Source organism: Nitrosopumilus sp. S6 (genome assembly GCF_054515815.1).
The window spans coordinates 1-45,189 of the sequence record NZ_JBTNRI010000013.1 but is presented as its reverse complement, the minus strand read 5'-3'; the positions used below and the strand labels follow the sequence as shown (position 1 = coordinate 45,189).

60 protein-coding genes and 1 tRNA gene are annotated in these 45,189 nt (G+C 35.5%); 23 read left to right on the top strand and 38 right to left on the bottom strand.

The annotated features are described in order from the left end of the window. From ftsY to ACX12B_RS08420, 3 genes are all read right to left on the bottom strand, one after another. Positions 1-985 (bottom strand): signal recognition particle-docking protein FtsY (ftsY, locus tag ACX12B_RS08430; protein ID WP_459353569.1); only part of this gene is annotated, 985 nt, incomplete at its 3' end. A gap of 3 nt (positions 986-988) precedes the next feature. Next, a complete protein-coding gene (gene pfdA / locus ACX12B_RS08425; RefSeq protein WP_459353568.1) occupies positions 989-1,426 on the bottom strand; it encodes a prefoldin subunit alpha in 438 nt (145 codons plus the stop codon). A gap of 82 nt (positions 1,427-1,508) precedes the next feature. Beyond that, on the bottom strand, positions 1,509-2,129 hold the full coding sequence (locus tag ACX12B_RS08420) for a superoxide dismutase (RefSeq protein ID WP_459353567.1): 621 nt from the start codon (positions 2,127-2,129) through the stop codon (positions 1,509-1,511). Positions 2,130-2,259: 130 nt separating this feature from the next. Here ACX12B_RS08420 and ACX12B_RS08415 point away from each other — a divergent pair, with 130 nt between their 5' ends. Further along, on the top strand, positions 2,260-4,230 hold the full coding sequence (locus tag ACX12B_RS08415; RefSeq protein WP_459353566.1) for a S8 family serine peptidase: 1,971 nt from the start codon (positions 2,260-2,262) through the stop codon (positions 4,228-4,230). A gap of 1 nt (position 4,231) precedes the next feature. On the opposite strand, the gene pckA is transcribed toward ACX12B_RS08415, so the two are convergent. Next, positions 4,232-5,836: a phosphoenolpyruvate carboxykinase (ATP) gene (gene pckA / locus ACX12B_RS08410; protein WP_459353570.1), complete on the bottom strand. Its 1,605-nt coding sequence runs from the start codon at positions 5,834-5,836 to the stop codon at positions 4,232-4,234. A 150-nt stretch (positions 5,837-5,986) separates the two neighbouring features. Here pckA and ACX12B_RS08405 point away from each other — a divergent pair, with 150 nt between their 5' ends. Next, positions 5,987-6,391 carry a 50S ribosomal protein L32e gene (locus ACX12B_RS08405; protein ID WP_459353565.1) on the top strand — a complete coding sequence of 135 codons (405 nt, stop codon included), beginning with the start codon at positions 5,987-5,989 and terminating at the stop codon, positions 6,389-6,391. Further along, the gene (locus tag ACX12B_RS08400; protein ID WP_459353564.1) at positions 6,375-6,830 is read left to right on the top strand and encodes a 50S ribosomal protein L19e; all 456 of its coding nucleotides are present in this window, start codon (positions 6,375-6,377) and stop codon (positions 6,828-6,830) included. Before ACX12B_RS08405 ends, ACX12B_RS08400 begins: the two co-directional genes overlap by 17 nt. Here ACX12B_RS08400 and ACX12B_RS08395 read toward each other — a convergent pair. After that, complete coding sequence (locus ACX12B_RS08395) at positions 6,827-7,126, bottom strand: methylated-DNA--[protein]-cysteine S-methyltransferase (RefSeq protein WP_459353563.1); 300 nt, start codon at positions 7,124-7,126, stop codon at positions 6,827-6,829. The two genes, ACX12B_RS08400 and ACX12B_RS08395, sit on opposite strands and share 4 nt — an antisense overlap. Beyond that, complete coding sequence (locus tag ACX12B_RS08390; protein ID WP_459353562.1) at positions 7,123-7,899, bottom strand: D-aminoacyl-tRNA deacylase; 777 nt, start codon at positions 7,897-7,899, stop codon at positions 7,123-7,125. Before ACX12B_RS08390 ends, ACX12B_RS08395 begins: the two co-directional genes overlap by 4 nt. A gap of 39 nt (positions 7,900-7,938) precedes the next feature. On the opposite strand from ACX12B_RS08390, the gene ACX12B_RS08385 reads away from it, so the two are divergent. Genes ACX12B_RS08385 through ACX12B_RS08375 form a run of 3 tightly spaced genes read left to right on the top strand, consistent with a single transcriptional unit; the run spans position 7,939 to position 9,087 of the window. Then, complete coding sequence (locus ACX12B_RS08385; RefSeq protein WP_459353561.1) at positions 7,939-8,112, top strand: protein translocase SEC61 complex subunit gamma; 174 nt, start codon at positions 7,939-7,941, stop codon at positions 8,110-8,112. A gap of 2 nt (positions 8,113-8,114) precedes the next feature. Beyond that, a complete protein-coding gene (locus ACX12B_RS08380) occupies positions 8,115-8,573 on the top strand; it encodes a transcription elongation factor Spt5 (RefSeq protein WP_459353560.1) in 459 nt (152 codons plus the stop codon). Positions 8,574-8,607: 34 nt separating this feature from the next. Continuing rightward, positions 8,608-9,087: a 50S ribosomal protein L11 gene (locus tag ACX12B_RS08375; RefSeq protein WP_148703900.1), complete on the top strand. Its 480-nt coding sequence runs from the start codon at positions 8,608-8,610 to the stop codon at positions 9,085-9,087. Here ACX12B_RS08375 and ACX12B_RS08370 read toward each other — a convergent pair whose 3' ends face one another. From ACX12B_RS08370 to ACX12B_RS08345, 6 genes are all read right to left on the bottom strand, one after another. Next, positions 9,088-9,276: a hypothetical protein gene (locus ACX12B_RS08370; RefSeq protein ID WP_048069212.1), complete on the bottom strand. Its 189-nt coding sequence runs from the start codon at positions 9,274-9,276 to the stop codon at positions 9,088-9,090. 29 nt (positions 9,277-9,305) lie between these two features. Continuing rightward, entirely contained in the window at positions 9,306-9,446 is a 141-nt protein-coding gene (locus ACX12B_RS08365) for a hypothetical protein (RefSeq protein ID WP_459353559.1), read from the bottom strand. A 91-nt stretch (positions 9,447-9,537) separates the two neighbouring features. Beyond that, positions 9,538-10,476, bottom strand: coding sequence for a transcription initiation factor IIB (locus ACX12B_RS08360; RefSeq protein WP_459353558.1), 939 nt, complete (start codon positions 10,474-10,476; stop codon positions 9,538-9,540). A 10-nt stretch (positions 10,477-10,486) separates the two neighbouring features. Continuing rightward, entirely contained in the window at positions 10,487-10,723 is a 237-nt protein-coding gene (locus ACX12B_RS08355; protein ID WP_459353557.1) for a hypothetical protein, read from the bottom strand. Between the two features lie 277 nt (positions 10,724-11,000). After that, entirely contained in the window at positions 11,001-11,282 is a 282-nt protein-coding gene (locus ACX12B_RS08350) for a DNA-binding protein (protein WP_459353556.1), read from the bottom strand. Between the two features lie 143 nt (positions 11,283-11,425). Further along, a complete protein-coding gene (locus tag ACX12B_RS08345; RefSeq protein ID WP_026090086.1) occupies positions 11,426-11,554 on the bottom strand; it encodes a CxxC-x17-CxxC domain-containing protein in 129 nt (42 codons plus the stop codon). A gap of 122 nt (positions 11,555-11,676) precedes the next feature. Between ACX12B_RS08345 and ACX12B_RS08340 the strand changes: the two genes are divergently transcribed. Both ACX12B_RS08340 and ACX12B_RS08335 read left to right on the top strand, forming a co-directional pair. After that, complete coding sequence (locus ACX12B_RS08340; protein ID WP_459353555.1) at positions 11,677-11,991, top strand: translation initiation factor eIF-1A; 315 nt, start codon at positions 11,677-11,679, stop codon at positions 11,989-11,991. Positions 11,992-12,095: 104 nt separating this feature from the next. Continuing rightward, positions 12,096-12,245: a hypothetical protein gene (locus ACX12B_RS08335; RefSeq protein WP_459353554.1), complete on the top strand. Its 150-nt coding sequence runs from the start codon at positions 12,096-12,098 to the stop codon at positions 12,243-12,245. A 522-nt stretch (positions 12,246-12,767) separates the two neighbouring features. Here ACX12B_RS08335 and ACX12B_RS08330 read toward each other — a convergent pair. After that, positions 12,768-13,205 (bottom strand): Lrp/AsnC family transcriptional regulator, encoded by a 438-nt coding sequence (locus ACX12B_RS08330; protein ID WP_185736681.1) that lies wholly within the window; start codon positions 13,203-13,205, stop codon positions 12,768-12,770. Between the two features lie 191 nt (positions 13,206-13,396). Between ACX12B_RS08330 and ACX12B_RS08325 the strand changes: the two genes are divergently transcribed. The 6 genes from ACX12B_RS08325 (at position 13,397) to ACX12B_RS08300 (ending at position 17,618) form a co-directional block, all read left to right on the top strand. Then, positions 13,397-14,059 (top strand): 50S ribosomal protein L1, encoded by a 663-nt coding sequence (locus ACX12B_RS08325; RefSeq protein ID WP_459353553.1) that lies wholly within the window; start codon positions 13,397-13,399, stop codon positions 14,057-14,059. Next, a complete protein-coding gene (locus tag ACX12B_RS08320) occupies positions 14,052-14,918 on the top strand; it encodes a 50S ribosomal protein L10 (RefSeq protein WP_459353552.1) in 867 nt (288 codons plus the stop codon). The genes ACX12B_RS08325 and ACX12B_RS08320 overlap by 8 nt, the downstream gene beginning before the upstream one ends. Positions 14,919-15,030: 112 nt before the next feature. Continuing rightward, positions 15,031-16,092, top strand: coding sequence for a hypothetical protein (locus ACX12B_RS08315; RefSeq protein WP_459353551.1), 1,062 nt, complete (start codon positions 15,031-15,033; stop codon positions 16,090-16,092). 1 nt (position 16,093) lies between these two features. Further along, a complete protein-coding gene (locus ACX12B_RS08310) occupies positions 16,094-16,309 on the top strand; it encodes a hypothetical protein (RefSeq protein ID WP_459353550.1) in 216 nt (71 codons plus the stop codon). Between the two features lie 86 nt (positions 16,310-16,395). Further along, positions 16,396-17,343, top strand: a complete 948-nt coding sequence (locus tag ACX12B_RS08305) for an OmpH/Skp family outer membrane protein (protein ID WP_459353549.1) — start codon at positions 16,396-16,398, stop codon at positions 17,341-17,343. Between the two features lie 83 nt (positions 17,344-17,426). After that, entirely contained in the window at positions 17,427-17,618 is a 192-nt protein-coding gene (locus tag ACX12B_RS08300; protein WP_459353548.1) for a hypothetical protein, read from the top strand. A gap of 7 nt (positions 17,619-17,625) precedes the next feature. On the opposite strand, the gene ACX12B_RS08295 is transcribed toward ACX12B_RS08300, so the two are convergent. The 3 genes from ACX12B_RS08295 to ACX12B_RS08285 all read right to left on the bottom strand — a co-directional run bounded on the left by ACX12B_RS08295 (position 17,626) and on the right by ACX12B_RS08285 (position 19,214). Continuing rightward, positions 17,626-18,258 (bottom strand): trimeric intracellular cation channel family protein, encoded by a 633-nt coding sequence (locus tag ACX12B_RS08295; RefSeq protein ID WP_459353547.1) that lies wholly within the window; start codon positions 18,256-18,258, stop codon positions 17,626-17,628. 81 nt (positions 18,259-18,339) lie between these two features. Beyond that, positions 18,340-18,648 carry a 50S ribosomal protein P1 gene (gene rpl12p, locus ACX12B_RS08290; RefSeq protein WP_459353546.1) on the bottom strand — a complete coding sequence of 103 codons (309 nt, stop codon included), beginning with the start codon at positions 18,646-18,648 and terminating at the stop codon, positions 18,340-18,342. 56 nt (positions 18,649-18,704) lie between these two features. Continuing rightward, entirely contained in the window at positions 18,705-19,214 is a 510-nt protein-coding gene (locus ACX12B_RS08285) for a hypothetical protein (protein ID WP_459353545.1), read from the bottom strand. A 56-nt stretch (positions 19,215-19,270) separates the two neighbouring features. Here ACX12B_RS08285 and ACX12B_RS08280 point away from each other — a divergent pair, with 56 nt between their 5' ends. Further along, positions 19,271-20,476 carry a PQQ-dependent sugar dehydrogenase gene (locus ACX12B_RS08280; RefSeq protein ID WP_459353544.1) on the top strand — a complete coding sequence of 402 codons (1,206 nt, stop codon included), beginning with the start codon at positions 19,271-19,273 and terminating at the stop codon, positions 20,474-20,476. Here the strand turns inward: ACX12B_RS08280 and ACX12B_RS08275 are convergent. The 3 genes from ACX12B_RS08275 to ACX12B_RS08265 are packed head-to-tail and all read right to left on the bottom strand — an operon-like array spanning position 20,473 to position 22,484. Then, on the bottom strand, positions 20,473-20,865 hold the full coding sequence (locus ACX12B_RS08275; RefSeq protein ID WP_459353543.1) for a DUF6659 family protein: 393 nt from the start codon (positions 20,863-20,865) through the stop codon (positions 20,473-20,475). The genes ACX12B_RS08280 and ACX12B_RS08275 overlap by 4 nt on opposite strands. Before the next feature lie 47 nt (positions 20,866-20,912). Beyond that, complete coding sequence (locus ACX12B_RS08270; RefSeq protein ID WP_459353542.1) at positions 20,913-21,863, bottom strand: MDR/zinc-dependent alcohol dehydrogenase-like family protein; 951 nt, start codon at positions 21,861-21,863, stop codon at positions 20,913-20,915. Between the two features lie 15 nt (positions 21,864-21,878). Then, positions 21,879-22,484 carry a matrixin family metalloprotease gene (locus ACX12B_RS08265; protein ID WP_459353541.1) on the bottom strand — a complete coding sequence of 202 codons (606 nt, stop codon included), beginning with the start codon at positions 22,482-22,484 and terminating at the stop codon, positions 21,879-21,881. A 126-nt stretch (positions 22,485-22,610) separates the two neighbouring features. Here ACX12B_RS08265 and alaS point away from each other — a divergent pair, with 126 nt between their 5' ends. The 4 genes from alaS to ACX12B_RS08245 all read left to right on the top strand — a co-directional run bounded on the left by alaS (position 22,611) and on the right by ACX12B_RS08245 (position 29,336). Beyond that, positions 22,611-25,280 (top strand): alanine--tRNA ligase, encoded by a 2,670-nt coding sequence (gene alaS, locus ACX12B_RS08260; protein WP_459353540.1) that lies wholly within the window; start codon positions 22,611-22,613, stop codon positions 25,278-25,280. 4 nt (positions 25,281-25,284) lie between these two features. Beyond that, positions 25,285-28,158 (top strand): leucine--tRNA ligase, encoded by a 2,874-nt coding sequence (gene leuS / locus ACX12B_RS08255; RefSeq protein WP_459353539.1) that lies wholly within the window; start codon positions 25,285-25,287, stop codon positions 28,156-28,158. A gap of 117 nt (positions 28,159-28,275) precedes the next feature. Continuing rightward, the gene (locus ACX12B_RS08250) at positions 28,276-28,938 is read left to right on the top strand and encodes a uracil-DNA glycosylase (RefSeq protein WP_459353538.1); all 663 of its coding nucleotides are present in this window, start codon (positions 28,276-28,278) and stop codon (positions 28,936-28,938) included. Between the two features lie 92 nt (positions 28,939-29,030). Then, positions 29,031-29,336: a hypothetical protein gene (locus ACX12B_RS08245; protein ID WP_459353537.1), complete on the top strand. Its 306-nt coding sequence runs from the start codon at positions 29,031-29,033 to the stop codon at positions 29,334-29,336. A 106-nt stretch (positions 29,337-29,442) separates the two neighbouring features. On the opposite strand, the gene ACX12B_RS08240 is transcribed toward ACX12B_RS08245, so the two are convergent. The 5 genes from ACX12B_RS08240 to ACX12B_RS08220 are packed head-to-tail and all read right to left on the bottom strand — an operon-like array spanning position 29,443 to position 30,781. After that, positions 29,443-29,961 (bottom strand): hypothetical protein, encoded by a 519-nt coding sequence (locus ACX12B_RS08240; RefSeq protein ID WP_459353536.1) that lies wholly within the window; start codon positions 29,959-29,961, stop codon positions 29,443-29,445. 24 nt (positions 29,962-29,985) lie between these two features. Next, positions 29,986-30,336, bottom strand: coding sequence for a hypothetical protein (locus ACX12B_RS08235; protein ID WP_459353535.1), 351 nt, complete (start codon positions 30,334-30,336; stop codon positions 29,986-29,988). Then, positions 30,296-30,487, bottom strand: coding sequence for a hypothetical protein (locus ACX12B_RS08230; RefSeq protein ID WP_459353534.1), 192 nt, complete (start codon positions 30,485-30,487; stop codon positions 30,296-30,298). Before ACX12B_RS08230 ends, ACX12B_RS08235 begins: the two co-directional genes overlap by 41 nt. A gap of 16 nt (positions 30,488-30,503) precedes the next feature. Continuing rightward, positions 30,504-30,644, bottom strand: a complete 141-nt coding sequence (locus ACX12B_RS08225) for a hypothetical protein (protein ID WP_459353533.1) — start codon at positions 30,642-30,644, stop codon at positions 30,504-30,506. Beyond that, a complete protein-coding gene (locus ACX12B_RS08220) occupies positions 30,641-30,781 on the bottom strand; it encodes a hypothetical protein (protein WP_459353532.1) in 141 nt (46 codons plus the stop codon). The genes ACX12B_RS08225 and ACX12B_RS08220 overlap by 4 nt, the downstream gene beginning before the upstream one ends. A gap of 116 nt (positions 30,782-30,897) precedes the next feature. Between ACX12B_RS08220 and ACX12B_RS08215 the strand changes: the two genes are divergently transcribed. Next, positions 30,898-32,394, top strand: a complete 1,497-nt coding sequence (locus tag ACX12B_RS08215) for an ABC transporter substrate-binding protein (RefSeq protein WP_459353531.1) — start codon at positions 30,898-30,900, stop codon at positions 32,392-32,394. A gap of 25 nt (positions 32,395-32,419) precedes the next feature. Here ACX12B_RS08215 and ACX12B_RS08210 read toward each other — a convergent pair whose 3' ends face one another. The 6 genes from ACX12B_RS08210 to ACX12B_RS08185 form a co-directional block, all read right to left on the bottom strand. Beyond that, positions 32,420-32,599 (bottom strand): hypothetical protein, encoded by a 180-nt coding sequence (locus ACX12B_RS08210; RefSeq protein ID WP_459353530.1) that lies wholly within the window; start codon positions 32,597-32,599, stop codon positions 32,420-32,422. Positions 32,600-32,608: 9 nt separating this feature from the next. After that, entirely contained in the window at positions 32,609-35,248 is a 2,640-nt protein-coding gene (locus tag ACX12B_RS08205; RefSeq protein ID WP_459353529.1) for a DEAD/DEAH box helicase, read from the bottom strand. A 74-nt stretch (positions 35,249-35,322) separates the two neighbouring features. Further along, positions 35,323-35,556, bottom strand: coding sequence for a KH domain-containing protein (locus tag ACX12B_RS08200; RefSeq protein ID WP_459353528.1), 234 nt, complete (start codon positions 35,554-35,556; stop codon positions 35,323-35,325). Positions 35,557-35,951: 395 nt separating this feature from the next. Beyond that, a complete protein-coding gene (locus ACX12B_RS08195; protein ID WP_459353527.1) occupies positions 35,952-36,206 on the bottom strand; it encodes a hypothetical protein in 255 nt (84 codons plus the stop codon). A 136-nt stretch (positions 36,207-36,342) separates the two neighbouring features. Beyond that, complete coding sequence (locus tag ACX12B_RS08190) at positions 36,343-37,464, bottom strand: Kazal-type serine protease inhibitor domain-containing protein (RefSeq protein WP_459353526.1); 1,122 nt, start codon at positions 37,462-37,464, stop codon at positions 36,343-36,345. A gap of 50 nt (positions 37,465-37,514) precedes the next feature. Then, entirely contained in the window at positions 37,515-38,117 is a 603-nt protein-coding gene (locus ACX12B_RS08185; RefSeq protein WP_459353525.1) for a nitroreductase family protein, read from the bottom strand. A gap of 301 nt (positions 38,118-38,418) precedes the next feature. Here ACX12B_RS08185 and ACX12B_RS08180 point away from each other — a divergent pair, with 301 nt between their 5' ends. Next, positions 38,419-39,432, top strand: a complete 1,014-nt coding sequence (locus ACX12B_RS08180; protein ID WP_459353524.1) for an NAD(P)/FAD-dependent oxidoreductase — start codon at positions 38,419-38,421, stop codon at positions 39,430-39,432. Between the two features lie 81 nt (positions 39,433-39,513). On the opposite strand, the gene ACX12B_RS08175 is transcribed toward ACX12B_RS08180, so the two are convergent. From ACX12B_RS08175 to ACX12B_RS08165, 3 genes are all read right to left on the bottom strand, one after another. Further along, the gene (locus ACX12B_RS08175) at positions 39,514-40,083 is read right to left on the bottom strand and encodes a hypothetical protein (protein ID WP_459353523.1); all 570 of its coding nucleotides are present in this window, start codon (positions 40,081-40,083) and stop codon (positions 39,514-39,516) included. A 76-nt stretch (positions 40,084-40,159) separates the two neighbouring features. Next, positions 40,160-41,143: a thrombospondin type 3 repeat-containing protein gene (locus ACX12B_RS08170; RefSeq protein ID WP_459353522.1), complete on the bottom strand. Its 984-nt coding sequence runs from the start codon at positions 41,141-41,143 to the stop codon at positions 40,160-40,162. Between the two features lie 79 nt (positions 41,144-41,222). Continuing rightward, positions 41,223-41,927, bottom strand: coding sequence for a YkgJ family cysteine cluster protein (locus ACX12B_RS08165; protein WP_459353521.1), 705 nt, complete (start codon positions 41,925-41,927; stop codon positions 41,223-41,225). A 31-nt stretch (positions 41,928-41,958) separates the two neighbouring features. Here ACX12B_RS08165 and ACX12B_RS08160 point away from each other — a divergent pair, with 31 nt between their 5' ends. Next, positions 41,959-42,279: a hypothetical protein gene (locus tag ACX12B_RS08160; protein ID WP_459353520.1), complete on the top strand. Its 321-nt coding sequence runs from the start codon at positions 41,959-41,961 to the stop codon at positions 42,277-42,279. 46 nt (positions 42,280-42,325) lie between these two features. After that, positions 42,326-42,416, top strand: a tRNA-Gln gene (locus ACX12B_RS08155). Positions 42,417-42,437: 21 nt separating this feature from the next. Here ACX12B_RS08155 and ACX12B_RS08150 read toward each other — a convergent pair. From ACX12B_RS08150 to ACX12B_RS08130, 5 genes are all read right to left on the bottom strand, one after another. Next, a complete protein-coding gene (locus ACX12B_RS08150; RefSeq protein ID WP_048069045.1) occupies positions 42,438-43,037 on the bottom strand; it encodes a 30S ribosomal protein S7 in 600 nt (199 codons plus the stop codon). Between the two features lie 2 nt (positions 43,038-43,039). Continuing rightward, complete coding sequence (locus ACX12B_RS08145) at positions 43,040-43,477, bottom strand: 30S ribosomal protein S12 (protein ID WP_459353519.1); 438 nt, start codon at positions 43,475-43,477, stop codon at positions 43,040-43,042. A 3-nt stretch (positions 43,478-43,480) separates the two neighbouring features. Then, positions 43,481-43,945: a NusA-like transcription termination signal-binding factor gene (locus ACX12B_RS08140; RefSeq protein WP_459353518.1), complete on the bottom strand. Its 465-nt coding sequence runs from the start codon at positions 43,943-43,945 to the stop codon at positions 43,481-43,483. A 54-nt stretch (positions 43,946-43,999) separates the two neighbouring features. Then, complete coding sequence (locus ACX12B_RS08135; RefSeq protein ID WP_459353517.1) at positions 44,000-44,323, bottom strand: ribosomal L7Ae/L30e/S12e/Gadd45 family protein; 324 nt, start codon at positions 44,321-44,323, stop codon at positions 44,000-44,002. Between the two features lie 74 nt (positions 44,324-44,397). Next, positions 44,398-45,189 (bottom strand): tetratricopeptide repeat protein (locus ACX12B_RS08130; protein ID WP_459353516.1); only part of this gene is annotated, 792 nt, incomplete at its 5' end.

The following is a 45,189-nucleotide window of genomic DNA, read 5'->3' as shown; positions in this document are numbered from 1 at the left end:
GTTCTGGTGTTGGTTCTGGTGTTGGTTCTGGTGTTGGTTCTGGTTCGGGGGTTGGTTCTTTCTTGATATCCACATCTTCAAGATTTCCAAATACAGTTTCAAGGAAAATGTTCTTATCAAAAGGTTTCAGATCAGGGTATTCTTGTCCAACTCCAACAAACATTACTGGAGTAGATGTAACTTTAACAATAGATAATGCAGCACCACCTCTTGCATCAGCATCACTTTTAGTCAAAATAGAACCATCAAATTGCGTATGGGAATGAAATTCACGAGCTTGATTAACAGTGTCATTTCCTGCTAAAGAGTCACCAACAAAAATTTTCAAATCAGGGTTTACAACTTTGGTGATCTTTTCAATTTGTTGCATCAAGTTTTCACTTGTTTGCATTCTTCCTGCAGTATCAATCAGAACGACATCTGTTTTGTGAGATTTTGCATACAATACAGCATCACGTGCAACAGCTGCAGGATCAGAATTGTAATTTTGTGCGACAAGTTTTAGATTAAGTCGGTTAGTATGTTCTCGTAGTTGTTCAATTGCACCAGCTCTAAAAGTATCAGCAGCTGCAACAACAACAGAGTATTTTTCTTGTTGTAACAGGTGTGCAACTTTAGCTAGAGAGGTTGTCTTTCCAGTGCCATTAATTCCAAGGAATAAAATAAGAAATGGTTGACCTTGTTCTTTTTTCTCATTAATTTTTCCAAAAAGATCAACGTCTCCCGCATTATCAAAATGTGCAGATATGCTTGAAATCAAACTATCCTTAACAAATTTTTCAATCTCTTTTTTTTCAACTTTAGAACCAATTAATTTTTCTTTTAAATCATCTTTGATTGAATCAATTACTTCAGTAGCAACATCAGATTCTAAGAGTGAAATTTCTAATTCAAAAAGGATATCTTCAATGTCTTTTTCATTGAGTTCTTTTTCACCAAAACTTTTCGCTGCATTAGAAAACGCATTACGAAGTTTATCAAACATCGCTTATCCCGATTGTGGAGGTTGACCAGATTGCTGCATGGCTTGCATCATTTGATTTACTTGTGCCTTACCTTGCTCTAATCTTTGGGCAGCATCTTGTTTTTTTGCTGCAGTATCTTGTATTGCAATTTCAATTTCTTTGATTCTTTCTTCAAGATAATTAATTGCAGAAGCAAAGTCTTTTTCAACTGCTACTCCTGCACCGATGTTTAGAATTATTTTACTATCAGATGAAATTTTTGTTGGGATGTATGTTCCAAGTCCAATAGGAACAAGAGTATCAGATTCAGGATTTTTACTAAGAGATTTTATGGATTCGATAGCAGCAGCTGCTTCTCGAAATACACTAAGAAAAGTTCCTTCTCTTTGAGATAAATCCGCAAAATATGTTTCAAGCATTTGCATTTGCTGCATCAGTTGTTCTGCTTGTTCTTGGCTCATTTACAACATGGCTTTCTCTTATGGTTATAAATTCATTCATAGAAAGTGAATCAAAAAATGAATAAAAAATAAAGGATGAACTTTATTTTGCTTTAGAGAATCTGCTCTCTACCTCATCCCAGTTAACTACATTCCACCATGCGGAGATGTAATCAGGTCTTTTGTTTTGGTAGTTGAGATAGTATGCATGTTCCCAAACATCACAGCCTAACAATGGAACTAATCCTTCAGTTCTAGGACTTGTTTGGTTTGGCATTGATTTGTACTCAACCTTTCCAGAAGAAGGATTGTATACCAACCATCCCCAACCACTGCCTTGAATTACTGCTGTAGTGGATGAAAATTTCTCTTTGAAGTCAGAAAAGCTTCCAAAAGAATCGTTGATTGCATCAGCAATTGATCCTCCAGGTTCTCCGCCTCCATTTGGTTTCATGTTATTCCAAAATAACCTGTGGTTATCATAACCACCACCGTTGAAATTAATTGCACCTCTTTTGTCTTCAGGAACTGAATTGATATCAGACAAAATATCAAGGATATCTTTGTCTTGAATTTCAGCTGGACATGTTTCAAGAGCTGCATTTAGTTTGTCAGTGTATGTTTGATGATGCTTGGTGTGATGAATCTCCATTGTTCTTGCGTCAATGTGAGGTTCTAATGCATCATAAGCATATGGCATTTCAGGAAGTGTGTATTTTCCCATGAATGCATTTGATAATTTATTCCATTTATTGGTTTACAGGTAATCATTTTTACTTGCTAAAATTGTTAGAAGATTTGTGAAATTCTTAGTGATTTTTTCTTTTATTGTTGTAATTTTGATAGGATTAGTTTTGACTCAAGCAACGAATTCCCAAAATGAAATTCACACATACTTGGAAAGAAGTGTTCCATTTGTTGGAACAGATATTCCAAGAATTCAAGGAATTGATGGAACAGGAATCAAAATAGCAATTATTGATACGGGGGTAGACTTTAACCATCCAGACTTGTTTGGTTGGGGACCAGATGGAAAAGTCATTGGAGGATATAACTTCATTCAAGAAGGACAACCGCCAATGGATAATAATGGACATGGTACCCAAGTTGCAGGAGTGATTGCTGCAGATGGACAAGCAGTAGGGGTAGCACCCAAGGCAAAAATTCTTGCCTACAAAGTATCTGAAGACGGTGAGGGAGTGTCGTCTGATTTGATAATCAAAGCAATTGAGAAAGCAATTGAAGATGATGCAGATATTATCAATATCAGTTTAGGAGTAAACAAAACTAACACAAAGATTGAGAGAGCAGTGAATCATGCACTAGAAAAAGAAATCTTTGTAGTAGCTGCAGCTGGAAACGACGGTCCAGAGTTGGGAAGCATAGGAAGTCCTGGAAGAAACTTTGGTTCAGTTACAGTTGGTGCAACTTACAATAACCTTACATCAAGTCTAGTTGCAACACTAGAAGTCAATGACAAACCATACACAGTAATTCCAATGGCAGGAAACAAAAAGATTGAAGATGCAATCACTGGAAAATTAGTTTTTGGTGGATACGGAAAAGTGGATGAACTAAAAGATCTTGATGTCAAAGACTCCATACTAATTGTTGAGAGAGGAAGTGACGTTGAAGGGGAGTTGTTGTATTTTTCAATAAAGGAAACTAATGCTGCAGATGCAGGAGCAAAGGCAATGATTGTTTACAATAACATTCAAGGAATTTTTCTTGGAGAACTAGTTCATGAATTTGTTGAACCAGACTATTCACCACGAATTCCAGTAGTGTCAATTGACAGAGAAGAAGGATTAGAGATTATTGAATCAATTAATGGGGATGAAGCTACACTGAATCTGTTTTTTAACCCAGATTATCTTGCACATTTTAGCTCAAGAGGCCCTGTATCACCATTTTACATTAAACCAGAAATCGTAGCACCAGGTGCATACATCAACACTACACAAAGTAATGGAGGATACAACTTTACTAGTGGAACCAGTTATGCTGCTCCTCACGTGAGTGGTGCTGCAGCGCTGTTATTACAGAAAAATCCTGAATTACATCACCATGAGATAAAATCACTACTATTAACTACAGTTGAACCTGTATCTAATGCCTATGGAGACGAGTTCTCAATACAGGAATCAGGTGCAGGAAGACTAAACATAGCAAAGGCATTTGATGCAAAACTGATCATAGAGCCTCCAAACTTTGTGGCATTGGCATCATCAGATAATAGAATTGTGGAAAAACAATTCCAACTAAAATCACTAGACGGTACATGGGGAGGATTTGATGTAACATTTGATGGACCAGAATTCATAAAATTTGGAGGAGAATTAATTGAAGAAAATATTTTGAATGTAAGAATAAGTGTACTAGAAGATAACTTTGGAGAACACGAGGGAAAGATGAGAATAAATCATGAAGGAATACAATATGTTGTTCCGTTTATTTTGCAGTACACACCTGGTTCAATCTCAATAGTTCAACAAAATGATAAACTGCTCTTTGATGTTTATCATCCAGAAGAATGGAGTTTTGCAAAAATTTCAGTTACAAACAGTAAAGATGGGAGAACTGATACAACAACTGCAACACCAGACAAGATTGCATCAATTAATGTTTATGAAAATGCAGAGTATTGGATTGATGCAAAAATTAGAGTGAATGGAAATACATCAAGTGCATACAGTACCATTGACATTAGAACACTTGAAGAAAGAGAAAGACTTGACATAGACATTCCAGAAAGACAGATGGCAATAATTGCAGGTGCAGTTATTATTATTGGAATAATAGGTATTGTTCTAAAAAGAAGATAAATTATTGTGGAGGTTGTGGACCAGCATCAATAATTTCTTGTGCAACTCCATCAAATTTCTTAAAGTTTTCAACGAACATTTGAGCTAGTTTCTTTGCAGACAAATCATATTCGTCTTTATCAATCCAAGTATTTCTTGGATCCAAAATCTCAGAGGGTACGCCTTCAACTTCAGTTGGAACATCTAGATTAAACAAATCATTGTGAGTATATTTTACAATGTTAAGGCCACCAGAAAGTGCAGCTGTAACCATTGCACGACTATACTTTATCTTGACTCTGCTTCCAACACCATATGGACCACCAGACCAACCTGTATTGATGAGGTAGACTACGGTATTGTGTTGGTAAATTTTCTCTCCAAGTAATTTAGCGTAAACAGAGGCAGGTCTAGGCATGAATGGTGCTCCAAAACACTGGGAAAATACAGATTTTGGTTCCTTAATTCCTCTTTCAGTTCCTGCAAGTTTACTGGTATATCCAGACATAAAGTGATACATTGCAGCTTCTTTGGTGAGTCTTGATACAGGAGGTAAAACACCTAATGCATCTGCTGTCAAAAATATAATCACTTTAGGGTGTCCACCAATACTTGGAATTACAGCACCTGGAATGAAATCCAAAGGATATCCAACACGAGTATTTTCAGTTAAAGTGTTATCATCATAATCAGGAACATTATCCTTTAGAACCACATTTTCTAAAAGTGCACCAGGCTTGATTGCATTCCAAATTTCTGGTTCTGCTTCTTTACTAAGATTGATGCATTTTGCATAACATCCTCCTTCAAAGTTAAAGGTTCCATTGTCAGACCAACCATGTTCATCATCGCCAATTAGTTTTCTATTAGGATCTGCTGAAAGAGTAGTCTTTCCAGTACCAGATAAACCAAAGAACAATGCAGTGTCACCTTTTTCACCAATGTTTGCAGAACAGTGCATTGGAAAAATTCCTTTTTCAGGTAAAAGGAAATTCATAACGCCAAACATTGACTTTTTCATTTCACCGGCATACTCTGTTCCACCAATCAAGACAATTTTTCTTGTCAAGTCAATGAGAATGAATACATCAGTTCTTGTTCCATCAATCTTGGGGTCTGCTTTAAAGTCATTAATGCAAAGAATTGTAAACTGTGGTTCATGTTTTTCTAACTCTTCATTTGTAGGACGGATAAACAAGTTACTTGAGAACATGTTTTGCCAAACATGATCATTAATCACTCTAATTGGCAAACGTGTTTCAGGATCTGCACCTACAAATCCATCAAAGACAAAAAGTTCCTTGTTATCAACAAAGTTCTTCATTTTTTCTAAGAGTTTTTCAAATTTACCACTTGGAAATTGATGATTAATTTTACCCCAATCAATTGTTTCATGTGTTTTATCATCATATACGATAAATCGGTCATCAGGCGAACGGCCTGTATATTTGCCAGTATTTACTGAAAGAGAGCCTGTAGAGTTAACTACTCCTTCTTTTCTCTCAACTGCAAGATGTACCATCTCATCGGTACTAAGATTTCTGTGTACTTTGGATGGATTTATTCCAAAGTCCTTGAGTTGGGCTGAAAATTTGTCGGTTGTAACAGTACCTACTACTTGTGTCAGAGTGTTACGCCTCCAAAAATTATATCATTAATCCCAGGCTGGTTCATGAGATATTTCGATCCGCCTTCCATTTCCTTATTATCTCTTGTCATCTGAAATTATTTTCATCGTCTAGGAACGTATTTATTCCAAAATTCAAGAGTCAATTTGATGCCGATCAATAAAGACAAGCTTGCAAAGAGACAGGAGATTAAAGGAAACAATCCTGATTTTGAAAGACCAGAGAGCTGGCGTTATGTTAGACTTCAAACTGGTTGGAGAAAACCAAAAGGTATTGATCATCATCAAAGAAAACAATGGAGCAGAGGTCGTCCAGGTCTAGTTAAAGTAGGATTTGGTGGACCAAAAGATGCAAGAGGACTACACCCTTCAGGATTTACAGATAACTTAGTTTACAATTTAGACGACTTGACAAAGCTTGACCCAAAGAAAGACGGAGTCAGATTAGGTCACAGTGTCGGTACTAGAAAAAGAAAAGAGATTGTTACAAAAGCAGTCGAACAAAAATTCAAAATTTTCAATGCGAGAGTGAGTGCAAGTGGTAGTAAATCTTAAAGCTAAGAAAAGACTAGCAGCCAGAGTCACTGGTGTCGGTATTCACAGAATAAAATTTGATTCAGACCATCTTACTGATGTAGCTGATGCAATTACAAGAGAAAACATTCGCAGCCTGATTACAGCCAATACAATTAGAATTGATTCATTTACTGGAACTTCTAGAGGAAGGGCACAAACCAAAAAAGACCAAAGAAACAAGAGAGGTACCAAACAAGGTTCCAAACAAGGACGTAAAGGTGCACGTATTGGTAAGAAAGAAGTCTATGTTGCAAAGGTCCGCGCATTGAGAAGACTACTAAAAATCGCAAAAGACAGAAAGGATTTGACTAATCCAGAATTTTGGGCACTCTACAAAAAAGTAGGCGGTAACACAGTCAGAAACAAGGCTCACTTGAGACAATTAATGGAAGAGATTGTCGCAAAAAGAAAGAACTAGAATCTGTAAACAGTTTTTTCCCAATCTAAGATTTTACCATTTTTGATTTTGATGCCTTCATCATTTAGCATCTTTGTTTTGATATGTTCACCATATGCATATCCACCAACTTTTCCATCAGACATTACAACTCTGTGACACGGAATGATTACAGGATAGGGGTTCTTGTTCATTATTCTTCCAACTGCCCTTTGTCCGTTCTTTAGACCAACTGCCTTTGCAAGTTCACCATAAGTTGTGATTTGGCCCTTTGGAACTTCTAGTAATTTTTTGTAAATCTTTTCCTCAAGATTCAAAGTTTGATTACCTCAAGTTCTGTAGATTCAAGAAGGTCAAGAACTTTTTGCTTGTTTGGTCCTAGGCCATTCCAATCTAGCAGTGCAAACTTTGCCATGCTGTTTTGTTTGAGAATGTGAGAGAACAATTCTTCATCAAGATTATCAAGTGCATGTTTTGGAATTACTGTTCCAAGTGCATACTTGCCATCAAGTAATTGTTCTGTAAACTTTGTAGGATAATGAGTTCCACCAAAACATAGTGCAACCGGGTTTTCTGGAATATCATTAGATATTACCTCATGAACTAGTTTTGCAACCTTATGACATAGATTCTCATCAGTCCACTGTTTTTCAGTAGTTCCAATCTCTATGAAAATAGAAGGTTTTTTGAGATCAGTTGGTCCGTGATGGGTTGCCTCTATCGTAATATCAAATTCTGCAAAATCAGATTGATGATCACGTAAAGTTTGGAGATATTTTTTTTGCAAGTCAGGATGTGGGATTGCTACTTGCCTGTCTTTTCCACCAAACTTTGCCTCTGAGAAATTCCCAGTACTATGACAAGTAAGTGCAAGGACTCCAGATTCAGCTGCATGTTTTGATAGAAATACAAATCCATCATAATCGTATTTTTCTTCTAACCAATCTGCAGAAATTGCTGGAGTTGGAATAATCACCAGATCATAGAATTTTCCATGAAACACATCGCCGTCTTGAGTCATGTCTTTGCAAAGAAATTTTGCCATATTGTGACCAGCAGGATCATCGGCGTATGCAACTAGTAGTTCCATGAAATAAGAGATATAAAGAGACCCTATTAATTTCCACCAATGAACCCGAAGCAGACTTTGAAGAACATGGCAAATACCATGAAAATGGCCAAAAAGCCAGACAAAGATGAGTATAAACAGCATCTTAGGTTAGTATTGCTAGGTATTGGTGGAGTAGGTTCCATTGGATTTATCATTCAATTCGTCTTTTCGGTGATCACATTTGGTAGGTAAAATTGTCTGAAGAAGTAAAGTCACATTTGTTTGCAATTAGAACCACTGGCGGACAAGAAAAAGTGGTAATGAGATTATTAGAAGCAAAAGCTAACGCTAATCAAATTAACATTCAATCAGTATTTTGGGTAAGTGATCTTAAAGGATATGTTGTCATTGAAGCAGTTAATCCAAGTGATGCATACATGGCAGTAGAAGGTGTAAGACATATTCGTGGTCAATTAAGAGGAGAATTAGAATTCAAAGATATCGAAGGATATTTGGTGAAGAAATCAACAGTTTCAACACTTGCAGTAGACAATGTGGTAGAAATTACTGGAGGTCCATTCAAGGGAATGAAAGCAACAATTACCAGAATTGATCCAGAAAAAGAAGAAGCTACAGTTGTTTTGCTTGATGCATCATACCAATTACCAGTTACAGTCGACGCAAACTATCTAAAACTATCAACTGAGGGTTAGGAAGGATTAAATTTTCATTTAAAGGCGATAAAATATGGGAGAACAAAAAATATCATCACTTGTAACAGGAGGAGCAGCATCTGCAGGTCCACCTTTGGGTCCAGCACTAGGTCCTCTTGGCGTCAATATCATGGAAGTCATCAATGCAATCAACGATAAAACAAAAGACTTTGAAGGAATGAAAGTTCCAGTTACCGTTATTGTTGATAGTGACACCAAAAAATATGAAATTGAAATCGGTATCCCATCAGCAGCTGCACTAATCATGAAAGAAGCAGGAATCCAAAAAGGATCTGGTGCTTCTGGAACGGAATGGGCAGGAGATGTTACAATGGATTCAATTGTTAAAGTTGCAAATACTAAACTAGAAAAATCTTATGCATCATCAATAAAGTCAGTTGCAAAAACAATCATTGGTACATGTGTTGCTCTAGGAGTTAAAGTAGAAGGAAAGACTCCAAAAGAGATTACTGCTGAAATCAATGAAGGTAAATGGGATGAGAAATTCCAGTAACTAGACTCGAGTTTTATCTACATCATCTAAAATTTTCTGCATACAATCATGACAAATTACATCATGTTCGGATAATTTTCTAATCACATCATGATCTTGAACTTTAGAGTCATAAGTTGCAGAGATTACTATTTTGTTGCTCCAGACCTCAAAGTCTTCTTTTTTCTTGGAGCAAACAAAGCAATTCATAATATGATCACAGATTTTGTGTATAAAATCTAAACATCTTTTCCTGTAACTATCCATTCAAGTGCTCTGAGAACACCTTGATAGTACTTCATTGCGTCCATTGACTCAGTATTTACTAATCTTTGTTCAATTTCTTTTCTATATTCTGCAACTTCATTTTCTGTTTTCATAAAATTTGTAAAAAATCAACCTATATTGAATTTAGGATTTTAGGTAAAGAGATTATTGCATGAGGTTTTACTAGAAACCACTGAATTCAGTTTATTTCTTTTTTTCAACCATAAACTCCAAGTTAGAGTTTTGTTGATTTTTCAATCCTTTGAATCTATTTCTAATAGTTACTTCTGTGACTCCTGCAGCTTCTGCAAGATTACGCTGAGTTATTGAATCACCATTTTTGATACAAGACACATACAATGCAGTTGCCGCAAGACCCATTGGATCTTTTCCAGCTGATTCCTTGTTATCTTGCGCCTCTTGGAGCACTTTGACGGCATATCTTTTGGTTTTTTCTGAAAGTTCTAACTTGCTTGAAATTCGTGAGATGCATTGGATGGAATTTACAACAGGCATTTTTAACTCCAATTCATGATGGAGTAGCCTATAGCATCTAGCAATATCTTTTCGTTTCACATTAGCAGCATCAGCTATGTCATTTAATGTTCTTGGTGTTTCAGTATCTCTACATGCAGCATAAAGTGATGCTGCAATCATTGCAGAGATAGAACGTCCACGAACTAATTTTTTCTCCAAAGCTTTTCTATACAGATATGCTGCCTTTTCAAGAACATTTGAAGAAAGTGCAATCTTGTCTTTCATCCTAGATAATTCGTTGAGGGCTTGTCGCAGATTCCTATCTACGGGTTCACGGGATTGACTTCGATTATCCCAAGTTCGCAGTCTTTCAATAGTACTTTTCATAGAAGATGAAAGTGGCTTGCCAGTTGCATCTCGGTTTATTGGATTAATTACAGTAGACAATCCCATATCATGCATCAAAAGTGAAGAAGGAGCTCCAGTTCTTGCAGGATTTGCACCACTCTCTGTTTGAAATGATCTCCATTCTGGACCAGCTTCATTTGATTTTTCAGAAACAACATATCCACATTTACTGCAAAATTGCTCTCCTGTAACATCATCAGTTAACATTGAATTTTTGCCACAGCGTAAACAGTTAGAATCTTTAGCTAAAGTTACCATGAAAGCTGCTTTATGCTGCCACCTTCTTTATTGAAATTTTAGTTGGAATGTCAGGATTTTGAGATTCAGAACCAATGTCAATATCTCCCAGTACAGTATTTTCAGATAGGTCACCATCAAGGGTTAACGCATCACGAAATTTTTTGTACATTGTTGCATCCATCTTAGTTTTGAAAAATAGAAATTCTAATTCTAATCTCTTTAATCGATTCATTTCTGCTAATTCTTCTTCAATTCTTTTTGTCATAATTCTATTCCATGTTCATTGCACTTAAGGGATGATGTTTTGTTAGATTCTGTCTAATTTTTACACGAGTATTGTAAGTCATTTCTTTAAACACTCACATCCGCAGTCAAACATTCCAGCTTTTCCCATACATTGATCATGATGTTCGTTATAGCACTTATTACAAATCACCATGATTTTTTCCTTTATTGTGGGTTTTTTCATGTGCTAATACTTTATCAAAAGTATCAGGAAATCCTTCCCAAGAAAACTTGCAATACCCGCAATTGTATTTCAATTACTTTCCTCTCTTTGAGATAGGAATTTCAATAGTTGAAACATCTCTATTTCTCCCATCTTGAGATTCAAGTGATTCAGAACTAATATTTACACATCCGACTTCAAATGCATCTGTTTTCTTTAAGATAACTTGAGTGACGTCTACTGCAAGTCCAATGCTGTTGCCTCTGGCTTTGATAGTAATAGAATCCAATGTAGCTAATTGAATTATTGCAGAAGTGACATACGACATTAACGGTTTTTTACCGATAAAAATTGTATCAGTTGTATTATCTAACATACAAAGTGGGGATTTATGCCACATTTAAACTGGGAATATAACATCTAGTCGTGAAATCCAATTAATTAAAAGAAAAGAGGTTGTGAGAACTATCTAAAAATAATCAAGTTTAAAATTAATCAAACAAAACTAATCTAAATTTTCTACTTTCTGTGTTTTGGTAAACATTCTTTACAATATACAGGTCTGTCGGGTTTTGGTTCAAAAGGAACTTCGGAATCTTTCCCACAATCAGCACATGTACATTTGTACATTTTTCTGTCTTCTGACATGATTATCAGGGATTTAGTCCCTATAATAACAGGCGTTTTGGACAAAAAGACAGATATTTAGAAAAATTCAAAATTATTTTTGAATTACCAACGTTAATAGCACTAGTAATTTATGAAATGCATTGGGAAAACGTCAAGTAAAAAATGAAAGTGCTCTAAAAGAAATCAAACTTCCTGAAACAGATGAAGAGATGTTTGGCAGAGTTATCAAAATGATGGGAGGAGAAAATCTTATGGTAAAATGTCAAGATAAAGTTGTAAGAATAGGAAGGATTAGAGGTAAATTAAAGAGAAGAGTCTGGATTAGAGATAATGATGTAGTGATTATTGCACCTTGGGAGTTTGGAAAAGTGAAAAAAGGAGACATACTTTGGAGATACACATTACCACAAGTTGAATGGTTAAAACAAAATAAACACATTCCGTTAGATTTTTAGAATTAAATTCAAATTATTGAGAAAAAGTTGATTACTGCAACCAAGATGCCATATTTGGAAAATAAAACCATGATTCCCTAAATACTAGTCTGATGGACAATAGTATGAACTGCAATAAGAGAAGTGAAGCACATGTTTGGAGATTTTCTAAACACAATAAAATCCGAAGATGCCTAAAATGCAAAACCAGAATTCCAATTACTGAAAAGGAATACCATCAAAAATGGGGAATGCATGAAAACGCAACAAAGTAGATTCTAATTTATAAAGAAATAACAATTGTCCAAAAGAATCAGGATTACTTTTTTCCCATATCAGATGAATGGGTTTTTGATAAAGCCATTTGCTAAAAGGACTACAATTCCTACTGCAGTTCCAGTTCCACCCAGAATTCCTATCAAAAATGCAGCATCGCGTTTGTCCATAAAATTGTTCAAGAATTTGCAACTTATGAATTTAGAGTTTAGGGAGTTGGCCTGTTTTATCTAGATTGGATTTGCACACTTTACAATAGAGTCTAACCTCAGTTGAGGGGAACTCAGCATCACAGTTTTTACAAGTGTAAAGTTTGGTTTCTCCCATGAGTCCATAACACATGTTACAGACTTAAGCATTGATAATTTCGTATTTAATGTGGTTTTTCAGACTTTTCTTGTGCAGTATCAATGCCGTATTGTTCTTTTCTCTTCTTGTTTGATAGTTCACAATAGAAAATTTGTTTTTCTTCAGACATGCTGATTTCTAGTTTGTTTGATTATTAATAGATGGTGTATGAATTATGCCAATTCATTAAGATAAACTGGATCTTTGTCTGTCTTTTGCAATTCAACAAAGGTCTCTGTGTTTTGAATTCCTTCAATTTTACCAATCTTTTCAATTACTACAGAATGAAGGGATTCCAAGTTCTTTGAATACACTTGAATCATAATATCAAATCTGCCAGTAACTTCAGAAATTGAGACCACCTCAGGTGTTTCCATAAATTTTTTGTGAATTGCATCCTTGAATTTTGGATCTCTGTTAATTCCAACGTTTGCCTTTACACCAATTCCAAGCAGAGAATCATCAATTTCAACTGTGAATTTTTTTATCAGTTTCTTTTTGACTAGCCTCTTGATTCGACTGTAAAGCACAGATGCGTTAATTCCAAGTTTTTTTGAAAGTATAGGAACTGAGATAGAGCCATCCTTTGTTAATTCAAAGAGCAATTTCATATCAAGTTCATCAAATCTATGCAAGGTATTTGAAAAACCTCGTTGTGATTTAATATATGTAGGTTTTGAGACAAATTTGATGTGGATTTTCAATTATTTTTGGTAAAAAATGAAATTTTTTAAAATAATCTACACCAAGCAAAATCCAGCCTCTAAACGATTTTAAGTAGGCTTTCTCGAAATTGTTCGTAATGATTACAGAGTCTGAGTTAGTAGACATGGTAAAAAAGGCAAAGGCTGCAACTAAAGCAAAAAAGTTCAAGCAGTCAATCGAGTTGATTGCCAATTTCAAAGATATTGATGTCAAGAAAGGATTTGCACTCAACGAAGTCGTTCAGCTCCCAAAGACCAGTTCTCCTGCAACAGTATGTGTTATTGCAACAGGAGACATGGGAACAAAAGCAAAAGCAGCAAAAGCAGACTCTGTTATTGGAAATGAAGAACTAGACAAATTTGGAGCAAACAAAAGAGAGTCTAGAAAATTCATCAACAAATATGATTTCTTTTTAGCAGACACACAAATCATGCCAACAGTTGGTAAAACTTTGGGTCAGTTATTAGGTCCTAGAGGAAAAATGCCAACACCAGTTCCATTTAATGCACCTATTGACGCATTTTTGTCAAGATTTAGATCATCAATTAAAGTTAGAACAAGAGCATCACTTTCGGTATCATGTAAGATTGGAGATGAGTCAATGGAAGATGCAGACTTGGCAATCAATGCACATGCAGTACTAAGTGCAATTGAAAAGAAACTACCAAACGGTGAGAAGAACATGAAAAGAGTCATGATCAAAACCACAATGGGAAAACCAATCAAACAACTACAAGAGGTTAAGAAGAAATTTGCATGAGAATAGAATCAGTTATCCTAAAAGAAAAACTCAGATGTATCAGCAATTACAAGAGCTTCCAAAAAAATACAAAGTAATGGCAGTTATCAAAATGAACAAGGTACGTTCTACTCAGATACTACCCTTAAGAAAAACTCTCAAAGAAGACGTAGAGTTTTTCAGCATTAAAGATAAAGTTGCACAAAAAGCATTAGAGAATTCAGACATTCCAGGAATGAAAGAGATGATTGCAGATTTCAAAGGACAGATAATGCTCATGTTTACAAACATGTCCCCATTCAAGCTTAACGTACTCTTGGCAAAAAACAAAATCATGATGATGGCAAGAGGAGGAGATATTGCAAGTATTGATGTTGTAGTTCCAGCAAAGAACACAGGGATTGCACCAGGACCAATGCTCACAGAATTCAAAGAGGCAGGAATCCCAACCAAGATTGACCAAGGTACAATCTGGATTGCAAAAGACTCTACACCAGTAGCCAAAGGTGAAGCAATTAATGAGAAACTTGCAGCAATTTTAGGTAAATTAGATATCAAACCAGTTGAAGCTGGAATTACATTATTCACAGCACTTGAGGACGGACTCAAGTATGCTGAAGAAGAGATGATTATTGATGTTGAGAAGGTAAGAGACCAATTTGCACAAGCACACCAAGAAGCAATCTCATTATCTATCGAGGCAGCATATGTCACACCAGACAACATCGAACAAATCTTGGCAAAAGCAGCACAATCAGCACGTTCTGTATCTGTTGAATCAGGTTACATGACTGATGAAACCAAAGAACAAATCTTGCAGAAGGCAGACGCTCAAGCAAGAGCAGTTGCAGGCCAAGCAAAAGATTACACACCAGCATAACTTTACAATTTTTGTTATTGTTAGAAATTTTATTTTATCAAGTGCTAACTCTCAAGAAAAGTAGAATCATTTATGAACATAAGAGAATTTTTTGAAATTAGTGACTACTAAAATGCTACAAAGATCACAAGTAAGACTTCCTACAATTGTTTTTCTTGTAGCATTAACTGGAACAACTCTTGCAATGTGGGGTGCAAGCTGGGACATTACAGCTCATCTACTTAGGGCTCCTGAGACATTCTTTACCCCATCACATGGAATTTTGTACCTAGGTGTTGGGATTAGTGTAATTAGTGCAATTATTAGTTTGGCTGCATACCTTAGAAAAAAAGAACTAAGAGTAGAATCATTTGCAACAGGACTCAAACTCATAGTAATTGGAGCGCTAATTCAGATTGCTGCAGGGCCTGGAGATTTTTATTGGCATGAATTATTTGGACTGGACGGACTGCTTAGTCCAACTCACATTACTCTTGCACTAGGAATTCTAACTACATTGGTGGGTTCTGTTATAGGATTTTCAAGGATTAGTTTTCACTTACAAGAAAATAGTGTTTTCTTTAGAGGAATTCTACCAATAACTTATGGAATATTTTGGTTTAGCATAATGTGGTTAATCTTTTTCTTTGTATTACCAATTTCAGAAGGAGAGTCTCATAATTTCAACCCAGAACCTAATGTTGCAATTGTATTGAGTTTTGTTTTAATTCCATTTGCATATTCACTAGTGTTTTGGACATCATCAAAGACACAAAATAGATTTGGGGCAACCAGTGGGGCAGCACTTGTATTCATTATGATGAACATTACATCAAACATCTTTACATCTGAGGGCATCATGTTTTATCTTCCATTGTTTGCAGCCCCAATGATTAGTGCAATTGCTGCAGATTTTATCTTTAATAAAAAATGGAAGTCACAAATCATGCAAAAGAATTCAGGAAAAATTGCAGGTGCAGTACTTGGATCGATGTTTTTTGCATTTAGTTTTCCAATGCTTTCAATGACATTTTTAGAGATATATTTGCACAACGACATATTTCCATATGATGTATTACCAACATCATCTGATGTTGTTTTTAATCATTGGATAATGAGTATTCCAGGAGGAATTATTTCAGGTATGGTAGGAATGATCCTTGCACCTAAAATACTAAGATTCTCTTCAAATTAGTATGAAGAAAAAAGAGATAGATGAGATTCTAGGTCACATTAATCAAAAATTTGAAGACGATGTTCCTGGAATTGTAAAGATTCTTGTACGAAAAAAGATTGGTAAACTTCAATCATTTGATGCAAAATCTCTACCAGATTCACTACGAACTTGTACAGTTGAAGAACTAATTGATATTGTAAAGAAAGGACTAGATTCAGGTAAACTTAAGATATGATTAGGCATGAACTTGGTTTTTGATAGATAACTGTTACTACACATTACATATCTGCCTTTAAATGCAGAAATTCATGCCAAAAACTAATGCAAAAGACACTTCCGATACTTGGACTGTTTGCCATTTTGTTTGTAGGAATGCTCAGTCCTGCAATGGCACAATACGACGAGTGGGATGAAAAATACAAACAACTGCACGAAGAATTTGAAGAAAAGAGACATGCAATTGAGAGACAATTCCAAGAAGAGTTCCAAGAACTAGACAGGTATTATGAACAGCAAAAGATGGAAATCTATGAGAAAATAGAGAACAATCCAGATCTTAGTGATTCAGAAATTAATGCAATGTTTGATGGATTATTCTCAGAGTTTGATGAGAAGAGACAATCCCTTGAATCAGACATGATGAGACAATTCCAAGAACTTGAGGAAATGTTTGAAGAAGAATTCCGTCATCTTGATGACAAATACAGAGACGAACACGTCAATGCTGATGGAACATACAGAGACACAACTGAGTATGAAGACGATGGTGAATTTTATGAAAATGATCCTGAATGGCAATCAATAGAGCCAATGGCAAAGAGAATCATGGAGATGATTCCTCCAGAAAAAATCCAAAGACTTTGGGAAGCTGGAGAGATTGAGCAACTAGTAGAGTTGATTGTTTCTGAAACTGATTTGTCATATGAGCAAGCTAAACGAGTTGTTGTATTCTTTGAAAAATATGACAACAGAGACGATGCAAGCTATGATAACTCTGAATACTATCAAGAGCATGATTACAACAAGTATGATTATCCAGAACATGACTATCCTGAGCATGATTATGTAGAACCATATCCAGAGCCATATCCTGTACCAACAGTAGATAGTGAGCAAGTCCTCAGATTAGAACAAAGAATATCAGAACTTGAAGTAGAAAACCAAATGCTTCGAGAAACAATTGGAGAACTTGAAGAGAAGATTACTCAAATTAATGCAGTTCTAATGGAGCAAGTCAAATTCATCTACGAATGGGTTTCAACCCAGTAATTTCTTTTTTATTTTATTTTTAGAAATTAGCACTAGATCAAAATTAATTGGTTCTTTAAATATGATTTTTCAACAGTTTCTTCATGAACACAAAAAACAGTTGTGAAACTAATCAAAAAGTAAATGAACCTACAGTTGAAGTGTGTTTGAACAGTTACACGGTAAAGAGAATTTGCAAGAATTGTGGTAACAAATTTGAATATCGTGCAAGTGATTACTGTTCTTCTGAATGTGCTTTTGAAGATGTAGAGCAGATAATTACTAATGGCAACTAAGATAATTTCAAGATTCACGAACCTTTGGTAAATTCCAGTTGTATTTCATTGCCAATAAACGAATTCCAGTGGTAATACCTATTCCAATAATGGATGAAATTTGAACATCAACACCAGAAGACAGTATTGCATAAAATGCTACTATTCCAATTACACTTGCGACAGCATAGACTTCTTTTACAAAGACAATTGGGATCTCTCTTACAAACACATCTCGTAGTATTCCACCGCCAATTGCAGTGATTACTCCAGCTAAAAGCATTGGAAGAAATTCTAGTCCAATTACTTGGTGTGCAATTGATGCACCAAGAATAGAAAAAACACCTAATCCAACTGCATCAAAGACTAACCAAGTACCCATTCGTTTTTTGAGTTTAGTATACACAAAGAACATTGCAATTCCAACTGCAACAGTTAATCCAATATAGATTGGATCAGAAAATGCATTAGGAAATCTACCAAATGTCACATCACGTGTAATTCCGCCTGCAACTCCAACAACAGTAGCCAAAACAATAATTCCAAAAATATCAGCATTATGTGCAATTGCTTTTGATGCTCCTGTAACTGCAAATGCAATTGTTCCCAAGTAGTCTAAAACGGTGATAAACGATCCAAGTTCAAAAGAAAAATCTACCATTCAATGCAAACAGCGTAGCATTGCTAATTAAGAATTGATAAAAATGGAGATCAAAAATAGATTTGATAAAAGTAAACTCGTTTAGCCAAATAATGAAGATAATCCTTCCATGGCTGCTTCTTCGGTTTTACCATCATCTTTAGGTTTTTCCTCGGCCTTTGCTTCACCACCGGCTGGTGCATCTGCTGCTGGTGCGGCTGCTGCTGCAACGGCTACAGGTGCGGCTTTTACTGCCTCATCGATATTGACATCGGCTAAGGCTGCGACTAGTGCTTTAACTTGGGCTTCATTAACTTCAGCGCCAGATGCTTTAACAACTGAGCTGACATTTGCCTCGTTAACTTCTTTTTCTAGCTTGTGAAGAAGTAAAGCAGCGTAAACATATTCCATTGTATCGAGATTTTCATGGCCGATAATATAAAACTACTGTGAACTTGTGCCCAGAATTAGTTGAGAATTTTGAGACTTCGACATACAGAATAAAGTGTTCGTTTCAGGTTCTTGTCAATTAGAGTATCCATTCTATTTTTGAGGACACGTTTTGCCTCATCACGTTCAGCCCCAGGTGGCAAAGACAATACTGTGTTGATAAATTCTGGCAAGGATTCACGAATCCATCCATCTAACATTGCATAGACCTTGGGTGGAATGAGATCACACTTGTCTTGGTCAAGATCCAACACAGTTGCAAAATTTTCATGTTCTACTCTATACACTAGAGCTAACACCACATTGTCAGGTGTCGGATTTGTTAGAATCTCTGATGAACGTTCTCCAGTCTTTCCTTGTTCTACTTTATTTTTCAAACCAACTGGATTTACAATGACACCGCTAATTCCTACCTTTCTTCCCTCAACTCCAGTAACTGTTGCAAAGATAAAGTCCTTGTAATTACCATTCTCTTTTACAGAAAATACATGAGCCCCTTCTTTGAGTTGAGGTTTCTTACCAAACATGGTTTTCCTGAGCATGATAGTGTATTTAATGTATTATTAATCATTCAAGGTAAAAAATGAAAGTCATAGTCATAGTTTGCACCCTAGTTATTTTTGGAATGATTCCCCTAGTATTTGGACAAAGTTATCCAGAATACGGAGTCAAAGTAGATGTAATTGCTGAGAATCTCTCAATTCCATGGAGTATTGATTTTGCATCAGATGGCAGGATATTTTTTACTGAAAGAACTGGGACATTGAATGTAATTGAAGACGGACAGATAACTCAAATCATGTCACTTGGAGTTGGAGGTGGTGAAGGAGGAATGCTAGGAATTGCATTGGATCCTAACTTTGAAGAGAACCATTACATCTATGTGTATTATACTTACAATGAATTATTTGGAATCAAAAACAGACTAGTACAGTACTTTGAATCAGATAACGTACTAACTGAAGAAAATGTTTTGATTGAAGGAATACCTGGTGCGCCATACCACGATGGTGGAAGAATAAAGTTTGGACCAGACGGTATGCTTTATGTTACAACAGGAGATGCGACAAATCCAGATTTATCAAAAGACTTGAATTCAGTTGCAGGAAAGATTTTACGAATAAATCCAGATGGAAGTATTCCTGAGGATAATCCATTTGGAACAACAATTTACTCCATTGGACATCGCAATCCACAAGGAATTGCATGGGATGAGTCAGGTAATTTGGTTGCAACAGAGCATGGACCTTCGGGATGGATAGGTGTTGCACATGATGAAATTAACTTGATAGTACCAGGTGCAAACTATGGATGGCCTGATGTGTATGGAGACCAAACAAAAGAAGGATTAACAAATCCTATTTTGCATTCAGGTGATGATACCTGGGCCCCATCTGGTTCTACATTTTACTATGGAGAAATTCCTCAATGGAATGGAAAATACTTTGTAGCAGCACTTAAAGGAGAACATTTGCATGTAATTGATTTTGATTCAGAGTATAACGTGATCTCTCATGAAGAATTATTCTCTGGAGAATTTGGAAGACTACGAGATGCAGCAAATGGACCGGACGGCATGTATATTTTGACTAGCAATCAAGATGGAAGAGGCAATCCATTACTTGGAGATGACAAGATTCTCCGAATTTCATTTTTGTATGATATGAGTAGTGCACCTTTATGGGTTTCAAACATCATGCAATGGCACTTAGAAGAATTGATTTCAGATGAGGAACTAGTTGATGCATTAGGATATCTTGGTGCAAAAAAAGTAATTTCTGAAAACTAGAATCCACCAAATTCAGACCATTGTCTTCCTAGTTTGTTGAGTATGTCCCATGCAAGTCGGTCTATATTGATTCCAGGATTTGCAATGACTAGAATTACATAAACCCCCATTGGAAAACTCATCATCACTGCATTTTCTCTTCTTGAAGATGAATATTTTACTCGACCAAGATCTGCATCAAAACCTTGTCTGTTTGTAACTCTATGAGCTAATTCTTGATACAATTGTCTTCTTTGAGAATCATCTAACATCGGAATTGAGTTACTATCAAATCCACCTACAAGTAACTCACCAGAACCATCAATTAATCCACAAAATCTAATCTCAGGTACAGAAAGAATGTCATCTATTCTCTTTTTAATATCTGCAATTGGGAACTGTTCTGCCATATCAAATGATTACATGTTTGCGTATATAATGAATCTCCAAATATTAATCAGGGCTTTAGGAAAACCTTAAGGGTGTCAGGTTTTTTTGCATGCTCTATTGCATCTGAGAAATTCTCCAATGGAAAAGTAGAATCTATCATAGAATCAACTGATACAATTCCAGTTACAAGTGCATCAATTGCAGGTTTGAACAGACCACAACGAGAACCAACTAAAGTTATTTCATTTACTACAGTTGGAGTCAAATCAAGATTTTCTCTTGATGCAATTGTCGATTTTAATATTACAGTTCCACGAGGTTTTACCAGTTTCATCGTATCTACAAATCCTGAATTGCTTCCAGTAGCTTCTACCACTAAGTCAAAAGATTGTTCATCTACAGTATCGATTCCAATTTTAGTTGGAATCTCAAACCTTTCTAAATGTGTAAGTTTGCTTTGATGTCTTCCAAAGCAAGTGATATCACGACAATAATACCTTAGAACTTGGCATATCATTTGAGCCAATCTACCATCACCAACAACTGCAACTCTCCAATCGTTTTTCAAAGAAATTTGTTCTTTGATTTCAAATGCAGCTGCCAATGGCTCTACAAATACTGCCTGCTCATCAGTTATGGAATCAGGAATTACATGCAAGTTTTGCTCAGGTAGTGACAAGAATTCAGCAAATGCACCATCTCTTTTCAAAATACCAAGGACTGTTCTATTTGGGCAATGTCTCTGCATTCCTTTTTTACAAGAATCACAGTTGTTACATCCAGCATTAATCTCACCTACAACCCGTTTTCCTATTAAATCAGAATTCTCTGATTTTTCCACTACTCCAACAAATTCATGACCTAATACTCCATTATACGCCATGTATCCATCTAAAATCTCAAGATCAGTTCCACAAATTCCAGCAAGACTTACTCTAACTAAGGCTTCTCCAGGTTTTGGGTCAGGATAATTTTCATCATATTTCATTTGATGCCCATCAAAGTAAGTTGCTTTCATAAGATGGATGTCTTATCATTCCATTTTAAAGTAATTCGAGTTTTTCAAGTAGATTTGCGATAGCGCATCTAAATCAAACATCGAAATCATACTAAACTGCTCATCAATTACAGGAAACATCATATCAAATGGGTTTGTAGTGTGTCCCAATCCAATTGCATGTCCTAGCTCATGTCTTGCAACCATCTCAAGTTCATTTTGTTCCATGGAATCTATATCATACAAAATTACAAAGACATGCTCTATGGAATCATTGTTGGTTTTGTATTTTGTGAATCCACTAGTGTTGTCAGGACCAGAATTTTGTGTCAGAAATATCATGACATCAGACTCTACTTTTTCATCTACTATGTGTAGTTGGGGGATCTCTGTGTTTGTTTTCTCTGAGATAAATGAAATGGCATTGTTCCATCCGAAGAATCCTCCATCATGTTGTGTTGGAGAATCAATTACTGATTTTATGACATCAATTTTGGAATCATCCACATCAAAGTCTGATTCTATTACTACATTGATAGAATCAACATTCCATGACATCAGATAATTCCATTCAGAGCCATAAGATACAGATATCGGAAACAAAATCAACACTGAAAGTATTCCCAAAAATACAATATTCAATAAAAAAATACGGTAAATTTTGATTAAAACGAGGAATATGTAATTGGAGTTACATACAGCAAATCCAGCCTCAAAATTACACCAATATCGCTAATTCTTAATATCGGCAAATGGCAGGTGTGAACATTGGACAAAAAAGAGATTCTAAAAGAATTTTCAGCAGATCCTGACAAATACTATAATGTCAAACTATTCCAAGAACAAGGATTTGTCAGAAAGTCATGTACCAAATGTGGCAGATTCTTTTGGACTCTAAATGCAGACAGAGACTTGTGTCCTGATGATGGGTTAGATACCTATTCTTTCATTGGAGAACCACCCACATCAAAGCGATTTGATTACACACAATCATGGAAACAAGTCGAGGAATTTTTTGTAAAAAATAATCATACTTCAGTTAGCAGATATCCTGTTGTTTGCAGATGGCGAGATGACTTGTATTTTACAATTGCATCAATTGTTGACTTTCAAAGAGTAATGGGAAGTAAGGTAGTCTTTGAGTTTCCTGCAAATCCACTAGTAGTTCCACAGACTTGTTTAAGATTCAAGGATTTGGAAAATGTTGGTGTAACGGGAAGACACTTTTCATCATTTTGTATGATAGGACAACACAGTGTTCCTGATAACAACGGATACTGGAAAGATGAATGTGTTGATTTGGATTATAGATTGCTAACTGATCAGTTTGGAATTAAAAAAGACGAAGTAGTATTTGTTGAAGATGTTTGGGCAGGTGGTGGTTCATTTGGTCCATCTTTAGAATATTTTGTTCGTGGATTAGAGCTTGGAAACGCAGTATTTACTGAGTTTCAAGGTGAATTGGGAAAACATACAACGCTTGACCAACGAGTAATTGACATGGGTGCAGGTCTTGAAAGATTTGCATGGATTACTATGGGAACTCCAACTGCTTATGATTGCTGCTTTGGACCAATCAATGAAAAATTATTTAATACAATTGGAATTGATTCAGATTCAGAAATTCTGCGCAAATACTTTACAGAAATTGCTAAAGAGATTGATCATTATGACGATCTCAATCAAGTAAGACGTCTTGCAGTAAAAAATGCAGGAATTACAGATGAACAGTTACAAAAAATGATAACACCATTAGAAGGAATGTATCTAATTGCAGACCATCTTAGAACTTTGATATTTGCAATTACTGATGGCGCTTTGCCATCAAACGTTGGGGGAGGTTACAACTTGAGAATGATGTTACGAAGAATCAATGCAACCATTTCAAAATTGAATTTGAAATTAAACATTGATGAGTTGATTGATTTGCATGTTGATTATCTAAAGGATACATATCCAGAACTAGATGAAAAGAGAGACGATGTAAAATCAATACTCAAACTAGAATCTGCAAGATACGAAGAATCCAAAGTTCACATGAAGAAAAAAGCAGATAAAATTAAAGAAAAAGGAACGCCATCAGTTGATGAACTAATTACATATTATGAATCAGATGGAATTACACCTGAATATCTCAAAGAAGTTGATGCAATTTCAGAGATTCCATCATCATTTTATTCCAAGTTATCGGATTTACATCAATCAGATAAGAAAAAGGCTATAGCAGAACTCCCACTAGAAGGACTACCTGAAACTGAAACCCTGTTTTATCAAGATGACCCAATGTCCTTTGATGCCAAGGTACTCAAAGTAATTGATGACATGGTTGTGCTTGATAGAACCTCATTTTACGCACGAGGTGGAGGTCAAGAGCCAGACCATGGAACTATTGCAGGGTATAATGTAGTTGATGTGGACAAACATGCAAACATTATAGTTCACAGGTTAGAAGGTGGAATTCCAAAAGAAGGTGAAACCGTTTCATGTAAAGTTGATGAGACAAGACGCTCCAACATTACCAAAAATCATACTAGCACTCACATCCTTAATGCATCATCACGTAAAGTTTTAGGTTCATGGATTTGGCAGCATTCAGCTTTCAAAGAAGATGATCATGCAAGGTTGGACATTACACACCATTCTTCACTCTCTAATGAGGAAGTAAAGAAGATTGAAGAAACAGCTAACGAGATGGTAAAGAAAAATCTTAATGTAAACATCGATTACTATGACAGAGGAACTGCAGAGCAAACATATGGATTTAGAATTTATCAAGGAGGTGTAGTTCCAGTAAAAGCAGTTAGAATTGTATCCATTGAAGATCAAGATGTAGAAGCATGTGGTGGAACACATGTAAAGAAAACAGGAGATATTGAATTAATCAAAATCACAAAGACTAAACGCATTCAAGATGGTGTAGTCAGGTTAGAATTTGTATCAGGACCTAACGCATTTGAATATAAGAAACAACAAGAAGCTGAAAGTAAAAGAAAAGCTGAAGAAGCAGTTGCAAAAGAACAACTAGAAAAACAACGTGAAGAAAACAAAGCTAAAGCTAGAGAAAAGATTCCCATTCTATTAGAAAAGATACTAGCTGGAGAAAATGTGGAATCTGATGGAATTTACACGAAAGGAAAATTATGCTTTACATCAAGTAGTGATTATGATGATTTCTTCCACCAGAATTTTGGCAAGAAACTAGTTGCACAAGATAGTACTGCCGCATTTTGTGGAATATTTGAAGCAGGTCCCACAATTCGAGTCATGATTTTCTCAGGAGAAGAATCAGGCATAAACGCAGGTGAAATTGCCAAAGAAATAGCCTCGATTTTAGGTGGGTCGGGTGGAGGAGACACTAAATTTGCTCAAGGTGGAGGAAAAGACACATCTAAAAAAGACGAGGCAATAGCCAAAGCAAAATCAATGATTTTAGGATGATATAATGACAGTTAACTGGACAGAAATTGAAAAAAAATGGAGAAGTAAGTGGCAAGAAAATAAAGACTTTGAAACAAATCCAAATGATAAACCAAAAAAATTCATCACCGTAGCTTATCCATACCCAAATTCACCACAACACATTGGACATGGTAGAACATACACACTAGCCGATGTTCATGCAAGATTCTATAGAATGAAAGGGTATAATGTGTTGTTCCCAATGGGATTTCACTATACTGGAACTCCAGTACTTGGCATGGCCAAAAGGATTGAAGCTGGAGAAAAAGAAATCTTAGATGGGTTACGAAATATCTATCACGTTCCGGAAGATGCAATAAAATCATTTGTAGAACCAATAAAAATTGCAGATTATTTTCATGAAGAGATTAAATCGGGAATGATTGAGATGGGTTATTCCATTGATTGGCGTAGAGAATTTACAACCATAGTTCCAGGTTATCAAAAATTCATCGAGTGGCAAATCACAACACTACGAGAAAACAATAGAATTATTCAAGGTAGTCATCCAGTTGGATGGTGCCCTGTTGATCAAAACCCAGTATCACAACATGATACAATGGGAGACGTTGAACCAAAGATTGATGACAAGAATTTCTTGATCAAATTCAAGTTTGGTGAATTTGTATTTCCAATTACAACATTAAGACCTGAAACAATTTTTGGCATTACTAATTTGTGGGTCAATCCAAAAACAGTTTACAAAAAAGTATCAGTTGATGGTGAAACTTGGATTGTGTCTGCTGAATGTGCAAAAAAGATTTCATTCTTTGAAAAAGAGGTTTCAGAAATTGGAGAAATTTCAGGGTCGGAAATTATTGGAAAGAATGCAACTAATCATGATGGTCGAGAGATTCCAATACTACCTGCTGATTTTGTAGAGCCCAGCATGGGTACAGGATTAGTAATGTCTGTGCCTGCACACGCTCCAAAAGACTATCAGGCACTAGTTGATTTTAAGAAAGACCAGCCTCAGAGCTCCGAATACCAACTAATCAAGCCCATTTCAATCATATCGACTGAAGAATATAGTGAAATTCCTGCAAAAGATATCTGTGAAAAATTAGGAGTCTCAGATCAATCTGATGACAAGTTGGAAGAAGCCACCAAAGAGTTGTATCTCAAAGAGTTTACTGATGGAAAACTAAATGAAAAATGTGGACAATTTAATGGAGAAAAAGTACAGTTTGGTCGAGACAAGATTAGAGCTTGGCTTCAAGAGAATGGTAATTTAGAAAAATTCCCAGTACTAGAGAATGCACCAGTTAGATGTCGTTGTGGAGCTGAATGTGTTGTTAAAGTATTGAACAATCAATGGTTTTTGAATTATGGTGATGAAGAGTGGAAAGAATTAGCTAGAAATTGTTTAGATGAAATGAATATCCTTCCAAACAACATCAAAACAGAGTTTGTTGAAGTAATTGATTGGTTGCATGAGCGAGCTTGTGCAAGACAACAGGGATTAGGAACTAAACTACCATGGGACAAAGATTGGATTGTAGAGTCATTATCTGATAGTGTCATATACATGGCATACTATACATTGTCTAGATTTGTAAATGATGGAACCGTTCAACCTGAGAATCTTACCAAAGAATTCTTTGATTATGTTTTGTTAGATAAAGGAGACGTCGCATTAGCTGCAAGTACATCAAAACTTGGTGAGGATGTAATCAACACAATGAAAAAAGAATTTACATACTTTTATCCAGTTGACTCTCGTCACTCAGGTCGAGATTTGGTACAAAACCACTTGTCATTTTTTGTACTAAACCACACTGCAATATTTGAGAAAAAATTATGGCCACAAGAAATTGTTGTAAATGGTAGTGTGATGATGGATGGAGCTAAAATGTCCAAAAGCATGGGAAACATCATTCCATTGCGAGCTGCAATCAAAGATCATGGAGCAGACCCAATTAGATTAGCAATTATTTCGTCAGCAGAATTACTCCAAGATGCTGATTTTAACATGGAATCAGTTTCAGGAATTCAAAGCAAGCTTGAGTCACTTTTAGAGGAGTGTTCTAGGCTCAAAAAAAGCGAAATTGGCGATTTGCAAGCCGAAGATAAATGGATTTTATCCAAAACCCAAAGCAAGATTGCTGAAATTACAGAAGCAGTTGAGAAGATGAGATTACGTGAAGCGCTACATGATATTTTGTTTACATTTGAGACAGACTTGAGCTGGTACACCAAGAGAACTGCAGCCAAAGAAAGAGCAGATGTCTCAGGAATATTACATCAAATTAATTCGGCACGAGTTGCAATGTTGTCTCCATTTGCACCACATGTAGCTGAAGAGATGTGGGAAAAATTAGGAAATACAGACCAAGTTTCAAAATCAAATTGGCCTGAATATTCAGATGACAAAATTGATGCAGCATCAATTCAAGCTGAAGAATTACTAAAATCAACAATGGGTGATATTGCAAATATTCTCAAAGTTACAAAAATTACTCCAAAGAAAATTGTGATTTATGTAAACTCTGACGAAACAAAATCCAAGATCTATCGTAAGATGTTGAGTATAATGGTAGGGGGCCAAAACAACATGGGAGTTGTAATGAAGGAGTTAATTGCAGATCCAGATACTACTGATGCTAAAAAGATGCCAGATTTTGTACAAAAGACAATCAAGGATTTACATTCAGAATCAGAATCTATTAAGAAAATGAAGCTTGAATCTGAATCCTTTGATGAAAAGGAATTTTTGAAATCAGAACTTTCCGGTATTGGAAAGAAAGAGTTTGGAGTAGAGATTGAAGTGTATTCAGAATCAGATGATGGCATTTATGATCCTAAAGGTAAAGCAAGACATGCAAGACCTTTCAAGCCAGCTATTTTGATTGAATGATTGTAATTATGAATACAAAGTTACTTCGTAATTTAGGAATAGCATCAGCACTTGTAATTATTGTAATCTTTACTCTCCCAATCCTTGATGAAATCAGTATGCCTTGAGGTTGTAATTATGAAATCAAATACAATTACAACATTAAATAAAAAAATCAAGTCATGTCAAAAATGTCCTAGACTTTCTACATACATCAGAGAAGTAGCTAAAAACAAAGTTAGACGATTTAAAGAGGAATCATACTATGGAAGGCCACTATCAGGATTTGGAGATATCAAGGCCAAACTTCTCATTGTAGGGCTAGCACCAGCTGCGCATGGAGGAAATAGAACAGGCAGAATGTTTACAGGAGATTCCTCAGGAGATTGGCTTGCAAAAGTAATGCACAAGACAGGATTTGCAAATATCCCAACTTCTCAATCAAGTGATGATGGACTCACATTAACTAACGCATACATTACAGCTGCAGTAAGATGTGCGCCACCTCAAAACAAGCCAACTAAAGAGGAAATGCAAAACTGTTACTCATTTCTAGAGCAAGAATTCCAAATATTGAACAACGTTACAACAATTCTTTGTCTTGGAAAGATAGCATATGATGCAACATGTAAATTATTACAAGTAAAACCAGGAAAATTTGGACATAATCAAGTATTCCAATACGACACCATAACAGTAATCACGTCATACCATCCATCAAAGCAAAACACACAGACAGGAAGACTTCTCTGGAAAGACTGGCATGCAGTTTTCAAAAAAGCAAAAAAATTGTGTACATAATTACGTGAATCAAAGATTTAAATTAATATCACAATTTCCAAATACAAAAAACCACATGACCAATCAAATTAGAATAACGCGTAACATTATACATGTCAGCAATACCAAGTAAAAAAAATAAAAAATCAACTGATTACAAATCTCATTTTATTGTAGCAGGAATACTTGCAAGTATTGGACTTGCACTACTAGCATACCTAATGTTCTATGTAGCACCAGCTGAAACCCTAGAGACTGTAAAAGTAGTTGCAGTTACCAGTAGCGGTTGTATCGCTGAAACTCTAGATGGTTATGCAGTAAACATTGGCGCATGCCAAGCAGAACCAGGTGACTTTATCAGTGCACTAGTTGATCAAAAGCTCAAAGAAAGAGCAGCATTGATGAACCCAACCAACTAATTTTCTTTTATTCTTATTTCACCTACTTCAGATACTGATTTTTCACATCGCTCACAAATCTCTGACATTTCCTGATTTTGCAAAATTTACAAGATAAAGACTAGAGTTAATTCTCATCAGCAGTATCCTCAACAGAATACCCACCAAGTGTGATATGTGCATCTTTTTCTGTTGCAAACTTTTTGGATTGTAATGCAGATTCTGAAATTATCTCCAGTCTTCCAATTATGATATAGTCTGTCATGTTTTGGTATGTTTTAGAATCTGCAGGATCTTCAGCATATACAATCTGAATGTATGCACGAAGTGGATTCCACATTGAGGATTTTTTTTCTATCATCTGTTTTATCTTGCCATAAGTTCCAGTTTGACTCATACCAGATCGATATAGTCCAGTATTTTCACCCGAATCAGATTCCTCAAAAATACAGATGGCATAAGTTCCATCTTCTTTTTCGATAAAGGTTAGATGGATGTCTTTTGGTTTCCATGTTTTTACAATTTCTGCAATCTTGGCAGATTCTTCTTTTTTTACAAATAGTGGAACTGCAATTGGGTTTCCAGCATTACTTCTCCATGCAATTCCATAAAAGTTGCCATACCAAGAATATTTTGCATCAGCCATCAGTTACACTAAGAAATTATCAACTTAAGATTGTTGATCATCAATTGCATCTTGTATTGAATCAACCCATCCACCAACATTAAACACTCCAAACTTGTAGGTTTGCTCACCATTACTAGTTCTAGCAGAGATACAGGCCTTTTTCATAAGTAATCCCTCCCTCCAGGTTCGAGTTACATCAGATAATGAAATGTCAAGTAGAGTCTCTCCCATATGCTTTGAGAAATCCATTATTCTAGACATTGTCTTATCAAATGCAATTCTTTTAGTAGTTAGTGTAAGGACTCCAGAGCCAAGAGTGTCTTCATGACAGTCTTCTTGTTTTAGTTTCTTCTCATCCATGTCTTTCTTTAATGATTCGAGTAACTTCTGCAACTAGTTCAATATCCTTTTTCACCAATTCCTCCAAGGCTTTGCGGTATTCCTCATCGCCCCATTTGTTATCAGCAAACATTTGCTTTACCAAATTAACAATGTCAGACTTGTTTTTCTGGTGATCATGTTTTGCGTTATCTAGATTATCCAATAGTATACAAAAATTGTTAATCCTTATACTTTTTTGGTTTTCTTGTCTTTTTCTTTTTTTGTTGATCACTTTTGTATTTTTGAATTCGTTGTTTTTCTCGGGCTTTTTTTTCTCCTTTTTGGAGTCGATTATCTTTTTTCTTTTTCTTTTCAGTCATAGTCCTTCTTCATTAACATCAGGTTCAGGATGCACATTCTCAAAGGACATCTCTTGTTTCTGGCAAGATGGGCATTTCTCCCACATGCCAAACTCGTTTCTAATCTTTTCTTTTCCATCACAGCGAAAACAAACCATAAAGAAAATACATAATTTCAAAACTTAAGGATTTAGGCACAAAATAGATCATCAATAATAAAAGATCCTCAACAAAGAGACGCATCTCTTTATATCCAAAATTCTAAAAAAAATCAATGAAAAGTATACAACTTCTAAGCGTTGTTTTATCAATGATTCTGGTAATGGGTATAACTGCAGGTCCTGCATTTGCCCAGACAGATGAAGATTATGACGATGATATTGACGAAATTGAAGACGAATCATATGAAAAACATGATGACCTTGAAGATAGACTAGAACGCTTTTGTGATATGACAGACGAAGAGAAAGAAAAACTCTTTGCAGATCATCCAAGGCTTGCACAATTCCAGGATAGATTAGCAAACTATTGTGAAATGTCTGAAGATGAAAGAGAAGATGCAATTGATGAATTTGTAAGAGAGCATTTTCCTGAGTATGTAGATCTTGATGATTTACTTGACAGATTCTGTGAGATGGCTGATGAGGAAAAACGTCAGTTGTTTGAGAATCATCCAAGGCTTGCACAATTCTCTGACAGATTAGCAAACTATTGTGAAATGTCTGAAGATGAGCAAGATGCAATTGATGATCTCATTGAAAAATATGGAGATAAAATCAGAGGCGAAATCAAAGAGTATTCAGATGGCTATCACAAAGATATTGTTTCAGAGATGAGAGACCATCTAGAGAAATATTGTGAAATGTCTGAAGATGAAAAAGCAGATTATATCTTAGAACATGATAAAACAGAAGAGCATGTTGAAAAGATGAACAAGTATTGTTCTTTAGATGAAGATGAAAAAAGTGACTTTATCGATGAACACAAAGACGAGTACAAAGCTCACATGAAAGCAAAGATGCACGATAAAATGACTGACAAAAAACACATGGATTATGAAAAATTATGTGCAATGTCAGAATCAGACCGTGCAGCAAAAATTGATGATTCTGATAGACTAGAAAAAATCTCTGACTGGTGCGAAATGACACCTGAGGAAAGAGAAGAATACAAGAAGAAACATCATGATAAACTCAAAGACAAGAAACATGACTTTGATAGAATGTCTGATGTTGCAAAAGATAGAATGTCTGATGTTGCAAAAGCAAAACTATCAGAAAACTCTGAGCGTCTAAAGGCTATGATTATGAATAAACACAACATTTCTGATGAAAGAAGAGATGAAATCAAGATGAAGTATGTTGAAAAACATGGAGAGTTATCTGACAAGATAAAATCAGAACTTAAAATGAAATTCAAAAACCATATGGCATCTCTAAAAGTCTCAATGTCTGAAGACAGAAGAGCAGAAATTCATGATAGATTAGCTGAGATGAAAGCATTCAAGGCAGAAATTCGTGAAAGATCATCAGATTTGACTAACGATGAAAAGCAACAACTTAGAGAAGAATTCATTGAAAAGGCAAAAGACATGCAACTAGCATGGATTACTCCACGAGTTCAGATGACAGCAGGCGTTGATGCAGCTGAAGTTGAATGCCGTGAAGGATACAGTCTTGTAATGAAAGCATCTAACGGTGTCGCAATGTGTCTAAAGGCAGATACTGCATTAAAGATGATAGATAGAGGTATTGCAGTTCCTGCAAACTAAACCCTTTTTTCTTATTTTTATAAAATCAGAGTTTTTGCCAGCAATTAGTAGCACCACATTGGCCGCAACTTGACTTTTCATTCCATTTTGCAAAGTCCTTATCAGATGGAATTTTGACTACGGTGATTCGTTCACAACCACTACACTTTACCTTGATTGGAACATTTCCATCATTACCACCTACAAACAGATCCTTGAATCCCATGATTAATCACTAAACAAATACAGCAAAAAAATCTATTGCATCTTTTTTGGATAGTTCCTTGTTTTTGGTCTGGCAGTAATTATTGGTAAATGTGCATTTTGGACATCCGCCCCACTTTTCACCTTCTGCAACTACCTTTTTCTGCTTTGAATCAACTGGACAATCACAATCACTCAAAAGCGAATAGCAAGTAGACAACACCTTATCAAAATCCTCATAGATTATCTTACTGCACCCATTAAAGCCATCTGAAGAATTATCATAGAGATAGATTATTCCGTTCTCATAGTATACGTCAATATCATTTGATTCAGATTTTGTGATAATTTTTGCAGCATTAATTAAGACATGACAAATGGTATGTATTCTAGAATCAGTTGCAATCTGGCTTTTTGATGAATCATTGGAGGATAACACAAATTCAGGCGGAATGGTAATACTGACACAAGAATGCTTTGACTTCCAGTTAAAGTTCCTCCATGATGGAACTGTACTGCCACTAAAGGTCTGAAAGTTTTCAGTTGAATCATTGTAGTTTCCTTTTAGATATCCTGTGATGGTTCTACTTAGTTCAATTATTCCATAACGCAACAACAACTTTCTATTTTTCAATGATATTTCTTTGTGAGTTGCATTTCGTTCTGATGTCTGCAGTATTGATGTACGAACTATAGGGATTGTTCTCTTTTGGCCTTCATATGATTTTTTTAGATATGCTCTAGCACCGTTTTGAGATTTTCTCAAAGAGATTACCTCATAGTTTTGTTTGTTGAAATGATAAATTGCGTTTTGATGTAACTGATAATACCCAACAGGGACACCACGAGTTCCAATCTTTTTAGAATTCAAATAAATTGCAATCTCACCGGATGATCCACGAAGATTTACGCTGTTTGCAAAATCAAAGAACTGAGATTTGTCTGATGATTCAGCAGCTTCTGCTTCAATCTCAATTGATTCTTCATGCTTGTCTGAAATAATAGAATTTTTTTTGTTAATTGGAATTACATGGTCTTGAGACAGATACTCGTCAATGTGACGTGCAAAATAATGACAGGCAGCATCATCAGGGTCAAGCACACAAATGGCATATGATTTCTGACCCATTCTTCCTGCACGCCCAATTCTCTGCACAAAGGAATCATACTCATTTTTGAAAGCCGAAATCACCACATCAACATGCCCAATATCAATTCCAAGCTCCAAAGTAGGAGTACATGATAAAGCATCTAGTTCCCCACCCTTCATTTGGGATTCATAGAGTTTCCGATTATTTTGATCCAAACCACCACGATGAATTTGGATTCTCATTCCATCATTTGCAGATTCTACATTGGAGGCAAGAAATTCTGCATCATTGTGAGAGTTGCTAAAGATTAGTTGTGTAGAATGATTCTTGTAGCATATTGATGCTAACATCTCCATTGTTGTTCTCTGTCCAAATTTCCGCGGCATTACAAATAACATGTGCATGTTTCTTTTTCGACGAGTATCACTTTTGATAAATGAGAATGATTCAAGAGGTAAATCAAACATGTTTGAAAAAAATTCTCGAGAATTATCCAAAGTAGCTGATGAACCAACAAACTGTACATCTCCCATGTATCTCTTCATTCTTTGCAAGACATGGTACACATTGGAGCCATGAAAGCTAGTGTAAGAATGGGCCTCATCCATAACTATTATCTTTGCATTCTTGAATAATTCATTCCATTTTTTGTCTTGTAGAATTAGATGGTAATTGATAAAATCAAAGTTTGTTGCAATGATTAAAGATTTTTTTGCAGCATCTGCAATTATCATATCCTTGTATTCAGAGCTTTGTCCACCATGAATAGAATAGACACCAACAGTATTTTTCAATCCACAGTTTTCAATTAATTTAGAAATTTTTGAAACTTGGTCATCAATTAGGGCGTTTAACGGATATACAAAAAGAGCAAAGACTCCAGGTTTCTTTTCCTGTGAAATTTTTTCTAATATTGGAATGCAAAATGCTTCAGTCTTTCCTGAACCAGTTGGTGCAGAGATTATAGAGTTTTTCCCATCTAAAATCAAACGAATAGACTCTTCTTGGAAGGGCAACAGCCCAGTAAAGCCGTACTTTACAATTCCTTTTAGAATATTCTCAGATAATACATCATTGAGGCTTACAATGGATATCTTTTCAGGTTCAGGAGAAACCATATTCTCATAATGAACAATACCCAAGGATTCTTCTTTGTGACCCTGAACTAGTTCATGAATTATCAAATCATCATCTATGAGAGATTGTGGAATTTTTGAAACATCATAGAGAATTTCATCAGATATTGGGATGACAGTTTTTTGTATAGTTTCTTTTTTCTTTATTTGTTTTATTTCATCAGGGAAATATTCAGACTCTGTAGGACCATCACAGTTATGTGGTTCATCAGTTCTAGAGTCAATTGGAATAAACTTCCCACTATCTGATTTGAATTCTTCATCCCAGTAAATTTCAGCTCCACATCCTTTGGAGCAAGGTTTTGTTTTTCCAGAATAATTCATTCCATATGTAGGGCGCTTTGGAATTACCATTTCAGGATTACATTTTGGACAAATTCCAGGGCCCCCTACATCTTCAAAGTTTTGTGTAAGTTTGGTGTCACATTTTGAACAAAATTTCATGAATAAATTTTTGTAAGATATACCATTAATGAAGATATGATAATTTTCGAATTAACATGGGATCAATGTTGATTCTAGTTTACACCCTTTCTTCTAGAGAGTTTTTCAGCTGGAAAGTTTGATGTTTTCTCAAACTCTTCGGCTTTTGCCTTTACTGCATCTCTTTCTTCTTGGGTCTGCTCACGAATAATCACATCTTCAGCATCAGTGTAATTTTGACATTTGTTGCACAACCAAAGTGTTCCCTTGTCTGATTCGCTATACTGAGGATAACGTCTTTCTTCGCATTTTTTGCAGTGAAGAGGCATGATTTTAGGTAAAACATTTCTCAAATTAAGCGTATTGGATTAATCTTCATCTTCTTCATGAGTAAGTAATTCTTTATTCAAGTTATCAAAATGCATAGAGATGTACCAACCATTAGGATTTACCATGATTTGTAATAAACCAACTCATATTAAAGTATGAATATATTTTTTTAAGATTTAAGTTCGGATAGGATCAGAGTACGTTTTTTGCGTAGATTCCCTAGGTTTTTTTCCAATCTGCGTAGAGTTTCCGAATCAAAATCTGATTTTTTGCTTTCAGATTCCTTATGTTCCTCAAGTTTTTTAATTCTAGATTCAGTGTCACTCAAAGCTTCTTTAAGTGCAGATGTATCTTTTTTAAAAGACAAGTTACAAAATTTTGAATAATTATCAAATTAAGGGTTTATGGAATAAAGGTCTCTTTGACTCCACTGCTCTTTTTGATATTCAGTCCCAAATACATCAAGAGATTTTGTAATACACTCTTCTTGTTTTATTCCTTGTGGGAATAATTTCTTACAATCATCTACTGCTAGTTGGAGATTTCTCTGGTCCCTTTCAGCAACATACACATCATAGTTAGAGCTGCCCATTATTCCAACAATTATTGCAACTACAACTACGATTGATAATGGAATTATAGGTTTCATCGTCCGGAGATATATGCCACATACAATGCTATGGAGACCATAGTGGATATACCAATAATGATTCCAAGTTCTCTTTTAGAAAAAACTGCAGTTCTGTAACTCAATGAATAATTTACTTTATCACAGAATTTAGGGTTTAGGATTCACAACCAATCCCATCATTGTCACCATCAAAGTTGTGTGGATCAGGTGGTAGAACAGTAAATTTCTTGTAAACAATATCCACACAATTCAAGTCCGGAGGAGGAGATGGGATACAAAAGTCAGGATAAGAAGCATCACAGTTGTTTTGGTCTTCCAGTGCAGGTGTAGAAGCTGGAATATGTTGGCATCCATGTTTTTGAGCCCAAGAATAATGCTCAAATTCGGATTTTTCACAAAACTCGGAACTCAGATATCCCAATCCTGAATCCAATAATTCTTGATTAAGAGACAATCCATTACAGTATATGACACCAAGCATTCTACCATGACTCCCTTCAGTCTGCTTGTCATCTTCATCAACTAGTACAAAAGAATCAACAGGACATATTGTCTGAATAAAATTTCTAGCCTCAACACCATTCATCTCATCAAGTTCAGGAGCTGATGCCAATGCAAATCTAATTGATTTTCCATCAACATGAATTGTATCACCATCAATTATCTTTGTAACATAGCCTGATAGACATTCAGCATATCCTTTACAGTCACCTGGAGTAGAATAGTTTCTAAATTCAGGTTGTTTCTTTGGAACATAGCATTCACCACGATGCTTCATTGCCATGTGTTCTGCATTTAATCCGCAAAGATTACCATAAGTTACACCATCAACTCCACAAACAGGATTATACTCCTTGGTACATGCAATTGGTGGTTTTTCAGAATACCAACCACGATTCTTCATCTTTTCAACAGAGGTTTCATTAAAACAAGCTGGAGTCGCATCATGTTTGAACATTAACTGTTTTCCTTCAAGACAGATGATATTTTCTGTAGAAATTCCTGCAAACTTTTGATGATGTGGTCTGAGATATTCTTTGATAACACCATCCATCATACATAATCGTCCTGTATATGCACCTGAACCACATCTATCATCTAACACACACAGCCCATCCAAAGAAGCAAACCCTGGAGCACACATTCCCATGTAGGAGCGATGTTGATTATTCATATCATTCATCATAGAACCATGGTGTTGTCCCATGTGGGTTGCAAGTACAGTTGCTGGAACTAGCAATGCAAATACCATTACAATAATTAGAAAAAATTTCAACAACATTATTTTGAGATTCTCTCAATTAAGAATTATCTAGATTCCCAAGACTAGAAAGAGTTTTCAAATGCTACCGCATCCAAAGGTAACTGACCTCCACGTTGTGCTGCATCTTCTGCTCTTTTACCAACTACAACCATCATTACAATTAGATGATTATCTGGGAGATTGATTATTTTAGCCAACTCATCATATTCAAATCCAACCATTGGACAAGAGTCAAGTCCCATATCTCTTGCTGCAAGCATTATTGTTTGAGCTGCCATACCACAAGAGCGAACTGCTTCATCTCTTTGAGCTTGTGTATCAGTAGAATATTTTCTTTCAAGACTAGCTTTTACCAACTCTTGTTTTTCTGTTGGATGATTCTTCCAGTAACGTAATGGCTCAGTCTTCCATGCAGTCATATCACCACACAGCACAACAACAAGTGAGCCATCTTTTGGTTGAGCTTGTCCACGAGCAGCTTCTGAAATTTTCTCTTTTACGTCTTGATCAGTGACATAAACAAATCTCCAGTTTTGTTGGTTGTAACTAGTTGGAGACAATATTACATGTTCCATGAGTTTTTTGACATCATCAGAACTCATTTTGTGATTTGGATCAAATTTTTTGATTGCACGACGTGTTGATACTGCTTCGAAAACATCCATGAAATAAATCCAAAATTAATCTAAAATAAATTAAACGAAAAGACAATCGAGATTAAGACCAAGAGCAAAAGCGTCTTGATGACATCTCTTATCACTTAAGATCAGAAACGGTTAGTCCTCTGATGACAGTGATTTCATCTTAAGGCCTGAAACGATTGTTTTCAGACGACAGACTTGTCTTTTCTTAATCTGATTAAGTGAATTTGATATTTAACCAGTACTGATAATTTCTACTAGTGGCAAATAACCTGAACAAAATCAGATAGTCTATTTATTACACCGCAGAGATTCACAAAACATCTTGAAGATTGCAGTAATGGGAATGGGTGTAGCAGGCTCTTATCTTATAGCCAGACTAAAAGACTCTGAACATGACGTTACAGGGTATGAATTAAACCCAAAGGAGAGACACGATTCTATTTGCGCTTGGGGTACAATCAAACCAGTACTTTCTGAATTTTGTAAAAAGACTGGTAGAGATTTTAACGACTTTCTAATTCATGATGGAAAAAATATGCACGTCAAGATGAACAATGACGTAAAGTTTGACATTGGTCTAAAGGGATTGTGCACATATGACAAACTTGGATTAATCAAAGATTTCATTAAAGATTCTAAAATTATCTACGGAAAACCACCAACTCTAGAAGAATTAGAAAAAGAGTACGACATGATAGTTGATTGTACTGGATTTCATAGAGTATACTTGCCAAAATTAAAGGAAGATTTCTTTTTGCCAACATACGAATACAAAGTAGAATATGAAAATGGAGTTCCATATGATGACTTTTACATTGAACCATTTCCTGGCATGTCAGGTTATTTCTGGTATTTCCCATTAGGTGAAAAGTGGGCCCATATTGGTGCAGGAGATTACAATAAACAACACATCAAGGCAACTGATGAGTTCTTGAAAAAACACGGTGGTAAAGTTATCAAGACAAAGGGAAGGCCAATCAGATTAGCAACCCCAGACAGATGCAAACCATACTATTCAGGAAAAGTTGTAGGTGTCGGAGAATCAATTGGAACAGTTTATGCATTATTGGGAGAGGGAATTATTCCATCAATGCAATGCGTTGAGATATTCTTAGAGAACATGCATGACTTTGCAGCATATGAGAAGGCAGTTGAAAAACACTACAAAGTATATGCCAAAGTTTTCAATTTTGTTCGAGCAAAAATTCACAAGGACTTTAGTTTCTTAAAGGCACTACCAGACTTCATCGCTATTTTCAGATACATGAAAAAGAATGAAGACAGATTTGGTATGGATATTAAAATTGCTGACTTGATGAAAGTAGCTAAAGCCTAACTAGTTACAAAGAAGGTAATGAATTAAATCTAGAGTTATTAACATCAGGTCCAACATTAACAAAATATTATTTGAGCAAAATTATTTTTCAGCAGACTTGTCGACTAGTTCTAAAATATCAGTTCCAGTACCGATTGTAAATCCAGTAATTGTTCTATCATGGCTTACAAGTGTGTATTTGAAGAACCAATCAGGTATTGCTAGTTGTTTTACAGAATCTGTCTGAACTGCAAGAACAGATAGTTTGAATTTTTCCCCGTTTGGAGCTGTGGCAACACCATTCATAGTTAGTTCATTTGAGGATGAAACAAAATCCCATCTGATGGTATGATAAACTAGACTCAATGGTTTTGGAGGTTCATGTTTTCCTGTTTTTGATTTAAGATTATCATCTGCAGTTCCATGAATGTAAATTACACCATCTGCAGTTCCAGAAACTATTCCCTTTCCAATTGTATCAACGTTAAGGTTGTTCCTAGTGTGTGTTTTTGCAATCCAACAAATTCGCTCATCTATTTCACATAATGCTGTTCCTTGAGAAATGATGTGATAGTTTCCAAACAATTCTTCTGTCGGACCATATACTTCACTCAATCCTAGAGTTCCTAAAACTAAAACACTTGCTAGAATTGGAATGAGTAGTTTATTCAATATGAAAAATAAAACTTAGATTTACTTAAAGTTATTCCAGGTAGATTACAAAAAATAAAAAAGAAAAAGCTAGTTTCTAGCAGTGATTGTTCTCTTTAGCTTTTGGAATTCCTTTGTGTTTGCCGTTACCTTTGGTTTCAGCTTTTTCTAGTGCATCACATGATTTCTTTCTGTCTTCTCCATTTGGAGTATCATCACATGCATCACCAATTCCGTCTCCATCAGTATCTGTTTGATCTGTATTAGGTGTTGCAGGACAGTTATCTACCACATCCCCAATTCCATCAGCATCAACATCTGCTTGATCTGGATTGAAGATTAATGGTGCATTGTCACAAACATCACCAAATGTATCTATGTCAACATCAGATTGATCTGGATTTGAAACATCAACACAATTATCATTGCCGTCTAAAAATCCATCATCATCAGTATCTTGTCCAAGTGGAGAAAATCCAGTTAAGACTCTGATATAATCACCAGGACTATTTGCATAGAAATCAATACAAATTGTTCTGTCATCAGTTATTGTAACAAAATCTTGTCCATTTTCAAGTCCTCTTAAGTGATCACTGAGATAAATAGCACCTGTAGTGTCTGTATCTTGAAATGCATCACTTGCAATTAGTTCAGGTCTTTTGGTAATTACTCCTGCAATATCTGAATCAAAAGTAACACATCCTAGAATATCATTACCAGTTGCAGGATCATAAAAGACATAATGACTTGCATAGGTTCCATCTTGAAGGATTCCAGAACCGCCACTAGGTAAAAGATTTACTTGAACTTCACCATTACTGGCAAGATTTTGTCCTTCATCAAAAGCAAACAAATTGTGACTTTGATGGTTATCATCTCCAACAAATCCTATCGGATTAGATGGTGTAGGAGTGAGTTTTACAAATACACCACAATTAGGAGTTGATTCAGTACAAGTTGCAGAGCTTCCTCCAGTTACAGTGCCGCTAGTGACAAATGCATCTGCACTAGAGGGCAATGTCAACAGAATAGCACCAACTGTCAAAAGAATAGATAGTTGTATTGTTCTTGTTAAAGTCATTAATTTTTTAAAAAAATAATTGTAATTAAATGTGTGTGAGAACATGTGAAAAAAATATTTTTTTGAAAAGATCTATATACTAATTAAAACTCACAGACCCAAATCCTTCTCTGTTTGTTCTGTTTGATGCCATGTTATAATCATAAATTATCTTGGAATATTCTTTGAATTCTTCTTTCATGGGTTCCAAGTCTTCAGCTAAATAAAATCCTGGACAATCACCAGTAAATTGGTATGTCGCATGAACACGTGGCTTTCCTTTCTCGTTTTCAAGCCAGCTAGAAAATGGATACAAGTAACATACTCCAGGTCTGTCTGGATGCATAGAACAGCCTCCTTCTTCATTCAAAAATCTACACGATATATGAGTACCATCATCAGCTTCAGTCTCATCGGTTTTTCTTTTGAGATTAATTGTAGTCATTGTAGTCATTTGACCTGAGGGTCCTGGTTCAGAATATGTTACTGTCAGAGTTTCATTTTTGATAAACTCTGAGGGTTTTTGATATTTCAAACCCTTGCCAATTGTAATCAAGTCATCTGAAGTTAACGGTAGTCTTCCTTGTCTGTCACAGCAGTTGTGACAGTCAGGCCAAAAACATTTCCACAAAATGAATTTTTTTTCAGAATTCAAATAAGGTACGTGAAATACGACATCTTTTACTTTGATTGGTCTATCAGAGACATCAGTAATTTTCCCTAGCATAAAGTTTCGAAGTATTGGATCAACATCCCAATCTTTTTGCAGTAAATCTAGTGACTCTTCAATCTCCTTTTGGGACAATAAGTTATAACATGATTTGCAGATGTTATTAATGTTGAGTGAAAAAGGCAAGTATGCTTCAGCTACAGAAAACAGAAGATTTGTCTGGTCAGAAATAATTTGGCCTCTAATTTTAGAAATAAACGATGTTGCATTTACTCTAAAACAATTCCAAGACAAACGCGATAAAATTTGTCAACAATACAATCTATCAATTAATGTCCCATCAAGAGGATTAGCATCACTGCAACAAAAAGGAATCATACTCAAAGAAGGTACATTATACTCCATTCACTACAAGTTAATTCCTTACATGCGACTAAGAGCAGAGTGTGATTATGCAACTGCAATTAGAGAAGTCAGACTAAAGTAATTACAACAAATGATTATATTCTAAACATTCAAAATTTCTTTCAAGTAGCCCGATAGTCTAGCGGTCAAGGATTCTGCCCTCTGGATCTCACAAAGTGGATATAGGCGGAGACGGCAGTTCGAATCTGCCTCGGGCTACTGGAATAATTTCTAAAAGTTCTATCTTGATGCTTGTGCGATTCTTTCTAACTCGTTCTTCTTCTTTACAGAAGGAGCATTAGGATCGTTGTCTGCAGCCAAGATTAGTTGTTCTGCCATGTGCTCTTCAATGGGTTTTGGGTTAGAGAATGTTGATTCTTTGATTGCATCAGCAATAAATCTCAAAGCCAAGTCAACTCTTCTAATTGGTGCAACGTCAACTGATACGTGGTAAACAGTACCACCGTAAACAATTCTAGTTGTATCCTCGTTAGGAGCTGAATTCTCAACTGCTCTAACTAGTACCTCTACTGGATTTTTACCAGTTTTAAGTTCGATAATTGTAAATGCTGTTCTAACGGTATTGAGTACTTTGGTTTTCTTTCCGGTCATTCTACCAGTGTTCTTTGCATATTTTTTACCAAAGTGCATTGTCTTGTTGATTAGTCTTTCAACAATATTGACATCTGCTTTGTTGAATCTTTTGAGTGCAGAGCGACCAAATGTATATGGTAAGATTTGTTTTCTTAGAGAAATTGCAGTTTTAAGACCTGGGTCTTTGACTTCAATATCAGATAAGTCCCATTTTCTAAAGAGTAAGAGGTTTTTTGTTTGTGCCATTTCTATCTCCTTGGTTTCTCCTTCTTTCCAATTACTAGTTCATGAAGTGAAGTGCCATTTACTTTGAATACTTTGAATCTAACACCAGGAATATCACCCATTGCACCACCTTGAGTTGCACCCATTCCTTGAATGTGAACTTCATCGTGTTCATCAATAAAGTTCATTGCACCGTCTCTTGGCAAGAATGCTGTAACTGTTTTACCATTTTTAATTAATTGAACACGAACACATTTTCTAATTGCAGAGTTTGGTTGTTTTGCTGCAACCCCAACTTTTTCTAAAACAATACCTCTTGCTTGCGGAGCGCCACCAAGTGGGTCTGCTTTTTTATCAATACCTAATTCTCTTCTCTTGTAAGTTGAGATTGCCCATCTCTGCTTCTTCTTTTTAGAAGTCAGAACTCTGCCTGCAAATAATCCAAGTGGTGATTTTCTCATATTCTACATCTCCAAAGTTTGTCTTTCAGGACTGTTAATCAAGACACTAGTAATATCAAAATATCGTTTTGCAAGCATTCTTGCCTTCTCAGCATTTCTGCCTTCTCTTCCTACAACAATTCCTTTCTTTCTTGGGTCCACCATAACGATTGCCTGTTTTGTCCCATCTGCCCGTGTATTTATTTTTACTTCAGATACTAGTTTAGAATTAAGCAAATTAGCCAAAAATTTTGCTGGATCCTCGTCAAATTCTACAAGTTCAACATTTCTTTTAACAATATTTTGTAATGATTTGATATGCATTCCACCTTTACCAATTGCAAGTCCCATCTTTCCTGTGTTAACTACAAAAATCACTCTATCTTGTTTTTCATCTTCGACACAATCACGTGCTGTTGCACCTGTAACGTTTTGGAACAAAGACATCATACGCATTTGATCCGTTGTTAGCTTGATTGATTGTGTCATAATTCTTAATGTCTCCAAACAAAAAATGTCTCATTTAAACTTTCAATAGTATCTTTAATCATTTTTTTCCTCAGCTTCTGTATCTTTTAAAATTGATTTGATGTTTGCGTCATCGATTGATGTGAATGAAATCGTTGAAATTCTAAATTGCAAGCCACATAATCTACCCAATGCGACTGAAGTTCCTTGGAAGTTTACTAAAGGTATTTTTTCTTTTTTTGCACCTGATTCAATTTGCTCAACCATTTCTTTCTCTATAGATTGAGACAATACAATTAGCTTGGAATTTTTTACAGAGTTTAAAACTTGTTTTGTACCCATTGTTAGTTTTCCTTCCTTACGGGCATCCTTCAAAGATTTTTCAAGTATCTTACTCATGTTTTTCCTTAAGAGCATCGTCGCAACAGGGCTTTATAGGTTTATGGAAAAATTACGCACACAAAAAACAAAGATCACTCACTAAAACCAAATAAAGATGAGAATACACGAGTTATTTCTTCAAAAAAGTTAGTTTGTTTTTTGTTTTTATTTTCTATTGGAGTTACTTTTGCAGGCAAGGTTTTTTCATTTGATAAAGTTTCAGTTTCAGATTCTTGTACACTAATTACTTTAGGAGTTTCTTGAATGTCGGGTTTTAGTGACAGTGCAGTGTTAAGATTTGTTCTTGCAGTATAGTAATGTGGATTCTCTTCTAGAATTTCATTGTAAAGTAAAATGGCATCATCAAAATTTCCAAGATTTGCTAATGCATTTGCCTTGTTATTTTTTGCAGGCAAGTAGTTAGGATCAAGAGCAATAGCATGATCATAGTATGCAATGGCTTCTAAAACAAATCCAAGTTTTCCCAAGGTAGAGCCTTTATTGACAAGAATCTCAATATCATCAGGATTTTCAACTAGAGACTCATTAAAAAAATTCAAAGAATTATCAAATTGACATAATCTGTAAAGTGCAGGGCCCATACCATCATAGTAAGAAATTGTATCAACAAAAATACTAGAATCACATTTAAGATTAATTTGATTTAGTAATTTTCCAAGTTCAATATCCTCTACAGAAAGATTATCATGTTTTTCATTTTCTAAAATATTTTCTGACTTATTTTTTGTTTTAGTTTCTTTTGAAAGAATTTTTGCTTCTTTTTTAGGGTCTGATTTTTCATTTGTAATTTCTTTTTGTGAAATTATTGTTTGATCAATTGTTTCTTGTACAGATTCTATTGTTGTGTCTTGAGTTGTTTGTGT

Coding starts and splice junctions, on each gene's coding strand:
- ACX12B_RS08350 (WP_459353556.1), bottom strand. CDS start 11,282: ATGTTAGATAATACAACTGATACAATTTTTATCGGTAAAAAACCGTTA.
- pfdA (WP_459353568.1), bottom strand. CDS start 1,426: ATGAGCCAAGAACAAGCAGAACAACTGATGCAGCAAATGCAAATGCTT.
- ACX12B_RS08250 (WP_459353538.1), top strand. CDS start 28,276: ATGAAATCAAATACAATTACAACATTAAATAAAAAAATCAAGTCATGT.
- ACX12B_RS08150 (WP_048069045.1), bottom strand. CDS start 43,037: ATGGCACAAACAAAAAACCTCTTACTCTTTAGAAAATGGGACTTATCT.
- ACX12B_RS08270 (WP_459353542.1), bottom strand. CDS start 21,863: ATGAAAGCAACTTACTTTGATGGGCATCAAATGAAATATGATGAAAAT.
- ACX12B_RS08280 (WP_459353544.1), top strand. CDS start 19,271: ATGAAAGTCATAGTCATAGTTTGCACCCTAGTTATTTTTGGAATGATT.
- ACX12B_RS08240 (WP_459353536.1), bottom strand. CDS start 29,961: ATGGCTGATGCAAAATATTCTTGGTATGGCAACTTTTATGGAATTGCA.
- ACX12B_RS08365 (WP_459353559.1), bottom strand. CDS start 9,446: ATGAAAACAGAAAATGAAGTTGCAGAATATAGAAAAGAAATTGAACAA.
- ACX12B_RS08385 (WP_459353561.1), top strand. CDS start 7,939: ATGAACCCGAAGCAGACTTTGAAGAACATGGCAAATACCATGAAAATG.
- ACX12B_RS08325 (WP_459353553.1), top strand. CDS start 13,397: ATGATTACAGAGTCTGAGTTAGTAGACATGGTAAAAAAGGCAAAGGCT.
- ACX12B_RS08300 (WP_459353548.1), top strand. CDS start 17,427: ATGAACACAAAAAACAGTTGTGAAACTAATCAAAAAGTAAATGAACCT.
- ACX12B_RS08225 (WP_459353533.1), bottom strand. CDS start 30,644: ATGACTGAAAAGAAAAAGAAAAAAGATAATCGACTCCAAAAAGGAGAA.
- ACX12B_RS08330 (WP_185736681.1), bottom strand. CDS start 13,205: ATGAAATTGCTCTTTGAATTAACAAAGGATGGCTCTATCTCAGTTCCT.
- ACX12B_RS08310 (WP_459353550.1), top strand. CDS start 16,094: ATGAAGAAAAAAGAGATAGATGAGATTCTAGGTCACATTAATCAAAAA.
- ACX12B_RS08185 (WP_459353525.1), bottom strand. CDS start 38,117: ATGGATGTTTTCGAAGCAGTATCAACACGTCGTGCAATCAAAAAATTT.
- ACX12B_RS08245 (WP_459353537.1), top strand. CDS start 29,031: ATGTCAGCAATACCAAGTAAAAAAAATAAAAAATCAACTGATTACAAA.
- rpl12p (WP_459353546.1), bottom strand. CDS start 18,648: ATGGAATATGTTTACGCTGCTTTACTTCTTCACAAGCTAGAAAAAGAA.
- ACX12B_RS08355 (WP_459353557.1), bottom strand. CDS start 10,723: ATGACAAAAAGAATTGAAGAAGAATTAGCAGAAATGAATCGATTAAAG.
- ACX12B_RS08220 (WP_459353532.1), bottom strand. CDS start 30,781: ATGGTTTGTTTTCGCTGTGATGGAAAAGAAAAGATTAGAAACGAGTTT.
- ACX12B_RS08360 (WP_459353558.1), bottom strand. CDS start 10,476: ATGGTAACTTTAGCTAAAGATTCTAACTGTTTACGCTGTGGCAAAAAT.
- ACX12B_RS08295 (WP_459353547.1), bottom strand. CDS start 18,258: ATGGTAGATTTTTCTTTTGAACTTGGATCGTTTATCACCGTTTTAGAC.
- ACX12B_RS08335 (WP_459353554.1), top strand. CDS start 12,096: ATGAACTGCAATAAGAGAAGTGAAGCACATGTTTGGAGATTTTCTAAA.
- ACX12B_RS08305 (WP_459353549.1), top strand. CDS start 16,396: ATGCAAAAGACACTTCCGATACTTGGACTGTTTGCCATTTTGTTTGTA.
- ACX12B_RS08405 (WP_459353565.1), top strand. CDS start 5,987: ATGCCGATCAATAAAGACAAGCTTGCAAAGAGACAGGAGATTAAAGGA.
- ACX12B_RS08205 (WP_459353529.1), bottom strand. CDS start 35,248: ATGAAATTTTGTTCAAAATGTGACACCAAACTTACACAAAACTTTGAA.
- ACX12B_RS08160 (WP_459353520.1), top strand. CDS start 41,959: ATGTTGAGTGAAAAAGGCAAGTATGCTTCAGCTACAGAAAACAGAAGA.
- ACX12B_RS08375 (WP_148703900.1), top strand. CDS start 8,608: ATGGGAGAACAAAAAATATCATCACTTGTAACAGGAGGAGCAGCATCT.
- ACX12B_RS08170 (WP_459353522.1), bottom strand. CDS start 41,143: ATGACTTTAACAAGAACAATACAACTATCTATTCTTTTGACAGTTGGT.
- ACX12B_RS08315 (WP_459353551.1), top strand. CDS start 15,031: ATGCTACAAAGATCACAAGTAAGACTTCCTACAATTGTTTTTCTTGTA.
- ACX12B_RS08135 (WP_459353517.1), bottom strand. CDS start 44,323: ATGAGTAAGATACTTGAAAAATCTTTGAAGGATGCCCGTAAGGAAGGA.
- ACX12B_RS08275 (WP_459353543.1), bottom strand. CDS start 20,865: ATGGCAGAACAGTTCCCAATTGCAGATATTAAAAAGAGAATAGATGAC.
- ACX12B_RS08200 (WP_459353528.1), bottom strand. CDS start 35,556: ATGCCTCTTCACTGCAAAAAATGCGAAGAAAGACGTTATCCTCAGTAT.
- ACX12B_RS08145 (WP_459353519.1), bottom strand. CDS start 43,477: ATGAGAAAATCACCACTTGGATTATTTGCAGGCAGAGTTCTGACTTCT.
- ACX12B_RS08215 (WP_459353531.1), top strand. CDS start 30,898: ATGAAAAGTATACAACTTCTAAGCGTTGTTTTATCAATGATTCTGGTA.
- ACX12B_RS08370 (WP_048069212.1), bottom strand. CDS start 9,276: ATGAATTGCTTTGTTTGCTCCAAGAAAAAAGAAGACTTTGAGGTCTGG.
- ACX12B_RS08420 (WP_459353567.1), bottom strand. CDS start 2,129: ATGGGAAAATACACACTTCCTGAAATGCCATATGCTTATGATGCATTA.
- ACX12B_RS08285 (WP_459353545.1), bottom strand. CDS start 19,214: ATGTTTGGTAAGAAACCTCAACTCAAAGAAGGGGCTCATGTATTTTCT.
- ACX12B_RS08390 (WP_459353562.1), bottom strand. CDS start 7,899: ATGGAACTACTAGTTGCATACGCCGATGATCCTGCTGGTCACAATATG.
- ACX12B_RS08345 (WP_026090086.1), bottom strand. CDS start 11,554: ATGTCAGAAGACAGAAAAATGTACAAATGTACATGTGCTGATTGTGGG.
- ACX12B_RS08210 (WP_459353530.1), bottom strand. CDS start 32,599: ATGGGATTCAAGGATCTGTTTGTAGGTGGTAATGATGGAAATGTTCCA.
- ACX12B_RS08195 (WP_459353527.1), bottom strand. CDS start 36,206: ATGAAACCTATAATTCCATTATCAATCGTAGTTGTAGTTGCAATAATT.
- ACX12B_RS08140 (WP_459353518.1), bottom strand. CDS start 43,945: ATGACACAATCAATCAAGCTAACAACGGATCAAATGCGTATGATGTCT.
- leuS (WP_459353539.1), top strand. CDS start 25,285: ATGACAGTTAACTGGACAGAAATTGAAAAAAAATGGAGAAGTAAGTGG.